This window comes from Paracoccus sediminilitoris (assembly GCF_003259195.1).
Lineage (GTDB): Bacteria > Pseudomonadota > Alphaproteobacteria > Rhodobacterales > Rhodobacteraceae > Paracoccus > Paracoccus sediminilitoris.
Genome location: NZ_QJPK01000029.1, coordinates 1 through 43224, shown reverse-complemented (window position 1 = coordinate 43224; position 43224 = coordinate 1). Strand labels below are relative to the sequence as shown.

31 protein-coding genes and 3 pseudogenes are annotated in these 43224 nt (G+C 62.0%); 16 read left to right on the top strand and 18 right to left on the bottom strand.

Annotation, left to right across the window (positions count from 1 at the left end):
- Window positions 1–89: 89 nt before the first annotated feature.
- Window positions 90–313, top strand: a pseudogene (locus DKT70_RS18455) (integrase core domain-containing protein); the annotation flags it as partial.
- A 306-nt stretch (window positions 314–619) separates the two neighbouring features.
- Here DKT70_RS18455 and DKT70_RS15845 read toward each other — a convergent pair.
- Together DKT70_RS15845 and DKT70_RS15840 are read right to left on the bottom strand one after the other, a co-directional pair.
- Window positions 620–2002, bottom strand: coding sequence for a poly(ethylene terephthalate) hydrolase family protein (locus DKT70_RS15845; RefSeq protein WP_111560053.1), 1383 nt, complete (start codon window positions 2000–2002; stop codon window positions 620–622).
- Between the two features lie 175 nt (window positions 2003–2177).
- Entirely contained in the window at window positions 2178–3062 is an 885-nt protein-coding gene (locus DKT70_RS15840; protein ID WP_158530105.1) for a glycosyltransferase family 2 protein, read from the bottom strand.
- A 190-nt stretch (window positions 3063–3252) separates the two neighbouring features.
- Here DKT70_RS15840 and DKT70_RS15835 point away from each other — a divergent pair, with 190 nt between their 5' ends.
- Together DKT70_RS15835 and DKT70_RS15830 are read left to right on the top strand one after the other, a co-directional pair.
- A complete protein-coding gene (locus DKT70_RS15835; protein ID WP_111560051.1) occupies window positions 3253–4686 on the top strand; it encodes a hypothetical protein in 1434 nt (477 codons plus the stop codon).
- A 124-nt stretch (window positions 4687–4810) separates the two neighbouring features.
- Complete coding sequence (locus tag DKT70_RS15830) at window positions 4811–6286, top strand: NAD(P)/FAD-dependent oxidoreductase (protein WP_199559626.1); 1476 nt, start codon at window positions 4811–4813, stop codon at window positions 6284–6286.
- 30 nt (window positions 6287–6316) lie between these two features.
- Here DKT70_RS15830 and DKT70_RS15825 read toward each other — a convergent pair whose 3' ends face one another.
- The 6 genes from DKT70_RS15825 to DKT70_RS15800 all read right to left on the bottom strand — a co-directional run bounded on the left by DKT70_RS15825 (window position 6317) and on the right by DKT70_RS15800 (window position 13686).
- Window positions 6317–7324 (bottom strand): UDP-glucuronic acid decarboxylase family protein, encoded by a 1008-nt coding sequence (locus tag DKT70_RS15825; RefSeq protein WP_111560050.1) that lies wholly within the window; start codon window positions 7322–7324, stop codon window positions 6317–6319.
- Between the two features lie 205 nt (window positions 7325–7529).
- Window positions 7530–8597, bottom strand: coding sequence for a glycosyltransferase family 2 protein (locus DKT70_RS15820; protein ID WP_111560049.1), 1068 nt, complete (start codon window positions 8595–8597; stop codon window positions 7530–7532).
- Window positions 8594–9466 (bottom strand): class I SAM-dependent methyltransferase, encoded by an 873-nt coding sequence (locus tag DKT70_RS15815; protein WP_158530103.1) that lies wholly within the window; start codon window positions 9464–9466, stop codon window positions 8594–8596. The genes DKT70_RS15820 and DKT70_RS15815 overlap by 4 nt, the downstream gene beginning before the upstream one ends.
- Complete coding sequence (locus DKT70_RS15810; protein WP_111560048.1) at window positions 9459–10769, bottom strand: glycosyltransferase family 2 protein; 1311 nt, start codon at window positions 10767–10769, stop codon at window positions 9459–9461. The genes DKT70_RS15815 and DKT70_RS15810 overlap by 8 nt, the downstream gene beginning before the upstream one ends.
- Entirely contained in the window at window positions 10766–12028 is a 1263-nt protein-coding gene (locus DKT70_RS15805) for a glycosyltransferase (RefSeq protein WP_111560047.1), read from the bottom strand. Before DKT70_RS15805 ends, DKT70_RS15810 begins: the two co-directional genes overlap by 4 nt.
- Window positions 12025–13686 (bottom strand): ABC transporter ATP-binding protein, encoded by a 1662-nt coding sequence (locus DKT70_RS15800; RefSeq protein WP_233490621.1) that lies wholly within the window; start codon window positions 13684–13686, stop codon window positions 12025–12027. The genes DKT70_RS15805 and DKT70_RS15800 overlap by 4 nt, the downstream gene beginning before the upstream one ends.
- A 246-nt stretch (window positions 13687–13932) precedes the next feature.
- Here DKT70_RS15800 and DKT70_RS15795 point away from each other — a divergent pair, with 246 nt between their 5' ends.
- Together DKT70_RS15795 and DKT70_RS15790 are read left to right on the top strand one after the other, a co-directional pair.
- Window positions 13933–14847 carry an NAD-dependent epimerase/dehydratase family protein gene (locus tag DKT70_RS15795; RefSeq protein ID WP_111560045.1) on the top strand — a complete coding sequence of 305 codons (915 nt, stop codon included), beginning with the start codon at window positions 13933–13935 and terminating at the stop codon, window positions 14845–14847.
- 53 nt (window positions 14848–14900) lie between these two features.
- Window positions 14901–15956, top strand: coding sequence for an acyltransferase family protein (locus tag DKT70_RS15790; RefSeq protein ID WP_111560044.1), 1056 nt, complete (start codon window positions 14901–14903; stop codon window positions 15954–15956).
- A gap of 28 nt (window positions 15957–15984) precedes the next feature.
- Here DKT70_RS15790 and DKT70_RS15785 read toward each other — a convergent pair whose 3' ends face one another.
- The 3 genes from DKT70_RS15785 to DKT70_RS18085 form a co-directional block, all read right to left on the bottom strand.
- Complete coding sequence (locus DKT70_RS15785; RefSeq protein WP_111560043.1) at window positions 15985–17160, bottom strand: nucleotide sugar dehydrogenase; 1176 nt, start codon at window positions 17158–17160, stop codon at window positions 15985–15987.
- A 141-nt stretch (window positions 17161–17301) separates the two neighbouring features.
- On the bottom strand, window positions 17302–18261 hold the full coding sequence (locus DKT70_RS15780) for a glycosyltransferase family 2 protein (protein WP_158530099.1): 960 nt from the start codon (window positions 18259–18261) through the stop codon (window positions 17302–17304).
- Between the two features lie 316 nt (window positions 18262–18577).
- Window positions 18578–18742 (bottom strand): hypothetical protein, encoded by a 165-nt coding sequence (locus tag DKT70_RS18085; RefSeq protein WP_158530097.1) that lies wholly within the window; start codon window positions 18740–18742, stop codon window positions 18578–18580.
- A 32-nt stretch (window positions 18743–18774) separates the two neighbouring features.
- Between DKT70_RS18085 and DKT70_RS17830 the strand changes: the two genes are divergently transcribed.
- The 4 genes from DKT70_RS17830 (at window position 18775) to DKT70_RS15765 (ending at window position 22911) form a co-directional block, all read left to right on the top strand.
- Complete coding sequence (locus DKT70_RS17830; RefSeq protein ID WP_146612659.1) at window positions 18775–19056, top strand: hypothetical protein; 282 nt, start codon at window positions 18775–18777, stop codon at window positions 19054–19056.
- 330 nt (window positions 19057–19386) lie between these two features.
- Window positions 19387–20601, top strand: coding sequence for a glycosyltransferase family 4 protein (locus tag DKT70_RS15775; RefSeq protein ID WP_111560041.1), 1215 nt, complete (start codon window positions 19387–19389; stop codon window positions 20599–20601).
- Window positions 20602–20815: 214 nt separating this feature from the next.
- On the top strand, window positions 20816–21616 hold the full coding sequence (locus tag DKT70_RS15770; protein ID WP_111560040.1) for a glycosyltransferase family 4 protein: 801 nt from the start codon (window positions 20816–20818) through the stop codon (window positions 21614–21616).
- Window positions 21616–22911: a glycosyltransferase family 4 protein gene (locus DKT70_RS15765; protein ID WP_111560039.1), complete on the top strand. Its 1296-nt coding sequence runs from the start codon at window positions 21616–21618 to the stop codon at window positions 22909–22911. Before DKT70_RS15770 ends, DKT70_RS15765 begins: the two co-directional genes overlap by 1 nt.
- 17 nt (window positions 22912–22928) lie before the next feature.
- On the opposite strand, the gene xrtD is transcribed toward DKT70_RS15765, so the two are convergent.
- Together xrtD and DKT70_RS15755 are read right to left on the bottom strand one after the other, a co-directional pair.
- On the bottom strand, window positions 22929–24530 hold the full coding sequence (xrtD, locus tag DKT70_RS15760; protein ID WP_111560038.1) for a VPLPA-CTERM-specific exosortase XrtD: 1602 nt from the start codon (window positions 24528–24530) through the stop codon (window positions 22929–22931).
- Window positions 24531–24727: 197 nt separating this feature from the next.
- Window positions 24728–25318, bottom strand: coding sequence for a VPLPA-CTERM sorting domain-containing protein (locus DKT70_RS15755; protein ID WP_111560037.1), 591 nt, complete (start codon window positions 25316–25318; stop codon window positions 24728–24730).
- A gap of 332 nt (window positions 25319–25650) precedes the next feature.
- On the opposite strand from DKT70_RS15755, the gene DKT70_RS15750 reads away from it, so the two are divergent.
- From DKT70_RS15750 to DKT70_RS15725, 6 genes are all read left to right on the top strand, one after another.
- Entirely contained in the window at window positions 25651–26595 is a 945-nt protein-coding gene (locus tag DKT70_RS15750; protein ID WP_111560036.1) for a glycosyltransferase, read from the top strand.
- 71 nt (window positions 26596–26666) lie between these two features.
- A complete protein-coding gene (locus tag DKT70_RS15745; RefSeq protein WP_111560035.1) occupies window positions 26667–27362 on the top strand; it encodes a phosphatase PAP2 family protein in 696 nt (231 codons plus the stop codon).
- Window positions 27363–27452: 90 nt separating this feature from the next.
- On the top strand, window positions 27453–30074 hold the full coding sequence (locus DKT70_RS15740) for an AMP-binding protein (RefSeq protein ID WP_111560034.1): 2622 nt from the start codon (window positions 27453–27455) through the stop codon (window positions 30072–30074).
- A 153-nt stretch (window positions 30075–30227) separates the two neighbouring features.
- Complete coding sequence (locus DKT70_RS15735) at window positions 30228–30488, top strand: spike base protein, RCAP_Rcc01079 family (RefSeq protein ID WP_111560033.1); 261 nt, start codon at window positions 30228–30230, stop codon at window positions 30486–30488.
- A 44-nt stretch (window positions 30489–30532) separates the two neighbouring features.
- Window positions 30533–31837, top strand: coding sequence for a hypothetical protein (locus DKT70_RS15730; RefSeq protein ID WP_111560032.1), 1305 nt, complete (start codon window positions 30533–30535; stop codon window positions 31835–31837).
- The gene (locus tag DKT70_RS15725; RefSeq protein ID WP_111560031.1) at window positions 31837–34623 is read left to right on the top strand and encodes a hypothetical protein; all 2787 of its coding nucleotides are present in this window, start codon (window positions 31837–31839) and stop codon (window positions 34621–34623) included. Before DKT70_RS15730 ends, DKT70_RS15725 begins: the two co-directional genes overlap by 1 nt.
- Here the strand turns inward: DKT70_RS15725 and DKT70_RS15720 are convergent.
- The 3 genes and pseudogenes from DKT70_RS15720 to DKT70_RS18450 all read right to left on the bottom strand — a co-directional run.
- Window positions 34616–35353 carry a hypothetical protein gene (locus DKT70_RS15720; RefSeq protein ID WP_146612657.1) on the bottom strand — a complete coding sequence of 246 codons (738 nt, stop codon included), beginning with the start codon at window positions 35351–35353 and terminating at the stop codon, window positions 34616–34618. The two genes, DKT70_RS15725 and DKT70_RS15720, sit on opposite strands and share 8 nt — an antisense overlap.
- A 19-nt stretch (window positions 35354–35372) precedes the next feature.
- Window positions 35373–36057, bottom strand: a pseudogene (locus DKT70_RS15715) (transposase).
- A 525-nt stretch (window positions 36058–36582) separates the two neighbouring features.
- Window positions 36583–37697: pseudogene (locus DKT70_RS18450) on the bottom strand (IS3 family transposase); the annotation flags it as partial.
- 882 nt (window positions 37698–38579) lie between these two features.
- Between DKT70_RS18450 and DKT70_RS15690 the strand changes: the two are divergent.
- Complete coding sequence (locus DKT70_RS15690) at window positions 38580–39452, top strand: polysaccharide pyruvyl transferase family protein (protein ID WP_233490619.1); 873 nt, start codon at window positions 38580–38582, stop codon at window positions 39450–39452.
- Window positions 39453–39507: 55 nt separating this feature from the next.
- On the opposite strand, the gene DKT70_RS15685 is transcribed toward DKT70_RS15690, so the two are convergent.
- A complete protein-coding gene (locus DKT70_RS15685) occupies window positions 39508–42474 on the bottom strand; it encodes a right-handed parallel beta-helix repeat-containing protein (protein ID WP_158530089.1) in 2967 nt (988 codons plus the stop codon).
- 506 nt (window positions 42475–42980) lie between these two features.
- Window positions 42981–43224 (bottom strand): hypothetical protein (locus tag DKT70_RS18445; protein WP_233490618.1); only part of this gene is annotated, 244 nt, incomplete at its 5' end.

Sequence of the window (43224 nt, the reverse complement as noted above, 5' to 3'; positions counted from 1 at the left end):
TACATGGCCGCGACCGACCAGTTGCCAGATCAAACAAAGCTCTTGCCAAGGGGCCATCCATACATGGTCCGAGGACCATGGCGAGCGGGATAGAGCACCGCCTTACCAAGCCAAACCGTCCGTGGACGAATGATCAAGTGGAGCGAACGACCGAACAATCAAAGACGCGACCGTGAAATGATACGATTACAATGCCAACGATTAGCTACGCACGCACTTGGCCGAATTTGTTGACGCATACAATCTTGCACGCGGGCTAAAGACCTTTAACGGTTCGACGCCCTACGAATATATCTACAAAAGCTGGATTTAAGACCTAGACCGATCCACTAAATGCCGGGACTGAACATGGCCGTTCAGTCAGCCAACCGACTTGATCACACCGGAAGGCAGATAGGTGTATGATCGAGACGAATGCCGCAGAACAAGGTTGCTAATCAACTGCGCCCCTCCTTCCTCAGGAGTGCAAGCTGATGTAACGGCCATGGCGCGCATCGTTCGTCGCGCCTGTTGCCGGGGACGACCATCCATGCGTCGCCCCATGCCGCATCCGCTGGCCTTTCAACCCCAAAACCAACCCGCCCGGCCGGGTGGCGCCGAATCGGTCGGTTCTAATTCCTCAGGCACGGCGGGCCTGACGGCGGCGCATCAGGCCCAGGCCTCCAAAGCCCGCCACAAGCATCCATGCGGTGGCCGGCAGGGGCACCGGGGCCGGGGCTGTCAGCGTCTCGAAGCGGATGCCGTCGGCGGTTCCCTCCTTGAAGCCCGCCCAATAGGTGTGATCGCTGGTGAAGTCACCGTTCTCATCGACCGACCAGACGCCGTCGCTGCCCTTCGCGGTCAGTTCCAGATACTTGTCCACGACCGAGCTGCCCTTCAGTTCCTTGTCCAGCCAAGCGGTGATGAAGTGCTGGCCGACATTGTTCATGAAAACCGTATCCCAGACCGGATCGGTGTAATGCCCGGACACGCCGGCGGCAAAACTCTCCTGCGGGGCCGGTATCGGGGCCACGGTGTTGTGGCCGCCGCCGTCGAAGGTAACCAGCGTCCGGTCGACGCCGGTCGCGCCTTCCCAGATCTTTCGGATTCCGTTCTCATAGCCCGAGACGGTGTCGTTGGACCCGGCCATGAACAGCATCGGAATCTCGATCCCGGCCAGACCTTCGGCATCCCAGAAGTTATTGTTCATCCCCCAGGGGCCGATCGCCACCGCGGTCTTGATGCGCGGGTCGGGCAGGGCGTCGTGGGTCGGGCTGCCCTCCTTGTGGATGGCCAGCGTATCATGGGGGGCAAAGCGCAGCGCAGTGTCGCTGAGACCGCCGCCCGCCGTCACGACGGCACCGTAACCGCCCATCGAATAGCCGATGACCGCGGCGTTGTCGGTGTCGATCAGCCCGGTCAGGCCCAGATCCGCATCGCCGTTGATGCGCGCCATCTCGTCCAGCACGAACATCTGGTCCAGCGACCGGTTGACCAGGGTCGAGGCAAAGGCTCCCTGATCGTTATAGGTCGAATCCGTATGATCGACAGAGGCCACGACATAGCCCTTGGAGGCCAAGTTCTCGGCCAGATGCGACATCAGGAAGCGGTTGCCGGGATAGCCGTGGCTCAGCATGACCAGCGGAAAGGGATTTGTAACGGGCGGCGGCAGGGCGTCGCGGACGGCGCGACCCTCTAGCGTGATCTCGGTGATGCCGTCGCGCAGATAGGTGTTGAAGGCGGTCGCGCCGATCGATCCGGTCTGGGCGGGATACCACATCTCGACCTTCAGGGGGCGGTCATAGACGGGCAGCGTCTCGGGCTTGGGGGCGCTGGCGCTGATCGCCTTGAAGTCGATCTGGTTCGGGTTGACCAGGTTGAACTGACGCACGCCGACGGCATAGTCGCCATAGGCGGCCAAGGCCGGCGCATCGGGGGATTGCCCGTCGATGCGGTTCTGCGCGGCCAGCGGCGTCGCCGCCAGAACCGCGAAAAGGGTTGCAGTCAAGGTCGTATGCATCATGGGCGGAGTTCTCCGGGGGGGGCGCAAACAGTCAAGACGGTGAAGCAGATCAGGAGCCGTTCTGCAGGTCATGCAATCAACCTTCGCGTCGTTAAACAAGGTTAACAATGCTGCGATGACGCTTGTGAGACAAAAGGGTGACGATGCCGGACATCTGGCCCCCGCGCCCGAAGGGTTAGCCCTGATCGGAACCCGGTGAGGCACGTTCCCTCAGGCGCTCCAGCCCGTATCCCCATGCCGTAGCCAGTTGCGCCAGACCCAGCAGCGCGCTGCGGGACACGGGCCGGGGTTGACCGTCCCGCAGCGGATGGGTCACCAGCCGTGCATAGAAGCCGGGGGACGAGAAACGTGGCTCCGCAGCCTGTCTGGCATCCATTCGGGCCTGCAGGTGACGCGCACCGCGCCCGTAATTGCTCTGCTGGCGCCAGAAGCCCCGGAAGTCCATGTGATGGGCATGATCGACGACGGCCTGCGGGGCGTGGGCCAGCGCTCCGCCCGCGTCCCGCCAGCGCTGGCCCAGATCCCGATCCTCGCCTGCGGCCCGGGGAAAGCTTTCGTCGAACCCACCGATGCGGTCGAAGAGATCCCGGTCGAAGGCCAGGTTGTTCGTGGTGAAGAAGGCCGTATCGCCGCCATCGTTCCCGCCCGCGGCATAGAGGTAATCGCATAGCGACTGGCTGGCCGCGGCATAGACATTGCCGGGCAGGGCATTGCGGACATGGCCCCCCACCATGCGCCCGGCCACGCCGCCCTGGGCCGCCGCCAGCATCCCCAGCCAATCTGGCCGAGGCATGCAGTCGTCATCGGTCAGGGCGATCAGCCGCGCATCGGTCGCCCTCACGCCGTGATTGCGTGCCTTTGCGGGGCCGCCATTGCGTTTCAGCGCCAGACAGCGGACCCGCTCGCCGAATGTGGCACAAACGGGAGCCGCGGGGCGAGCGCCGGCATCGTCCACGACGATGATCGTATCGGGGGCCGGGTCCAGGCGCATCAGCGCGCCCAAACAGTCTCGCAACCGTTCGGGCCTGTCATGGGTCGGCACCACCACGGCTGTTTTCATCGGCGCGACTTTCCTGATGGGCTCCGGCCGGGGATCGGCGACCATTTGTTGCTAACGCGCTTTTGCGTCTTGGTACAAGAGAGAGGGAACGAATGCAGAAAACTCTAACGTGCTTGTCCCTTGGCGAGGCACATAAAGCAGGGCAGGATGAGCCGCCCGCCCCGCACCCCGTGCAAATCCAGGAGAGATCATGACCACCGCACCCTTGCTGACGCCGCGCGGCATGCTTATCGCCCTGGTGGCGGCCATGCTGTTGGCTTGGCCCATGCTGGCCACCGGCAGCTACCTGATCTTTGCGGATACGCCCAGCTATATCCGCGGGGGCGACATCATTGGTCGCATGGTGTTGGACATGCTGGATTCGATCAGCTTCTGGCCGACGGGGGGCATGGATGCCAGTGCTGTTCCGGATGCCGGAACCCCCGCTCCGCCAGCCGAAGACATGCGCAATGAACGGGGCGAGGCTTATGTCGTCCGGTCGTTCATCTATTCCCTTTATACCTTGGTCACCGGGGCCTCCGTCTGGCCTGCGGGCTTTGCGATTCTGCAGGCGGCGATGACGCTGTGGACGTTGTTTGCGCTGATCGGTCCGGCGGCCGCGTCGCGTCCATGGGTGCTGGGGGCCGGGTTTTTAGCAGTCGCGGCCTTGACGACCCTACCTTGGTTCACCGTCTATCTGATGCCCGATCTGATGGCCGCCATCGTGCTGATCTATGGCGCGATCCTGATGCGGCGTTTCGATGATCTGCGGCCTTGGCAGCGCTTTGCCCTTGGGGCGATTGCCTGCTTGGCGGTAGCGGCCCATTACGGGCACGGTCCCTTGGCCCTGGGGCTTTTCGGTCTGGTCCTGCTGTGGCGGCTGATCGCCCGGCGCCTGACTTGGGCGGTGCTGGTGGCGGGGATCGTGCCGGTGATGTTCGCACCCCTGGCCAATCTGGGGGCCAGCTCGGTGGCGCTGGACACGCCCTCGGTCGCGCCGCTGCGCCTGCCGATTCTTTTGGCCCGGTCGATTCAGGACGGTCCGGCACGCTGGTATCTGCAGGAGGTCTGTCCGGAGGCACCGCTGGCCTTCTGCGAGGCTTTCGGAGACGATGTGCCGACGAATATTCCTCAGTTCCTGTGGGACGAAAATGGCATCGATTCTCTTTCGCCGGAATTGATGGCCCAGATCAGGGCCGAGGAATTCCGTGTCCTGGCCCTGGCTTTCCGCGCCTATCCGGTTCAGCAGACGGTCTCGCTTTTTCGCAATGCCGCCCTGCAGACCGTCAAGATCGGGACCGAGCAGATCGAAGTGGCCTCGTGGAGCCGCGAGAATGGATGGGAGCCGTCCACCGACCCTTACGCTCGGACCGTCCTGGAACGGTTCGACACCATCGTTCTCTATGCCACCGGGGCGGCCGGGGTGCTTCTGGTCCTGCTGCTGCTGGCAGGTCGCTTGACCCGGACCGAGCGTGAGGTGCTGGCCGTTTTGGTGCTGGGCCACCTGTTGAACGCGTTGATTTTTGGCGGGCTTTCGGCGCCGGTTGACCGGTATCAATCGCGGATCGCCTGGCTGTTTCCAGCCTTTGCCGTCATCGTGCTAGCGCGCATGCGGTCAAGGACTGCCGACGTTGCGATAAAGTGATATCCGTGCAGGGGTCGGCATGCTTTGTTAACGCTATAAAAAGATAACTCCCCAGAATCGTCCGAAAAGCCATAATATTCCGTGCAGAGGTGTCTAGGGACGCAACCAAGTGAAAGGCACGTGAGTGAACGACGGTTTTCAGACTGCGATCATCATCGGGGGCGGCCCAGCTGGATTGACCGCAGCCTATGAGCTTCAGAAGCAAAGCGATTCCATCCGGCCCGTCATCTTCGAAGCCGGTCGGATCGTGGGCGGCATCTCGCGCACCGAAAGCCATAACGGCTATCGCTTCGATATCGGCGGGCACCGCTTCTTCACCAAGGTGCCCGAGGTCGAGGCGATGTGGCACGAGGTTTTGGGTGATGACTTTATCACCCGCCCGCGCCTCAGTCGGATCTACTACCGCGACAAGTTCTATGCCTACCCGCTGAAGATCTTCAATGCGCTTGGAAATATCGGCCCCTACGAGGCCAGCCGGATCATGCTGAGCTATATCAAGTGGAAGATCCGCCCGTCCAAGCGCGAGGACAATTTCGAAGAATGGGTCATCAACCGCTTTGGCGGGCGTCTCTACATGCATTTCTTCCGGTCCTATACGGAAAAGGTCTGGGGGCTGAATCCGCGAAACATCCAAGCCGATTGGGCGGCGCAACGGATCAAGAACCTGTCCCTGCCCAAGGCGGTCTGGAACGCCCTGACCGGGGCCAACGATACGGCCAGCCTGATCGAGGAATTTCAGTATCCCCGCCTTGGGCCCGGCATGATGTGGGAAAAGACCGCGGCACGGGTGCAGGAGGCGGGTGGCGAGGTGCAGTTGCAATCTGCGGTGACGCGGGTCTATCGGGATGGGATGCGGATCACCGGCGTGGATGTTCGCAGCTGGGACGGGGCGCCCGAGCACACGCCCGTCACCACTCATGTCCGGGGCGATCACTTCGTCAACACGATGGCCCTGCGCGACCTGATCCATGCCTTCGACCCGCCCCCGCCGGAGGAGGTGATCGAGGCTGCGGATCGCCTAAAATACCGGGACTTCCTGATCGTAACCCTGGTTTTGAACAAGGCCGATCCCTTTCCGGACAACTGGATCTATGTCCATTCTCCCAAGGTGAAGGTGGGGCGGATCCAGAACTTCCGCGCCTGGTCTCCCGAGATGCTGGCCGATCCCGACACGGCCTCGATCGGGATGGAGTATTTCTGCCAGTTGGGCGATGGCCTCTGGACCATGAGCGATGCGGAACTGCGCAACCTGGCCGCTACCGAGCTGGAGCAGCTGGGCCTGGGCCTAGCCTCGGACGTGATCGACGCTGCGATCATTCGCCAGCCCAAGGCCTATCCTGTCTATGACGGCGAATATCAGGAGGCACTGGAGGTCGTGTCATCCTGGATCCGGCAGCTGGAGAATTTTCAGACCGTCGGCCGCAACGGTCTGCACCGCTACAACAACCAGGATCATTCGATGCTGTCCGCCATGCTGGCCGCCCGAAACATTCTGGGAGAGGAGAACGACGTCTGGTCGGTCAATGTCGACCGCGCCTATCACGAGGAGTTCGAGATCAAGAAGGACCCGACGCCCTCGTCACAGGCAAAAACCGTCTGAGAGTCCCCTTCCGCAAGCCTGCCGGCCCTGTCAGGGCCGGCTGCTTGAGATCCTTGCGGTAGTTTGGGAGGCTACGGCAGGAAGCTCGGCCCGGAACCATTCCATCGTCTTTTCCAGCCCCGCCCGCAGTTGGATGCGAGGGGACCATCCCAGCAGTTCCTTGGCCCGCCGAATATCGGGCCTGCGCCGCTGCGGATCGTCCACGGGCAGCGGCATGAAGGTCAGCTCGGGTGTCCCGGGGACCATCTCCCGAACCATATCGGCCAGTTCGATAATCGTGAACTCTCCAGGATTGCCCAGGTTGATCGGCGTTTCCGGATTGACCTGATATTCCATCAGGGCCACCAGCCCATCAACCAGGTCCGATACATAGCAGAAGCTGCGCGTTTGCTGACCGCTCCCATAGATCGTCAGCGGTTCGTTCATCAGGGCCTGACAGATCAGGTTCGACACGATGCGCCCGTCATCGGGCCGCATATGGGCACCATAGGTGTTGAACAGGCGCGCGACGCGCGTGTCCACCCTTCTGGCCCGCAGATATTCAAAGCACAGGGTTTCGGCCGAACGCTTGCCCTCGTCATAGCAGGCACGGGGACCTGTGCAGTTGACGTTGCCCCAATAATCCTCGGATTGGGGATGGACCAGCGGATCGCCATAGACCTCGCTGGTCGATGCCTGCAGAAAACGGGCTCCCTTCTCGGCTGCCAGCATCAGCAGGTTGTTGACCCCGACGATATTCGTCATCAGCGTATGGACCGGATCGGCCTGATAGAGAGGCGGAGAGGCTGCACAAGCCATGTTGTAGATCCGGTCGACCGGTCCCGAAATCGCCGGAAGCCGGATGATGTCGGCCTCGATCAGCGTGAAATTCGGCGTATCGACCAGCTTTGCTATGGTGCGGCGGCGTCCGGTCTGGAAATTGTCCAGACAGATCACGCGATGACCTTCGGCTAACATCCGTTCGCACAGGTGGGAACCGATAAAGCCTGCTCCACCTGTGACCAGAACGGTTTTCCCTCTGGTTGCGGTTTGAGTCACGAAACCTCCTGACCGCGAAAATCGGCCGCATTTAAAAAAATGAACAAAAGCTGAAGCAACGGCAGGCAGCTATGGAGGGACAATCGCTTGCGATGCAGATTCCTGCAATCAGTTCTACATGCGTAAACTAAGAACCTGTCTAAATGGTTAAGTAATCGGGCCTTGGGACGGGCAAGTCTCTGCTGTTCCCAAGACACTTGCCCGGTTAAGGGCTTTCTTGGGCGGACCGGCAGGCAGCTTTGCGGATGCGGGCGGTGCGGAACCGGTCGAAGCGTTCGGCCAAGGGCTGCGCATGGCTGGACAGGTCGGGGTCCAGATCGGCAAAATACGGTCTGCCCTGCCGTGTCGCTCGCGCTTCGGCCCCGCGCCAGAACGGAACGCATCCCAAAAACAGCGCTGTCACATCCGGTCGACGGATGAAGGCCTGTGTCAAAAAGCCCAAGAACATGCCGCCTCGACCCGATTGCAGCGCCAAGGCCGCCGCATAGAGGTCGTAGAAGGTGCGCGACAGCGTGAACAGCGCCGGGGCGATGTCGGGGCGCGCCTGTTCCAGCCGGAACAGGGTCATCTCGATCGCCATTCGCATCCGGCGGGGCGATGCGGACATGCCCCCCCCGGTGATGCGATAGCCCACGAGAAAGCCCGGGGCGGGGGCGATGGGCCCGCGCTGCGCCAAGGCAAGGTAGAAGTCGATATCCTCGGTGCCATAGGCGCGGAAAGCTTGAAAGGCTTCCTCAAACCCCCCTGCGGCGCGCGCCGCATCGGCGCGAAACATTACATTGCTGGCATTGTTCAGGAAATTGAAGCCCAGAATCTGATCCAGCGCCATTCCCTCATGCAGGGGGCGGCCCTGGTCCGAGATCACGCGATCCTGCGCGTCGATACGCCGGCACCAAGAATAGACCATCACCGGGGCAAGGGGCGATGTGGTGGCCACATGCATCTGCCGCGCCAGCTTGTCGGGATGCCAGATGTCATCGGCGTCGATCGTGGCGATCCACGTGCCCTGCGCCTCGGCGATGGCGGCGTTCCGGGCCCGCGCCACGCCGCCATTGGCTTGGGTGATGATCCGCAGGCGCGGCTCCTCCCGGGCGATGGCTCGCAGGATGTCGTGCGTCCGATCGGTCGATCCGTCATCGACTGCGATGATCTCGAAATGGGGATAGCGCTGCTCCCGTACCGAGGCGAGCGTCGCCGCGATCGTCCCCGCCGCGTTATAGGCCGGGATGATCACCGAGATGAGCGGCTGGTCCGCAGGCGTTTCCGCCATCATGGCCGGCGCCCGCGCAGGAGTCCGTCCAGCCACCTGAGGGGCGCAGTCAGACGCCAGCTGCGCGAATGCAGGATCTGGATCATGACCGTCCGGTTTTTCTCCAGTTCGGCCTCCCGCGCGCGAAGGGTCGCCTGCAGACGCGCGTTGTCTTCGGCCATCTTCTGCCAGGCATGGCCAAGGCGGGCGACTTCCGCTTCGGCCATGTGCCGCCTTTCGGTAGTCTCATGCATGTCCGCTTGCCGCAGGGACCACATCCCGGGATGGATCAGCGCATGGGGGGGGGCCTCCGCATCCGCATCGGTCAGGTCGCGGCGTAAAAACAGCAGCAGGTTCTGCCGATACCAGGGTTCGATCCGCGCATCCGTCCACAGCGCATGGCGCAGGACATCCTCGCAGGCGAACCCGGCCCGGGCGAAATGGCCGTGCCAATAGTCGGGCCAGGCCTCGTTCACGTGATCGGTGCCGCCTTGCCCCGGAATGGCGGCCGAGAATAGCACCGCCGGGGCATGGGCGGTCAGGGTCTGCACCAGGGTCTCCGCCGCCTCGGCCGGCAGATGCTCTGCGACCTCCAGGCAGAGGGCTAGGTCAAAGCGGCGCTCAAGGTGCAAGGGGCGGGTCAGGTCCGCGACCTGAAACCGCTCCGGTGCGATTTCCAGGGCGTCTTGGGGTACCCAGGGCCCGTCCAGTCCGAAGACATCGGCCCCCAAGCCTTGCGCCTCGGCCAGCCATCCTCCTGATCCGCATCCGAAATCGACCACAGTCTGCGGCTTGATCCGCTCGAAGACCGAGGGCAGGACCGCGGCCGCCGAGCGGCGCACGCCATCGCGAAGTCCGGCATAGAAGGCCGCGTCATAGGCGGGCTCACTCATCGTCCGACCGGGGTTGGGGTGGCAGGAAGGATGTCGCCGGAGGCCGGAACGCCATGGGCAGATAGGCCAGCGATCCGGCATAGCCCCGCAGCCATGGTCCCGTCAGCCGGTCAGGCTTGCGCAGCAGCCTCTGCAAGGGCGCCTTCAGCCCCCGCCTGGCCAGCCAGACGGGCATGGTCCACAGCGCGCGGCGCAGGTCGCGCCGGTCGCGGTTGCGCCCGTATTGCGCCAGAAGCGCTACGATATGGCCAAAGCCATAGCCATAGGCCTGCCGCTTGAGGTCGTCCCAGCTGTCACGGTGGCGGTGTCGCACCACCGAGAGGGGTTCATAAACGATCGCGCCCCCGGCATGCAGCACGCGGCTCCAGTATTCGCTGTCATCGCCGCAGCCGCCGGCCGCGCCGGGGCCGATGCGTTCGTCGAATCCGCCCAGTTCCAGAACCCGTCGGCGGCGCACCGCCATGTTCGCGCCCGCGCCGATATCCCAGACCGGGGGACTGGCAGGCGAGCGGTCCAGAAACACCCGGTCGTACAGCAGCGGGACCTGGCCCATGCCGCCGAAGCCCAGATCGTATTGGAAGGCGATCTGGGCCTCGGCCGCCAGCGTCTCGGGCAGGACCAGGCCGCAGACCACGTCCACGCCAGGGGCAAAGGCGCCCAGCAGCGGCTCTATCCAGCCGGGTTCGGGGCGCACGTCGTCATCGACGAAGACCACGACATCGCCCCGCGCGGCCAGCACGCCCGCATTGCGCGCCCGGCTGAGCCCGGGCGTGGGCTCGGTCACATAGCGCACGCCCGGATGCGCCTCGACCACGGCGCGGGTTTCGGGGTCGGGGCCATTGTCCACCACGACGATGTCGCGGTCGCCGGCGATTTCGGTCGACAGGCTGTCCAGGCAATTGGCCAGATCCCGGGGCCGGCGCCGGGTGCAGATGACGATGCTGGCCGTCAGGGCGGGGGCAGCGTCGCGCCGGGCCCGGATCAGGTCCGAGAGGCGGTCCAGATCCTCGGCCGCAGGCACGCCCCGATCCGCCCACAGATCGGGCAACTCGTGCGGGCGCACCGGGTCCAGCCCGCAGGCCAGCAGCAGGGTGACGGTGCCACCGATGGCCTGCGCTGCGCGGCGCGCCAGATCGCCCGCCTCCATGGGAAAGGCCTCGGGCATCTCATGGGTCAGGCCCAGCACCATGCCCTGCATGCGGAAATAGAGCAGGACCCCGCGCGCCTCGGCGGGGATCTCCAGGCGGGTTGGCAGCGCATCCAGATCGACATGGAGGATGGTCCAGGGGGCGGAGGGTCTCATGCGGCGTGATCCTTTCGCCGTTGCGCAACACGGGCCAGTGAGCGGTCGTATTCGCCGAACAGGCCCTGCACCAGGCCGCTGATTTCGGACAGCACGAAGCCGGGCGGCAGCGCGGCGCGGCCCAAGGGATAGCCTGCCAGCATGCGCCCGTAATGCTGCACCAGAAGCCAGCTCAGGACGCGACGATGGGCAGCCCGCGTCTCGGGGTCATGACGCGCGTTCTTTTGTATCAGCGCGCCCATGGAGAGGCCCCAGGACCGGAACTGGCGGCGCAGTCCGGGCATGTCCTGGCGGTGTTCGTGCCTGACGGCCTGCCGGGGGGAATAGGCCAGCGGCGCGCCGGACCGCACCACGCGGTAGAAGATGTCCAGATCGCCGCCCCCCGGCAGCGGGGGGCCAGTGTCCAGCGCCTCGTCGAACCCGTCCAGATCGCGCAGGGTCGCGGTCCGGAAGATCATGTTCGTCCCGGTCCCCAGCCTACCGGTATTGGCCGGATAGAAGGGGTCGTTCCAGCGCCGGCGGCGATAGCTGCGCCAGTCGATCCCCTCGCCGAACCCGCCTGCGGCCTCGAAGCGGACCTGGGCCTCGGTCTCCAGGATCATCGGCAGGACCGGTCCGGTGAAGGCCCCGGCAGCGGGCTGGTCGCGCAGGCTTTCGGCAAAGCCGTCCAGCCAACCGTGATCGGGCACGGCATCGTCGTCGATGAAGCCCAGATAGGGGCGGTCCGTCTCGCGAAGCGCCCTGTTGCGGCCGAAATCCAGGCCCGGAACCGGCTCCATCGCATAGCGGACCCCCGCGAATTCGGCCACGGCGTCGCGGGTGGAGTTGTCGGGCGGGGCATTGTCGACAACCATGATCTCGAACGGAACCGCATCGCCGGTCCGACCGTCACGCAGCCGCACCAAGGCCTCCAGCGTGCGGCGCAGCAGGACGGCGCGGTTGCGCGTGCAGACGGCGATGGTCAGGGGCGGCAGCGCGGGCGGCGCCAGCCCGGCCGTCAGGTGGTCATAGAGGCCATAGGCCGTGGCCATCGGCCCGCCCGTGTCCTGGACCAGCGCCTTAAGGCCGGCCGGAGGCACCTCTGCGCCAAAGGCGGACCGACCGATCAGCAGCCGCCCCGCCGGACGGCCCTTGTGACGCAGCAGCAGATAGACCCCCTGCGCCTCGCCCATGGACAACGGTTCCAGGGGTTGGGTCATCTCCTGCTCCACGATCGCCCAAGGCGCGCGCAGATCCGCCGCGGTCCAGGTTCGTCTCATGCCTCGTCTCCGTACAGATCGGCGTAAAGTCCAGGTTGGGCGGCCAGTTCGGCAGGCCGCCCTTCTTGGATCAGGCGGCCGGACCGCAGCACCAGGACGCGGTCGGCAAAGTCGATGGTTTCCCGCCGATGGGCGATGACGATGATCACCCGGGGCCGGCTTTTCTGTTCCAGGATCCGCCTGATGGCGCGTTCGGTGATCAGGTCCAGCGCGTTCGTGGCCTCGTCCAGGATCAGCACGTCCGGATCGCGCAGCAGCGCGCGGGCCAAGGCGATCCGCTGACGTTGGCCCTGCGACAGCCGGGCGCCACGCTCTCCGATCAGGGTGTCATAGCCTTGGTCCAGCGCAGCGATGAACTCATCCGCCTGCGCGGCCTGGGCGGCGGCGCGCACGTCCTCGGCGCTGGCGCCAAGGCGGCCATAGGCGATGTTGGCGCGGATCGATCCGCTGAACAGAAAAGCATTCTGTTCGACGAAGGCGATCCGCTCATGCCAGGCCTGCGGCGAAATCTGCGACAGCGGCACGTCGTCGATCAGGATTCTCCCCTCTTCGGGCGAGGTAAAGCGCAGCAGCAAGGCCATCAGGGTAGACTTTCCCGCTCCGGATCGTCCGGCCACGGCGGTCACTTCGCCGACGCGGAAGCTGCACGAGATGTCGGTGATGGCCGGGACATCGGACTTCGGGTAACGGACCGTGACGTTCTCCAGCCGGATTTCACGGGCCAAGGCCGTCATGACCCCGTTCTGCCTGTCAATGGTCCCGATCTCGGCGATGACGGTCTCGACTTCGGTGACGGGGGAGTCGAACCCTAGCAGGCCGGCGCGGGCCCCCAGCACACTGGCCACGCGGAACTGGACCCGATAGGCAATCGCCAGAAAGCCGATCAGAACCGCCGCCTCATCCCCGCGGGCCAGGGAAATCATGATCAGCACCCCGACGATGCCTAAGGTCATCAGCTGAACCAGTGGGCTGATCAGCCCCGACAGGATGGTCAGGCGCATGAACACCCGGCTGATCTGCGACGACCGGCGCTGAAAGCGGCGGCGTTCATAGATCTCGCGGCCAAAGCCGCGGACCACCCGCAATCCGTTCAGCAGGCTGAACAGATAGGAGGTCAGACCCTCATTCGCGGCCGTCGCCCGCGCGCCGATGCTGCGCATCCGCCGCGTCAGACGCATGATGGCCAAAGCCATCAACCCTGTCAGCAGGGCCAGAATAACCGAATGCACGGGCGAGATCGCCACCAGAAACGCCGACAGCACGACGATGGCGATGACCTGTACGATCAGCGAGATCACCACGAACAGTGCGTCGCAGGTACGCCAGCTTTCCGTGGCCATGATGTTCAGCAGCTTGCCCGAGGACTTGCCCTCCAGCAGCACGATGTCCTGATGCATCAGGCTCTCGAAGATCTGGGCGCGCAGCCGTTCGGCGAATATCAGCGACAGCCGCGTGGACAGCACCAGGTTGACGACCCCTGTGGCCAACCCTGCCAGAAAAATCACCCCGGCCGCCAGCATCAGCTGTCCAGCCGAAGCCCCGCTACCGAACAAAGTCGCGATGAGATTGCCGACATAAGGAAGATCCTGCACCTGTCCGCTGGACATGGCGATCTGCGCGATGGGGATGATCAACGACAGGCCGAATCCCTCGAACACGGCCGAGACCAAGCCCAGCAGGACGATCACCGCAACGCGTCGGCGCTCATCCTTGGCGAGGCCGAGAACCCGCCGCATTACGTCGAAAGCGCCGTCGTGCAACACCGTGACCTCAAATACACCTTGTCTAAGCGACCGCGACATCGTCAGATAGGACTACGCGCGGCGGACTGCGCGATCAAGAAGAAGTTGGTTTTATTGGTGAACGCTCCGGGGCTGCCCGGAAATCCAACAGGCGGGAAAAGCATGCGTATCGTTGTGACGGGAAGTTCCGGTCTGGTCGGGGCCGTTTTGATGGAACGGCTGCGGCAGCGGGGGGACGATGCCGTGCCTGTGGACATGCGCGATCCGGATGCGCCGGTGGACATCCGGGACGGCGCTTCGCTGACGCGCGCCTGTGCGGGGGCCGACGGGGTGGTGCATCTGGCCGCTATCTCTCGCGTGGCTTGGGGCGAGACCCATCCCGATCTGTGCGACTCCATCAATGTGGACGGCACCCGGCAGGTTCTGGACGCTGCGCGGGCAGCCGGGCCGGATTGCTGGGTCGTGCATGCCAGCTCGCGCGAGATCTATGGTGATGCGCCCCAGTCTCCGGTGACCGAGGACGCCCCGAAACATCCCGTCAACCGCTATGGCCGGTCCAAGCTGCAATCCGAGCATCTGGTGGACGAAGCGGCAGAGACTGGGATGCGGACTGCGATCCTCAGGCTGTCCAGCGTCTATGGAGGGCGCCAGGATCATCCCGACCGCGTCATCCCCGCGCTGACATGGCGCGCGCTGCAGGGCGAACAACTGGTCATCACCGGAGCAGAGACCTTCTTCGATTTCGTCCATGTCGAGGACACTGTGGACGGCATCCTGGCCGCGATCGACAGGCTGGCCGCGGGAGATCCAGGCCTGCCGCCGCTGAACCTGGCAACCGGTGTGGCAACCAGCCTGCAGTCCTTGGCCGAAATCGTGCTGTCCGTCACGCAGTCGCAGGCACCGTTGCAGATGGTGCCGGCACGTGCCTTCGATGTTTCGGGCTATCAGGGCAGCACCAAGCGCGCCCGACAGGTGCTGGGCTGGCAGGCCCGGCATGTCCTCGTCGACGGAGTTCGCGACGTGGCCCGGAACCTGTCCCAATCCGGGGCGCTGGAGGCCGTCTCTCCGCCGGAATGACCCCCCGGCCCTGTCCCTGTTCGTTGCCAGTACGATTTTATTGAGGCAGCCCCATGCAAGACAGCGTTTTACAAGCGAACCCCGAGACGCGCCGTCTGGAAATCGACGGGCTGCGCGTCGTGGCCATGATCGGCGTGCTCTATGTCCATTTCTGGAACAAGAACCATGGTATGGAACATCTTCGGGTGTCCCTTTTCTTCGTGGTCAGCGGCTTCATCATCACGATGACCTTGCTGAAGGCCAAGGATGGCCCGGGGCATGTGAATATCCGAAATTTCTATATCCGTCGGGCGTTGCGGCTGTTTCCGGCCCTCTTCATGGCCCTGTTCGTGGCCTGTCTTTTTGACATGGCCGGTATCCGGGCCAGCATTTTGTGGCATTTGGCGCAATTGTCGAATGCTCATTTCGTGCTGCAAGAAGACTGGTCGCCCTGGGTTGCCGCGCATTTGTGGAGCCTCAATATTGTCGAGCAGTTCTATGTGATCTGCCCTCTGGCCGTCTTTGCCCTGACAAGGCGCAGGCTGATGGGGTTCTTTGCCGCCGTGATGCTGACATCCATTATTTTGCGTTTGATCATCCTGAACAGCGGGATCAATAATTGGCACACCATTCTTGTCACGTTCGATCCAATCGCGGCCGGATGCCTTCTGGCCATGGTTAAGGACAACAAGGTCGTCAGGTCCCTGTTAACCAATCACGCCAATCTTGTCGTCGGCGGCCTGTTCGTTTTGTCACCTATCTTGTTCCTCGAGGGCTTCGGCAGCACGATCGCCTATCGGATGGTAACGGTCTATGCCCTGGCTTCCATCGTCTTGCGCGCATATGTCGGGTTTGGTGGTGTGGCCCGAACCCTATTCACCAACGCCAGCATCCGGTTTCTCTCCAAGATCAGCTATGGGATCTATGTCTACCATTTCTTCTTGTGGTGGCTTGCCGGTAGCGTTTTCCACGATCTCTATCGTCCGGGGGCGCAAGCGTTCTTTGTCATGACTGCGCTGACGGTGATCGTGGCGACCCTGTCATGGTATGGCGTCGAGCGGCATTTCGACCGCTTGAAGGTCTTTTTCCCCCTGACAGGAACGGCCCCGAACAAGGTCGGGGCCGTGTAACGGGGAAGAGAACTGACGCGCCTGCGCGTCAGTTGTCGCCGAACAAATCGCGGGTATAGACCCGGTCGGCAATGTCCTGGATGTCGTCCGTCATACGATTGGCGATGACGACTTCGGACCGGGTCTTGAACGCGTCCAGATCGCGGATCACCTCAGAGCCGAAGAAGCTGTCCTCGGACAAGGCGGGCTCATAGATGATGATCTCGATGCCCTTGGCCTTCAGGCGCTTCATGATGCCCTGCACGGCGGATTGGCGGAAATTGTCTGACCCCGCCTTCATCACAAGGCGGTGGATGCCCACCACCTGCGGCTTGCGGCGCAGGATATCCTCGGCGATCACGTCCTTGCGGGTGCGGTTGGCATCGACCACGGCGGCAATCAGGTTCTGGGGCACATTGTGATAATTGGCCAGCAGCTGCTTGCTATCCTTGGGCAGGCAATAGCCGCCATAACCGAAGGATGGGTTGTTGTAATGCGCCCCGATCCGCGGATCCAGCGCCACGCCCTCGATGATCTGGCGGCTGTTCAGGCCATGGGTCAACGCATAGCTGTCCAACTCGTTGAAATAGGCCACCCGCAGCGCCAGATAGGTGTTGGCGAACAGCTTGATCGCCTCGGCCTCAGTCGATCCGGTCAGCAGGACTTGGACATCCTTGTCCAGTGCAGCCCCGGCCAGAAGATCTGCAAAGGCGCGGCCACGGGGGCTGTCCTCTCCGACCACGATGCGCGACGGATGCAGGTTGTCATGCAGCGCGCGACCTTCGCGCAGGAATTCCGGGCTGAAGATCACCTGGTCCGTGCCAAGCCGTTCGGAGACGTCCTTGGTGAAGCCGACCGGTACGGTCGATTTCACGACAATGACGGCCTTTGGTGCCAGGCGCATGACATCGCGGATCACCGCCTCGACGCTGGACGTGTCGAAGTAGTTCGAGACCGGATCATAGTTTGTGGGCGTCGCCACAATCACGAAGTCGGCGTCCTCATAGGCCGTCGCGGGATCGGTCGTCGCGGTCAGGTCCAAGTCGCGCTCGACCAGATAGCGCTCCATTTCATCGTCGATGATAGGGCATTTGCGATCATTCAGCATCGCGACGCGCGTCTCATCGACATCCAGAGCTCGGACCCGGTTATGGGTCGACAGGATGACGGCATTGGAGAGGCCGACATAGCCGATCCCGGCAACGGCAATATTTACTGATGACACTCGAGGGTTCCTTCGTCGTTTTCGCGCCTTTTATAGAACACGTCATGCCCCTTGAGAACTGTCGCTTTCAACAGGCTTAATTTTGCGGCCGCGCTGGCCATCAGCATGGGCCCCGGTTCAAGTTGATGGGTGTGCCCAGGATCATCCGAACAGTCGGACCCGCGCATATCCCGCCCCTGCAGCCAGATAATGAACCCACAGCATCATCACGGCCAGCACCACGTCCACCCAGTTCAGCCTGCGACGCACCAGGCCCAGGAACCGCCATTCCAGCCCGATCAGTCCGGCCAAAGCCAAAAAGCCCATGGCCGCGCCGGCCAAGGGCGCGATCAAGGCCAGTGGCAGGGACAGAAGGCTGACCCCCACCGCGATCACTGATGCCTTTCCTCGGGCCCCTGCGTTCAGCGCATGAGCCAGATCACCGTTCGCAGGATCGCGCATCATCCGGGTCCAGGGCTGGGCGCGGTGCCGATAATCCGTTGCCGCAAAATCCCGCCAGCCCCAAGACTTCAAATGGGTGCAGCGCAGTTCGGGAACCAGCATGACCGGACGGCCAAGCCGGGCCAGACGCAGGCCCAGCCCGACATCCTCGATCATCTGCTCTTCAGTGCGAAAGCCGCCGGCCTTGACCAAATCATGCCTGCGCAGCGCACCGCACCCCGTCCAGAATGTCGAGGCCGGCCCCGCAGCGCGCTGATGGACATGGTGATGCAGCAGATTGCGCAACCGGCTGACGCGCGGGGGGGCGGGCGGCGCGTCATCATAGCTGCCAAAGAGCCCCGCATGGTCGGGATGGTTCGAAAAGAACCGCTCCAGCCGGATGCGGGCATCCGCATGGACCACGACATCGGAATCCACGAAGAACAGGATCTCGCCCCGGCTGGCCTGCGCCCCGGCATTGCGGGCCCGGGCTGCGCCCTGATTGGGCTGGCAGATCGGCTGGATGCCCCGGCTGCGGACGATCTGGGCCGTGCGGTCCCGCGAGCCGTCATCGACCACCTTGATGTCCCCCACCGTAAACCCGGCTGCAAACAATCCGTCCAGACAGGCCCCGATCGTCGCTTCGGCCTCGTAGGCAGGAACGATTACATCAATATTCACGTCACGCTCCGGTTGAGAATGCGCTTCCATACGTGCAGCGCAGCAGTTCCACTTCGTTGTATGCGGACAATTGGCTGACTGGAACGTAATGTTTTGTGCAAGCTCAGATCTCGTTCTGCTTTACAGTCAGAACCTGATGGTTTCGGCCACTGAGATTGTGGGGAAATAGGTCTTCGGGCATCTGCCGTAGCGGATTGCCGCGCGATGCCAGTCCTTCAGGCGACTGAACATGGTTTGATGCAGTTACGCCTTTTGTAGCGGCGCTTGTCGTAATCCAAATTATTCTTGCGGGACTTCCGGCCAAGGTTGGGGACATTCATTTCCTTGCCAAGAAATTTTTCAGCCAATCAGCATCATAGCCACAATTCGCCAGGAGCCAATCAGCCTGCGGCTTGTTGTCCCAAGGTACCGCCCCCGAGTTATCACTGATCTGCCCTGCTGACATGGAAAAATGGATAGGTTTGCCTGTGGCGTCAGTCATGGCGTGCAACTTTGTATTCAGGCCGCCTTTCCTTGGTCGATCCGACGACCACGCCCCCTTTTACTCTGCAGGGCGAAAGCTGTGCGATGCGCATTCAGATTCTTGCGCAGGTTTACGCGAACGCATGGCGTCCGCCCGCTCACATCGATCATGATCGTCTTCGGACCGGCACCCGCAGCGGCCATGCCCACCATGATCCGGGCGAAGCCATCGTAATCGCTTCAAGGTTTCCAGCGGTTGGCGAATGCCTTGGGCTGGAGCATTTCCCTTCGATGCATGGCGCCAACGCACCCATGCGGTTATTATCTCATTGAAAATGCAGCGATCATTAACCCTGGAGCCACGTTGAAACTGCAAAGCACTGTGTCATTTTGCGGGCTAACACCCGTTAGTGCGGGACGACGATCGTCAGGATGGAGAATGCCAAGTCTTTGTCACCGTACTCAGCGGCTTCACCACGCTTGGGGGCTGTAGAAAAAGGCGGTCCGGAAACAGAGGCACTCTGACCTTCACGCGATTTGTTCAGCAGAGCCTCGACAATGCACAGATGAAAGTCAAATTTGTCCGATTATGGGCCGATAGTGATGGTCGGCATGGTCATTCAAAGAAATTTGCGGTTAGATGCGGCAACCCTGTTTTGATCGGTGATCCTGTTGCGCATAGCCTATCTTGTCGGCGAATACCCGGCTGTCTCGCATACCTTCATCCTGCGCGAGATCGCGGCGCTGCGGGCTCAGGGTTTGGATATCCTAACCTGCTCGATCCGCCGCACCGGTTCCCAACATCATCGCGGGCCGGCTGAAAAGGCCGAGGCCGCCGCGACCTTCAACGTGCTGGATGCGGCCAAGCGCCCGGGCAGGCTGCTGGCGGCACAGTTTCGCGCCTTGCGTCATCCCGGCCTTTATCTGTCGGTCCTGCGCCAAGCTTGGCGGATGCGCGGGCCAGGGCTGCGCGCGGGCCTCTATCAGTTGTTCTATTTCCTCGAGGCGACAGTGCTGTCCCGTCACCTGCAGGACCGGCAGGTGACGCATCTGCACAACCACTTTGCCCAAGCCAGCTGTTCGGTGGCGCTGCTAGCGGCACGGCTGGCGAATGTACCCTTTAGTTTTACCCTGCATGGCCCGGCCGATTTTACTGACCCCAAGCTGTGGCGGCTGGCCGATAAGATCGCAGCCGCGCGGTTCGTCGCCTGCATTTCGCATTACTGTCGGTCGCAGGCGATGCTGGTCAGCCCGCAGGATCACTGGTCCCGGCTGCGTATTGTGCATTGCGGGGTCGAACCCGAACGCTATGACGCGGGACCCGCACAGGGGCAGGGGATGCTGTTCGTCGGTCGCCTGGCCGCGGCCAAGGGGGTGCCGGTGCTGATCGAGGCGATGGCGCGGATCCGTACGCGTTGCCCCGACGCCCATCTGACCCTGATCGGCGACGGTCCCGACCGCGCCCGGCTGGAGGAGCATGTGCGCCGCGCCGGTCTGCAGGATGCAGTTCGCTTTTTGGGCTATCGCAGCCAAGACGAGGTGGCCGAGGCGCTGCGCGAGGCGGCGCTTTTCGTGCTGCCCTCCTTTGCTGAAGGGGTGCCCGTTGTGCTGATGGAGGCGATGGCCGCGCGCCGCGCCGTGGTGGCCACGCGCATCGCGGGCATTCCCGAGCTGGTCGAGGATGGCGTCTCAGGTGTGATCGTGCAGCCCGGAGACGGTGATGGGTTGGCCGATGCGGTCTGCACGGTCCTCTCCGATCCGGGCCGCGCGGCCCAGATGGGCGCCCGGGGCCGTGCCAAGGTGCAGGCCGAATTCGACATCCGGACCGAGGCCGCGACCCTAGCCACCGCATTCCGCCAAGCCCGGGTCGCACCATGAGCAGGCCGTCCAAGATCGCGGTCCTGATCCCTGAGTTTTGGGAACAAACCCACTCGGTTTTCCGGCGCGGGTTTCAAGCGCTACGGCAGCGTCATGGCAGCGGCGCGCATATCATCTCGATGCGCTTAGCACCGCGATCAGTCCCGCATGACTGGGTCGCCGAGGGCGCTAGGATCCAGCTGCATCCCGCCCGCTTGGCCGCATTGGCGCTGCGATGTGCCACCGCATCGCGGGCATTCCCTACAGTCTTGTCCTGCATGGTCCGCTGGTCGATTGCGGCCCCGACCAGCCGGTCAAATGGCAAGGTGCCGATTTCGTCTTCATCATCACCGAAACCCTGCTCGCGCAGGTGGCGAAAATCATGCCGCAGATGATGGACAGGGTTCGCGTCGTGCCCATGGGGGTGAACATTGACCATTTCGCGCCGCCCGACACACCGCGCATCACCGGAACCGGTCCCTTCACTTGGTTTTGCTGCGCGCGGCTGAACCAGGTGGAGGGTCATAATATCCTGATCCAGGCGGCGATGATCCTGCGTCGCGACCGGCCCGATCTGGCCTTCCGCGTCCGCATCGCGGGCGAGGACGAGCAGCGCAGTTCCGGCTATCACCGCGATCTGGACCGCCTGATTGCCCAGCAAGATCCCGTAGCGTTGGTGGAACTGCTGGGCCCCGTTACGCAGAAGGGCATCCGGGCCGAGCTGCAGGCAGCGGACGGCATTATCTTGGTCAGCCGGCATGAACCCTTGGGCGTGGCCTATATGGAGGCAATGGCCTGCGAATTGCCAGTGATCAGGACCGATGCCGGCGGCGTGCGCGAATTGGTGACGGAGGGGCAGGACGGGCTTCTGGTGGCCCCCGACGAACCGCAGGCCTTGGCCGATGCCATGGCCCGGCTGATGCAGGACCCTGCGTCGTGCCGACGGATGGGCGAGGCCGCGCGCCAGCGCGTCCTGAACGATTTCAGCGCCAGGCGCAGTGCCGACGCGCTGACACAAATGCTCAAGGAGCCATGATGACCGATCCCTCTCGCCGCCCCCGCGTCTTGGTCATCGCCGAGGCCGCCAATCCCGAATGGGTCTCGGTGCCGCTGGTGGGCTGGTCGCTGGCCTCGGCCCTGCGGCGCCATGCCGATATCCATATCGTCACCCAGCAGCGCAACCGCGAGGCGTTCCTACGCGCCGGCCTGGTCGAGGGGCAGGACTTCACCGCTATCGACAGCGAGAAGGTCGCGGCCCCCATGTATCGCTTGGCTGGGATCCTGCGTATGGGCAAGGGCAAGGGCTGGACGATGAGCACGGCCATCGCCGCGCTCAGCTATCCCTATTTCGAACGGCTGATCTGGCAGCGCTTCGGCGCCGATATCCGGGCGGGGCGGTTCGACCTGGTGCATCGCGTGACGCCCTTGTCGCCCACCGTCGCCTCGCCCATTGCGGCCAAGGTGGCGGCGGCCGGAGTACCCTTTGTGCTGGGGCCACTGAACGGGGGCGTGCCCTGGCCAAAGGGCTTCGATGCCGAGCGGCGGCGGGAACGCGAATGGCTGTCCTATGTGCGCGGCGCCTATAAGCTGAACCCGCTACGGGGCCGGTCCCTTAAGGCGACCGCGCTGATCCTGGCCGGGTCGCGCCATACTGCCTCTGAGATTCCGGCTGCCCATCAGGACCGCGTCGTCTGGCTGCCTGAGAACGCTATCGATCCTACACGCTTCAATCTGGTTGCCGAGCAGGACCTGTCCCTGCCGCTGCGGGGCTGTTTCGTAGGACGCCTGGTACCCTACAAGGGACCGGACATGCTACTGGAGGCGGCGGCGCCGCTGATCGCTGCGGGACAGCTGGTCTTGGACATCGTGGGCGACGGGCCGATGATGGGTGCCCTGCGGGAACAGGCGGATGAGTTGAAGATAGCCCAAGGCGTGACGTTCCACGGCAACCTGCCGCATCAGCAGGTGCAAGAGGTCATGGCGCGAGCGAACCTGCTGACCTTCCCCTCTATCCGTGAATTCGGGGGCGGGGTAGTGCTGGAGGCGATGGCCCTGGGCGTGGTGCCGATGGTCGTCGATTACGCGGGCCCCGGAGAGCTGGTGTCGGAGGCTAACGGATATGCCATTCCCCTAGGTCGGCGGGCGCAGATCGTGGACGGGTTCCGGGCGGCGCTGACTGCGCTTGCGACCGATCCGTCGGCCCTGCCGGGCAAGGCACGGCTGGCGCGCGAAGAGGCCCTGTCGGACTTTACTTGGGACGCCAAGGCGGCGCGGATTGTGGCGCTTTATCGCGACGTTCTGGACCGCCGGGCGGCACGCGAGACCGCCTAAGGCGGTCTCGGCGGGGCTCAGCTTTCGGGGATGAAGCGGGGCAGGACGCCCACGACGTTGCGCGTCATCTCCATCAGGCGGGCCTCGGCCTGCTCTTCGGATTCACCGCGCGCCATGGGCGTGGTCAGGCGGACGATGCCGCCATCGGTCTGACCGCGGCGGATGCCGTCCAGCAGCAGATTGAATTTGGCCGCGATGTCCCACGCCACCCGACGCTCGCCTTGCTGGAACCAGTAATAGACCATCATCCGGGACTCGCCGCGCTGGATGATGGCGCGGTTCAGTGGGAACGTCCCCTCGACTCCCAGATTCTTGGCGATGTCAATGCGGTCCAGCTTGGCGATTTCCCAGCCTGCGGAGGGCAGGCAGATTTCAGGGGAGTGAACGCCGCCCCGGGTCTGGTCATGATAGAAGGCGCTGAAGAACCCGACGGCCGGCGTGTCGTTATTGCGAACAAAAGTCGCTTGGCGATAGTCGTCGGCACCAAGCGTGCGTTCCACATCGACGGTCAGCCGTTCCTCCGGGCCGTATTGCTGCCATGCCCCGAATTCCCGTGGAAAGAGAGCAAAGCTGGTTCGCGCCACAGGGCCGCCCTGTTCGGGATGGGCAATCTGCCAGACGCCTAGGGCCGCCACGCCCATCAACGCTGCCACAACCAACGCCCGCGTGGCCTGCACCGCGCGCAGCCCATTCAACTGGGTCATCATGCCCGACATGTCCAGATCCAGCGCATCGGCCAGCCCCGGCCGGTCCGGATGCAGCAGCAGCATCAGCCGCGCCAAGCCGAACAGCATTAGGATACAGATGATGAAGACCACCCAGCCCTCGAAGAAATGGGTGAAGCCCTCCAACCACTCCACTCCATAGATGTTGGCGATGATCCCCGCGACCGCGATACGGACCGAGTTCATCAGCACCGTGATGGGAACCGCGGCCAGCAGCAGGACTGCCTTGTGCCAGTTCGGCCCGCGATAGAGCACCGCGAAGACATAGGAGAAGGACATGATCGGGAAAAGGTAGCGCAGGCCCGAACAGGCTTCGGCCACATGCAGGCGCATCACGCCCAGATCGATGATGTTTCCTTCCAGGAAGACCGGGACCGACAGGATCTTGAGGATGCCGACTCCGATTTCGGAGGACACCATCTGCAGCCAAATCGACACCTTGTAGTAGATCGTCGCGGGCAGCGGCAGCATGTAGACCAGATGCAGGACTGAGGGCCAGAACTTGCGTCCCCGCGACCAGCCGAAGGACACCAGGACCATGCCCGCGACCCAGATGATCGTGGCATAGGCCACGATGTCGTCGATCCGCGCCAGCTTGCCCAGGGCGCCGATCAGGAAGGCCGTGCCGATGACGACCAGTCCGGGCCAGCGGTTTGGCACCACGCCATGCTGCGGCGGATACTGCTTCATCTCGCGCAGGAACATGATGGCCGACAGGACCGGGATCAGGGGACCGTGACTGTATTCCGGGGTTTGCCAAGCCAGAAGCAGCGCATCCAGCCCATCAATGAAGAACCATCCCGCCGTGATCGTCGCGACCGCCAGCCAGAACAGGCCGAACCCGTTGATCGAGGCCTGATCCCGAAAGAAGGAACTGTCTTCGCTGGAGGCCATGGCCCGATCACCCTTTGCACTGACCCTGAGAATGGGCCGTTCTTTTCAGAACCCCATAACGCATTTTAACGGTCTTGTTGACCGCAGATGCAGGAATCTGTTTCAATTTTTGCTGTTCAAGACATGTGCCGCGGCAGGGCATCGGCAAAAAAGAAGGCCCGCCAAGCGGCGGGCCCCGTCTTGCAATGTCAACCGTCTCAGGCGACTTTCTTGCGGCGGCGCAGAGCAGCCAGACCACCCAGACCACCCAGAAGCATCAGGCCTGCGGCCGGCAGCGGAACCGGAGCAACCGAGATCTGCGCGACATCATAGCCGTCGAACGAGGTGGTGTTCGGGAACTCGGACTTGGTTACGTCGACCAGACGCAGCTGCCGGAAAGGCATGTTGGCCACCACCGAATTGCCGCCAACGGCGTTGGTGATGCGGCCCAGCAGGCTTTCGTTGCCGTCACCATCGACCGCGAAAACATCAGCGGCCTCGTCATGGCCGACCATACGGTTGAAAGTGACCTCGAAGACCGAGATGGCGCCCGGCATGATGTCGCCCACGATCTGCGAGAAGCTGACCAGCAGAGAGCCGCCCAGACCTAGAGCATAGAACGTGCTGCTATCGCCGTCGACAGCATTGGCCGAGTTCTGGCGGTCTTCATCGGTGCAGGCGCGAACCGTTGATGTGCATTCGCCGTAGCTGACATCTTCAATCGTGTCGGCAAAATAGGTTGCTGCGTTGGCGCCCGCGGCGGAGGCAACCAAGGCGGCACTGGCAAGGAGGGTCTTCAAAGCAGTCATGTTACACCTTTTACTCGTAATCGGCCCACGCCGAATTCCAATAAAATTTTAGCTTTTTGCCTATGCCGCAACAAGGCGTAAAAGCGATATTTTAAAAAAAGTTAACCCAAATCGATGAAATTTCCGGAATAAATGGTTAATGAATTCAACCTATAATTGTTTTATATAGAGGGCTGCACTTTTCTAGTGACTGAACTAAGTCCGCACCCCCTCCGCCCTCTGTCTTTGGGCGCAAATGAGACCGGAAAAAGGAAGCGTATCGCCCTGCCTTGCGATTCGGAGCGTCAGGGCGCAATGTCCAATCTCAACCCTCCCTGTATGAAACGGTCTCCATGTCCTCTGAGCCTTCCGCGTCTCGCGATTATCTTCTTGTCTCTCCTTGCAGGAACGAGGCGGACTACATGCGCCGGACGCTGGACAGCGTCCTGGGCCAAAGCGTACCGCCCGCCCGATGGGTGATCGTCGACGACGGCTCGACCGACGGGACGTCGCAAATCCTGGCCGATTACGCTGCCCGCTATCCGATCATCCAGGTCGTATCCAAACCTGACCGGGGCCACCGGGCCGTTGGTCCCGGCGTTATTGAGGCATTTTACCATGGATTGGATCAGGTCGAGTTGGCCGACTATCCCTATCTGTGCAAGCTGGACTTGGATCTGGATCTGCCGCCCCGCTATTTCGAGATCTTGATGGAGCGAATGGAGGACAATCCTCGCATCGGCAGCTGTTCGGGCAAGCCTTGGTTCCGCTCTGCCTCGGGAAGCTGGATCTCGGAGAAATGCGGCGACGAGATGTCCGTCGGCATGACCAAATTCTATCGCCGCACCTGCTTCGAACAGATCGGCGGCTTCGTGCGTGAGGTCATGTGGGATGCGATCGATTGCCACAAGGCGCGCCAGATGGGCTGGGTCGTGGTCAGCTGGAATGATGAGGAATTGCGGTTCGAACATCTGCGGCCGATGGGCTCTAGCCAGAAAAGTGTCTTCACCGGCCGGCGCAGGCATGGTTTCGGACAATATTACATGGGGTCGGACCCGGCCTATTTCATCGCGACCGGGCTCTATCGTATGGCGCATCCGCCCTATATCCTGGGCGGTCTTGCGACCATTCAAGGATATCTGGGAGCGCTGTTGCGCGGCGATAAGCAGCATGAAGATGCCGAGCTACGCCGCTTCATCCGCGATTATCAGCGCCGCGCTCTGAAGGTTGGCAAATCCCGCGCCGTCGCTGAAATCGAGGCGCGGCAGGCCGCAATGCATCGTCCGCCGCAACCCTGACGTGGCATACCGCCTTGATTGTAACGGGAATGTGACATAGCAGTATCCCGCAATCAATTCGGGACAGCGTCATGAATCAATTTGATGCCACCGTCATGGCCTGGACGAATTCCTTCGCCGCGAAATCCTCGGTGTTCGATTGGTTCATGGCCCTGGTGCAGGGCAATGCGGTCATCAAGGGCGCCCCCCTCGCGATGGCCTTTTTCTATCTATGGTTCCTGCCGGGTCAGGACAGGTCCTTTAGCCGGTCTAGGCTTCTGGCGCTGATGGTCGTCTCGGTCATCTCGATATTTGCGGGTCGCGTTTTGGCGATACTGCTTCCCTATCGGCTCCGGCCGCTGCACGCCGAGGGTCTGGACCTTCAGTTGCCGATCTCGGTCACGCGCGCCGCGCTGGACGGTTGGTCCTCTTTTCCAAGCGATCATGCGGTCTTTTACGCCAGCCTGGTCGTCGGCTTCTGGATGATCAACCGCTCGGTCGGGATGCTGATGGCGCTGCACGCGCTGATCGTGATCGGCTTTGCGCGGGTCTATATGCTTTTCCATTACCCGACCGACATCCTTGCCGGCGCCCTCGTGGGCGGGGGGATCAGCCTGATCCTGCTGCCGGGCCTGGCGGCCCTCTTGCGCCGCGCGCAGGCGGACTGGATCATCGAGAACTATCCCCAATATGCCTATCCGCTGATCTTCCTGATGCTGATGCAGATGGCCACGATGTTCAACAGCGCACGCGACCTGGTCAAGGCCATGGTTTCACTGGTGACCTGAGCCCCAACTGCGGGCAGGACGACATTGCGGTATTGAAGCCCATCGCCTTGCCGGGGCACAGTGCGGCTGCGCATTCACAGCAGAGACCCCATGCCCTCCATCACATCCCCCATTCTGGCTCTGTCCGCAGAGAATAGCCTGACTTTTCTGGACCACGTCTTCGCCTGCTGGGCCGAGGGCCGGGTCTTTGCGATCATGCGCGACCCGCAGGCGCTGGAGGGGCGGGGCCTCAACGTCCAGCCCGCCAAATTGCCCGAAGGGCCCGCCAAGCTGGGCTGGGCGCGGATGAGCCATCGGCCCGACCTGTCGGACAGGCCGGCACAGATCACCTTCAGCTCGGGGACCGAAGGGCGTCCCAAGGCCATCGTGATCAGCCATCGCAACCTCGCGGACGTGGTCGCGCGGCTGAACGACGCGATGCAAGTCACCGAAGAGATCCGCGAATATATCGGCGTGCCAGTCACCTATTCCTTTGGCTTGGGCCGGGCGCGTGCGGTGGCCGCGGCGGGCGGCGCCTTCTTTCTGCCCGAACGGTTTGATCCCACCCAGATCCGCGAGATGCTGGAGCGCGATGAGATCAACGCGATCTCTGCCGTTCCCAGCCTGTGGCGCCTGATCCTGGCAAACCCCCAAGTGATCGGCGCGGCGGGCGGCAAGGTGCGCTGGATTGAGATCGGCAGCCAGTTTATGTCCGCCGAGGATAAGGAGGCCATGCGCACCCTGTTCCCGCGCGCCCGGATCATCCAGCATTACGGCCTGACCGAGGCGTCGCGCAGCACGTTCCTGGATGTCTCGGCCGCGCCCAAGGATCAGTTGGGCTCGGTCGGCACCGGCTATGGCCAGGTCGAGATCCGCATCACCGAGGAGGGCGCTATCGCCATTCGCGGCCCTCATGTGGCGCCGGGCCTTCTGGGCGAAGATGGCGCGCTGGTGCCATTGGCGGATGACCAGGGCTGGCTAATCACCCGCGACCGGGGAGAGATCCGCGAGGGTTTCCTGCATTATCTGGGCCGGCTGGACGACCAGATAAACGTGGCCGGGGTCAAGCTGGGCGCCGAGGCGATCGAGGCCGAGATCCGCGCCCTGCTGCCCGCCGCGGGCGAGGGCTTTGCCGTGGCGCCCTTGGCCGATGCCATGCGCGGCGAGGCGGTGCTGCTGGCGATCGAGGCGGGCCACAAGGATCAGGCACGGCTTATCGAGGAGGCGGCCCGTCTGGTTCTGGGTCGACGCGGCGTGCAGGTGGGGCAGGGGGCCGGTGCAGCGCTGAAGGTGTTGCAGCTGGACCGGCTGCCCCGGACCGCCACCGACAAGGTGCAGCGCCGCCGCCTGCCTGAGCTGTGGCAGGGTGACGATACTGCCCCTGGCCTGATGTTGGGTGCGGCCGATCCCGCCCCCACCGATCTGGATGCCTCGGAAGCGCGCATCGCGGATATCTGGGCGCAGGTTGTAGGCGCGGTCCGCTTTGCGCCCGAGGCGAGCTTTTACGATCTGGGTGGCGACTCGCTCAGCTCGGTGCAGATCGGGCTGGTCATGGAGGGCGCGGGCCTGCCGCGCGCCGCCGTCCGCGCCACGATGGAAGGGCGCAGCCTGCGCGAGGTCGCGGCCCTTCTTGAGGATGCAGAGCCCCGCGCCGCAGCACCCGCAGCCCTACCTGATGCGGCCCGGCGCAGCTGGTCAATTACCATGATGCGGGCGATCATGGCGCTGTCCGTGATCCTGTCGCATTGGGGGCCGGGCTTCTTCGGCAGGCTGGGGGTGGCGCAGCCGGCCGAGACGGCGTTGTCTTTCCTCTATCGCATGGGCACGCCCGGTTTTGCGGCAGTGTTTGGCATTGGCATCGGCTATTTCATGCTGCCCGATTACGCGACCAAGTCCGTATCCGTCCTGCGCCGCATGGGCAGTGCCTTCCGGCTGGTCCTGCTGGGCATGACGCTGCTGGCGGTGATCCGGCTGGCCAATCTGGTGGTGCGAGGCGACCCCGTTACCGGGTTGGAGATCGCGCATGCCTTTTATGGGGTGCTGGGATATTACGCGCTGATGCTGGGCACTGCGCGTTGGTGGCTGCCGCCCTTGGCGCGGCTGGCGCGGCCCATCCCCTGGCTACTGGCGGGACTGCCTGTCCTGTGGGTGCTGTGGCAGATCCTGCCGCCCTTGCTGCCCTCGGCCCAGATGCAGTCGGTCCTGGAATGGCCGCGGCTGATGCTGGTGGGCGGCTACAACGTCTTCAAGATGACGGCGGTGGCCTCGGCAGGGATGGCGGTCGGGGTCTGGCTGGCGGGGCAGCGCGACAGCGCCGCCGCGGCCCGCATTCTGATGCTGGGCGGCGGGCTCTGCGCCGTGCTGGTGGTGATGGCGCTGATCGAGGCGCAGGGCATCCACGTCTTCGACAACCGCGACAGCGCGGTCTTCACCTCGCTGCCGGGGCTGATCTTTTATGTAGCTTTCGCGGCCTGCGGCATCGGCCTGTTCCTGCGCCTACTGCTGTCCTGGGACAATCTGTCGGCTGCGCTGCGCCTACCCATGCAGGTGTTGCTGGTCACCGGCGGTCTGGCCCTGCCGATTTACGTGTTCCATGGCCTCGTGATTCCCGGACGCGACCTGATGGTCGATCTGGGTCTGGGCAGTGGTGTTGCGCTGCTGATCGCGGTGGGGCTGTTCTGCTTGGCGATACTGTATGGCGGCAAGCGCTTGTGGCGTATGTATTTTGGATGACGGTCCGGGGGCATGCGGCTCTGTTGCGCGCCCCCGCACGGACCCTGCGTACGCTAGGTTAAAGGTCCATTAAGCTGGTTTGACCCACATTTGGTGCTCCCCATACCACAGGCCGCTCCTGCGGAGGCAGCGGCCAGTCAAGGAGCTTGCCCCATGGATGATCGCTTCCAGCACCATCTTCCCGGACTTGAAAGCCCGGCGATGCGCCTAGAATCAGTTGTGCCCGATGACGATGCGGACCTGCCGATGGCCAGCCGCGCCATCGCCGTCGGCACGGAGGGCTTTGTCAATCTGACCACGATCGCTGGTACGACCGGCCGGGTTTTCATCGTTCCTGGGGCCCCCTTCCCGATTCGTGCCCAACGCATTCTGGCCACGGGCACCACCGCCGAACAGATCGTCTCTCTGGCATGATGCTGTCCCTTGGTGTGGCCATGAGGTCACGCCTTGGGCGCGCGTTGCCACAGAAACCTGCGCCCCAGGTCCCGATTTCGCTGTCAGTCGACAATGCCGATATTCCCGCAACCCGTGACAAGGACATTCTGACCGTCACATTGGCAGAGTATGCGGGAAGCTATGCCATCGATCCCGCAGCCTTGGCCCGTGGACCTATCTGCCTGGTCCCGCCGGCCCTTTCACAGGCTACCAGCGGTGCACCACTACGGGCCAAGCCGGGGCTGTGGGCATACGATCCCACGCTCGGGGCTCTGGCCATCCAGCGGCGGTGGCTGGCCGATGGGGAGGTCCTGGAGGGTCAGTCAGGCCTTGATCTGGCCTTCTTGGTCGATCTTGAAGGTTTTTCCATTCTTCACGGCGAGACCGCGTGGCAGGCCGCGATCCAGACCATGATCTCCAGCGAGGTCGTGACTTGGCCAATAACCGAGACCAATCAGCCTGATCCTGATCCTGAGCCTGAGCCTGAGCCTGAGCCTGAGCGGGAATGGATGGTCATGTCCGATCAGCGGGTTGTTCTGGACAATCTGACTGCGACGTCCGGGACGGTGACCTTCACCCTCACCGAGCCCGAGGCCTATGCGGGTACCCATGTCGTCGATAGCGTGCAGCTGGCCCTAGGTCCGGTCTGCGTCGTGCCCCCCGCGATCAGCGGTCCGGCCGTTGAAGGGGCGACCCTGACCGCCACGCCGGGCCTTTGGGTCAGCCAGTCCGAGCAGATGACCTGCCTTGGTGAATGGCGGCGCAACGATGCGGCCACGGGTGAGACAGGAACGACTTATGTTGTCGGCATCGCCCAGGGCACATCACACATGATCTATCACGAGACGGCGACCGATCCGTCAGGAACGCGCATGGCGGTCAGCAATTTCATCGAGGTCCAGGCCATCAATCCCACCACCTGGCACCGTCCTGTCTTCAAGGCAGGCCCGACCAATGGCGTAGGTGAAAGCTTGATCACCACGGATGCCAATGGCGACCTGATCGTGCAGACGCAGGTCGGCACGACCTCGAACCCGCGTGCCTATTTCGGTGTCGAGCCGGGCAAGACCTATGAACTGGAGACCGAGATCGCTTTTGGCGATGCGACGCGGATCGTCGGTCGGCTGTCCGATGCCACCGGGGCCAACAACGCCCTGAACGTTGCCGTTTTCGACATCTCCAAGGCGGCAGGGCAGACCCAGCTGAGCCGGCGCGATGTCTTCACGCCAACCGCCGGACGCGTTGCCATGCATTACATTTTCATCATGGGGGCAACCCCCCTGGCTAGCCGGATCTTGTCGGCGACCCGGGTCAAGGAGGTGCTCTGATGACCATGCATTTTCATAGCCCAATGCTGGCGGGCGCGGCCTTCACTTTGATGCACAAGGACCGTACGTTCACAGTCCGCGAATGGGGCATGCCACCCCGGGTTCGGATGCTGACGGCGTCTGCCGGGAGGATGAACGCGCTGGCTGATTTGGACTCGGTCGAGGGGCTGGAGGTTACGCCCCGCGCCGATGGAAAGGCCGGTCTGAACCTACTAAGCCACACGGATGGGGGGACCTATAGCGCGCGCATGCGCGACGGCAGTGAGGCCCAGCTGACCGTCGAACCCCGTCAGCAGAAGCGGGGCTTTGCCAGCGGCGTTCATTATTGGCTGCCGACAGGTCTGGATGGCCGGTTCATCTTCGAGCCCGGACAGCGCCATCGCAAGATCTATGTCTCGGGGGCGCCGAGCGCGCTGACCGTGGCGATGATCGCCGCAGAGGCGGGTGTGGCGACCAGCACAGTCACGGCCTCTTGGCTGCTTGCCCGGCCAGTCTATGGTGGCAGTCCGGAAAAGGCCGTCGCGATGAGCGTCTTCGAGACCCTGTTCGCGGCGCTTTATGGCGAGGGCAAGGACAGCCGTTCGGACTGGTTCCTATTCGAGCGAGGCTACACCTATTCCCGGGGTAATCATTGGCCCGGCTATATTCGTGGTGAGGATGAGCTGCACCCCATGCTGTTCGGAGCCTGGGGATCGGGTCCGCGGCCGTTTTTTTCAAGCGGCTTTGAATGGATCGGCCTGGGACCGCGCTACATGGCGATCCGCGATCTGGAGTTTCCGATCTTCCATCCTCGCCATGGCTATGGCGTGATCGCGGAGGGTTGCCGCATCTCTGGAGACAAGGAGAGCCAGTTCCGCGATCTCTACATGGTGACCTGGAAGGACACCATTCTGCGCAATGTCGCCAAGCTGACGCCGGGGGGCAACCCGGTCCGGACCTATTGGGACGGCAGCCAGGACCGCATAAGCGGGGCCTTTGGCGGCAGCGCCAAACATCTGATGATGTCGGGCGTCATCGTGGACATGTGCGGATGGGCAAAAGGCTATGACTATAACCGCAGCGCGGCTTTTCCTATGCCACCTTCGGACCGGAACCATGGCCTCTATCTGACCTTCTCCTGCCGCGACCTGACGCTGCGTGATACCGTCATTTCGCAGAACGCATCCTGCGGGACGCAGATCCGCTGCGGGGGCTATTACGAACGCCTTCTGGCGCTAGACAACAATCTCGCTCTGGCGATCCATTCGCGCACGGACGTCGGCCCAATCAACCAATTCGCCACCTTGGCCGACAGCGTCGTCTTCGGTGCCGCCCATAAGCGCGTCGTCAGCTTCCAAGGTGCATTGAACCAAGGCTTGGACGTCACAGGCTTCCAGACCACCCAGGTCGGCAACATCGTCGCCCATCGCGCCAACCCCGATGATCAAGCAGAGTACACCGCCCGAACCAACTACGAGCGGCCTGAATGGACGGGTGGGGCGCCCTACAGTTCGCCGGAGCGGTTCTATTTCAACGATACACAGGTCTGGGAATGGCGCGAGGACGCGAACGCCCAGCCCAGGAACGAGAACGTCGAAGGGCTGGACTTCAAGACCCTGCAAGAGACGACGATCCATCGCTATGCGGGCCTGAAGACGGGCAAACCCTGGGACAGCATTGATGCCTTCATTGACTGGCTCGAGGCGCAAGGCGACATCGCGATCGCGGTGCGCGAAACGATCGGATGGACCAAGAACAGGTTCGGTCGCCCCATCCCCCAACGGACGGCTCCGGCCGACCTGATCTTCCTGCCCGACGACCGGATGGACGGCTTCCGGTGGGACAACCGTCGCAACTGGATCACCGAGACGCTGCCGGGCACCCATGTCGCGGACACAGTCAATCTGGCCGGGAACATGGTCCGCTTCGGCACACTGACCAGCAACATTGCGGCGCTGACCTTCGGCGGCGGCACGCTGGATGTATCGTCTGGCCGCCTGACAGTCGGCACGGTACTGGACGCGGCGAAAGTCAGCATCCAAGCCAGTGGACAGATGATCTTGGGCGCATCCGGTGCGCCGCTTGCGATCGACGCCAAAGCCGGTCGGGTCGTGCTGGCAGGAGCCGCTGACAAGCTGCACATGACTGTTGAAGGGACCGCCCAAGCCTTGCTGGGTCCTGATGCTGTGGTCCCGGTCGGCAGCACGCTGCTACTGGACGGTCCGCGCGTGATGACGGGATGGGACGGCATGGGTACGGCCAGGCTGACGGTCTGCGGGCGTCTGGAGTTCGGTGCCGGGGCAACGGTCGAGGTGGGCGATGCGCTCTACAAGCAGCGTCTGGTCGATCCGGGCAGCCCGATCTTGGCCTCCGACAGTGGGCTGACGGGTTCGATGTCGGGTTTCGAGGAACGTCACCGCAGTTCCCTGAACCGTGTGCATCTCTATGACCTGTCGGCGCTTCCTGTCGTTGGTGAGAAGCTGACGGTAGGCTATACCGAATATGTGGCCGACGATGGGGATTACAACACGATGCAGACTGTAACCGTCGCCGGCATCTTGTCTCGAAGTCTGCCGCAACTGGCGCGCTTTCGCTCGGGAATGGTCGGAAACGGCTTGGTTGAGCCCACCGTCACCGCCGAGGTTGTTCTGGTGGCTGGGTCGGAGGTGGCGATCAAGGGTCGCGACCTGCTGCCCGCCGGCACCTATGATCTGACGGGCGCCGGGGTGACAGTAGTGAACCAGGGTGCCATCCTGCCGGCCGGCGCGGCCGTGATCGGTGGCAGGCTGCAGCTGACGATCAGCTGATCATGCGACGGCGCTTTCGCAGGAATGCGAAAGCGCCCAGACCCGCGGGCAACAGCAGGGCCGGCATCGGCACCGGAACCGGCGCCGGTTGTGTCACATCCAGTATAGTGAAATTGGCGAAACGGTTAGCATAGACAATCGTACCCCAGTTGAGCTCCAGCGTGCTGCCTCGGTATTCGGGGGTGAAAAGATAGGTCAACTGTTGACCGGCCTGCATGCCGAAGCTGACGCCTTCTAGTTCTCCCCAGTTCAGGACGTAGCCATCAGGCAATTGAAAGACCTCGGTCACCGTGCCACAGGTTAGGTGACTCAGCTGACATCCCTGCGTGCGACCACCATTGTCGAATTGATGAGCCTGCATCATTTCGCTTTCCGGCAGGACGATACTGGCGCGGAAGGTTGTGTGGTCGCCGACTTTCATACCTGGATCGAAAGTTGGCACTCCCCGTGGATCGTCATCGGCCAAAAAGCTGTCGAAGAATGTGTAATCTTCCGCGTCGGTCCGAATATAACCATCGGTATAAAAGGTCCCGTCATAGCGAAGAATCATCTCAATATTAACGATGGTGGCTGCATTGGATGCGGATGCCAGTCCGCATCCCGCCACCAGCAACAGACACAGGTGCTTAAAAAACATGGGAACCTCAAAAAAGCCAAACGCTCGAAGCAATTGCATTTTACGCAATCCACATCCCGTGTCGCGTTGAAACAAAAAAGAAAGTTCAACCATTAGATGTTTGCAATTTTTATCAATTGGTTATAAATTGGGTCACGGCTGATCGCCAATAGATGACGGTCACCGTGAGAGCAATGGCTGAGAGGAAGTCTGTTGGGCCGCTCTCGTGGAGGGCCGCCACACGTCACCAGACCTTGAGCCTACCGAGCATGATTTCGCTCCAGTTGCGCCGTTTTTAGCGGCGCTCGTTGTGTTCGACGGTTTTCTTCCATTGCTTGCGACCAAGGATGCAGGCGCATATCTTTTGGCCTTTTAACGCTTCGCGGAAACAATCGGCATCCGGCAGGTTGCTCCAGCAATGTTTGCGCACCGATATCATTGCTTAGCTGACTCGCCGTGACGAACAGGTTCAGGGGCCAACCTTTGCTATTGCAGATGGCGTGCAGCTTGTTGTTCATGCCGCCCGTTCTCGCGGCATATAGTCCTCGGACTGTACCCTGATCCTCGAACTGCGGGCGACCAGACCGGCCATCATCCGGGCAAAGACGCCCTTGTCGCTTCATCGCGTCCAGCGGTTATCAAGCATCTTGTGCGGGCCGTATGCACCCGGCGCCTCGCGTTATCTTAAACCGTTGCGATTGACGAAGCTAACACTACTCAACACACGCTAGTCATCGATGCGGGGTTTGCCTTGGGACTGCGGAATAAGGCTTCAAGACGCGCATCTGCTCGTCAGCAAGCCGGAAAAGTTCAGACATGTTTACCGCTCGTTTTTCGAACGTTGCATTACGCTACTGTGTGGGAACCAATAAGCCGTGCCCCTTCTGCATCTGAGTTTTGCTCAATTAACTTGGACTTACCCGCGATCGAGATGCGGTCGTTAGCTTTGAGTCGTCCGGCGAACAATAATGACAGCTCTGGGAAACGCTTGAGGCGGAAAGCGTCTTCGCCCGACAAGTGCCGCTCCCTTCAGGTGAGGGCATTCGCACGAAGCCGGGGCACACGCGCACACACCGACCGAATTGATACAAAATTTATTGCCTGCTTTGCTTCTTTTCGACCCAATGCAGGTTGTTCTCGCCCCATAGAAAAGCTGAGATTACTTAGAACTTTGCACTCTAAGTGGGCCCAGATCGTCGAGATGCGGACCCATCTGTCCGGCCAGCTCCGTGCGTATCAGAAGTTTGGCAACGACGGGCGATCTGAGGTGCTCCCCCTTCTTTGGACAGGATCTGGCGCTTTTTAAGCTCTGATCTGCTCTGCTGATCGGGTTGCGTTGCTTCTACTGTCAGTGAGTAGACCACTGCCGGCGGTCGGCCGCCAAGGACCTTGTGCGGTCGGCGGTGATTGTAGAACTCCATCCATGTCCGGACACCCGCACGGGCCTGTGACCCGGTCTCCCAGGCATGCAGATAGACGCACTCGTATCTCAGCGTCCGCCACAGCCGTTCAATGAAGATGTTGTTCAAGTAGCGACCCTTGCCGTCCATCGAGATGCGGATCCCGGACTGGCGCAGGCGGTCGGTTCAGGCAAACGACGTGAACTGGGACCCCTGATCGCTGTTCATGATGTCCGGCGGTCCGAACCGATAGATGGTCTCGTTCAGTGCCTCAACGCAGAATTCGGTGTCCAGCGTGTTGGAGATCCGCCACGACAGAACCAACCGGGTATGCCAATCCATGATCGCCACTAAGTAGAGGAACCCGCGACGCATCGGCAGATAGGTGATGTCCACATACATAAACCTGATTTGGCCGGTCCACACGCAGGCCGCGCAGCAGATAGGGGTAAGTCTTGTGTCCCTTTATCGGCCGGCTGGTATTGGGCTTCTGGTAGATTGGCATCAGACCCATAAGGCGCATGAGCCGACGGACACGCTTCTCGTTCACCTCGTGGCCCTCGTTGCGCAGGTGCCACATCATCTGACGAACGCCGAAGAACGGCGTGTCGAGGAACTGCACATTGATCAACTGGATTAGCGAAAGGTTCCGCCCTGCCTCACCCTGCGGGGTGTAGTAGAACGATGAGCGCGGGATCGATAGCAGGGTACACTGCTGACCGATCGACAAGTCTGGATGGTCAGGCTCGATCATGCCCCACCTCACTTGCCGCCCCAAGGCTTCAGCTTTCTTTCCAAAATGAGTTGGCCACCGCCAGTTCCCCGATCTTGGCATGCAGGTCCCTGACTTGGTCTTCGTCGATCATCGGTGCCTTCAGGCCGCCGCGCTCGAAAACACCGGACGCGCCATCCAGCAGAGCGCGTTTTCACTGATTGATCATCGTCGGATGCACGCCGAACCGGCTCGCCAACTCCGACACCGTCGCCTCGGCTTTCAGCGCCTCCAGCGCCACCTTCGTCTTAAACTCAGGGGCGTACTGCTTTTGTTTTGATATCATCGATCTCCTTCGTGATAAAAATCAGCTGACAGCAAAGCGGAGCTTACGTCAGTGTCCAGTTTCCGGGGGGCACCTCAGTTCGACAGCGTCGATACGGACCCTGAAGGAACGCCCCGCCTGGCTGATCAGGAAGCTGCAAGACAGGATCAGGGCCGCCATATCCAGCAACGAAGTGCTGGCAGAAACCTCTGGTCTTCCGCGCTCCATCTCCCGGGATCGGTCCCGTTGCAAGCACGATTCTGATCGCAGAAATGCTTGAGCTTGGTGCCATTACCAGCGCACAGGCCACAACTCTCGCGGGACACGCCCCAAGGCGGATGACAGTGGAACCTTGCGCGGAAGGCAGGTCGTTGCCGTGCTCTGGGGCAAATGATGTTCCAGCCTGCCTTGGTTATGGCGCATCAAAACCTAGCCATGACCTTCTTTGCGGATCGTTTGCGAAAAGCAGGGAACACGCACAAGGTTATCATGACGGCGGTCGCCCGGAAGTTGATCAACCCGAATAACGCCCTGTGTAGAAGTTGTCAGAAATGGACGCCTTCGACCCCGTGAAGGATACAGTTGCTTGAGGCGGGCATAAGACTTTGCGGGAAAAATGCCAATTCGCTTTCGTCATCTTAGAAAAGAAACTGCTCACCAAGATATGGCTTGTCCCTTTCACAAGTCATGCTTGCATTATCCCTGCTTTGATGGCGTGCCCTTACCGGGGCGGTCAGGCGAAATCTTGCCTGCTGGACGCGATATGGCGCGCAGGTTTCGACCATGCCTTGCGGTGGCCGTCATGCTATCTATGGTCGCGCCGATCCCGATGGGGACAGCTTTAAGCCATTCATTCCAAAAGCCCTTTGCACGCCTTTTACAACCACCACCTACGAGGGCTTCATGCACGCCGACACAACATCGCTGGATGTCTACAAAATGCGTTTCCCCTCGCGTTGGGAAAAGCTGCTGCAACGCGGGGGGCTGTCGAACGATCGCAACCTGCTGTGGAGCTGGTACGAGCCGCGCAATTTCGGAGACTGGATCGGCCCCTACCTTTTCGCCAAGATGACAGGCAGCCTACCCCTGCATTGCAAGCCTCGGCCCGGCCAGCGGTCGCTGGCGCAAAGCACGGCGGGCGTGGGCAGCATCCTGCGCCATATCCACGTGGCCGATCGCGTTACGGTCTGGGGCAGCGGCATCATCTCCTGCACGGATCGGTTCGCGCGCCCGCGACGGGTGCTGGCCGTTCGCGGACCGCGTACCCGTGCCCGCCTGGCCGAACTGGGCTATCCGCTGACCGATGTCTTCGGGGATCCAGGGCTGTTGATGCCACTGTTTTACACCCCGTCTGTCCGGCAAGATCGGGCGGAGTTGGGGATCATTCCTCATTACCTGCACTTGGACGCGGTCCGTGCCCAGTTCGCCGACCGTCCCGAAATCCGCGTCATCGACGTGACCGGACATATCGAACAGGTCATCGATGATATCGCCGCCTGCCGGCATGTTCTGTCGTCATCGCTGCACGGCCTGATCATGGCCGATGCCTATGGAATTCCCTGCCGGTGGATGGCTACGCAGGCCTCCGCCCATGGCGATGACATTAAATACATCGATTATCTGGAATCGCTTGGCGTCTTCGACATCACGGGCCCGGTCGCCATCGCGGGAGACATGCCCCTGGACGAACTGGTCGGGCTGGCCGCGTGTCGGCCCGTCCCCGAGACCCGCAGCTTGGCGCAGGAGCTGCTGCAGGTCTGCCCCTTCCGTCGCTGAGCCGGAGGGCGGCGCCGCCTGCGCAAGGCGCAACCTTGCGAGACGGCGCAGGGTGTTACTGCAGCGGGTCGTCTATCGCCGGGCTGGCAGAGGAATAAAGCGCATCCCACAAATGTTCCAGCGCGGCATCGTCGGTATAGTCGACAAAGGCGGCATCGCCGCTGGTGATCATGCGCATATCACCGCTGCCCTTGCCTTGGGCGCCCAGGATCAGGGAAACCTCGTCGCGGACATAATCGATGCGCACCAGAGCGTCCTGACGGTCGCCTAGGCCGTCGATCTGCAAGTCGTCGAAGCTGCCCACCAGCTGGTCAACATCGATCAGCGTGGTGGTACCGGCCTTCTTCGCATCTTTCCAGTCCGACAGGTCGATGCTCAGCGTGCCATCCAGCCGTACGCCCGAGGTGACCTGGTTAGTCTCGCCCATAGCGCCCGAACGGAACTCGTTCAGGCTTCCCAGCCCGTCCTTCGTGGCCGCGAAGGACAGCATGGCGCCATCGGTCATGCGCAGAACCGCCGCGTCGTCGGTTGGGCCGTCAAAGCCCATCTTGGCGCGAGTGCCTTCGATCGACAGGCTGCTGCCGTCAATCAGGTCAAAGCTGCCGCCCGAACTTGCCAGGATGACCTGACCGTCATCGCCCAGAGCCACCTGCATCGCGCCGCCGACATCGCCGGCATTGGCAAAGCGGCCGCCCTGGATGTCCACGCTCAGCAGGTCACCGTCGCGATAGCCGTCGATCCAGACCTGGCCGGCATTGTCGATCTGCAACCGGTTGCCGCCGTCATTCACGGAGACGTCTCCATCGATGTTCAACCGACCGCTGGATACCTTCAGGCTGCCATTGTCGCCAAAGACGAAGTCATCCACCGTCGTGGTCATGGCCGAATACAGTACCCGATTACCGCCCAGATCGATGCTGTCGCCAGCCTGCGTGCCGGGCAGATCATCCGTGCTCCAGTTCAGGCGGTTGTCCCACCGCATGCCCTCGCCGCGATCGTCGGGCGAAAAGCGTAGCATGTCGGCACTGGCGCGCAGCTCGGTCGACAGGCCGAAGCCCTCACGGAAAAAGGCGTTGATCACGGCCGCATCGACAATGCCGTCAAGCTGTCCGTCCGCCTGCCCGCGCAGGTAATCGGCCAGATCGCTGATGGTGGCGTCGCTTTTTCCCAGGAAGTCGGCGGCGAAGTTCTGGATCGTCGTACGGTTCAGAACCTCAGTGTCCAAATAGCCGACATTGCTGTCTTGGGTATCTTCAAGCCCCTTTTCTCCGGTTGCCCAGTTGAAGATGATGGTGTCATCAACATAAGGATCCTTCTTATTCTCAAGGGCCTTCTGATTGGCTTTTTTCTCAAGTTGTTCTTGAAGATTGCCAGGGTCGGCAAGATGCGTGACGATATTTCCGATCAGGGATGAGAGATACCCGGAATTGTCGATGCCCATTGCCCTGGCACCTTCAAAATCCGCAACGGACTTATATCCTGCCGAAGTGACCACGTTATCAAGCAGCAGTGTATAATTTTTCTCGTCGAGGAAATTCAGAGCGGCATTGTTGTCGATAAACGAATTGCCCTCAATGAACCCGCCAGGCCTCACCTGTGCCCCGAAGGAGGCTCCTCTCAAAAAGATATTGTCGGAAACAGTGACATCTTGGTTGACTTGATGCACATAAAGGTTGTGATTGAAGTAGCTTGGGGGCATCGGATATTCCGTTGACATATTATAGTCATAACCCTCAGCCCATCCGTTCCGGTCGAATGTGTTGCCTCGGATGAGACCGCCCTCGACCCCTGCCAGATAAACTCCGCTAACCCGATCATTGGATGAATGCCAAGTATCACCGTCGCGCACCGATTCTTCGCGCGCCACATCGATGATCTGGGAGTTTTGGAGGGTGAGCCCATCAGTGCTTTTCAGATTCAACCCATTCTGGCTAAACGTCATTCCGTCAATTAGAATGTTTTCACCAGTCAGGACAGTGGCGCCACCGGTAATATCCAAGTTTTGGATAACGACATTACTGCTCTTGTTTTGGTATATCAGCAGTTCACTATCAACTTTCGGCGCGTTGCCGTCGCCATAGGCACCGATGTAAAGCGGGTGGAGCGGGCTTTCGCCCGAGGCACCGCGATTGACCAAGCGTCCCATGTCCTCGTACTCATAGCCGCGCTCCAGCAGCAGCCAGTTTGAACTGGGCGCCTCCCGGCGGTCCGTGGCCGTGTACCACAGGCTCATGCCGACATCGGTCGACAGGGCCCTGTCCGCGCTGGCGCCATATTCCGCGTGCTCGCGCAGCCAGTCGTCGGTGATTTGCTTGGTTTGCAGCCCTTCGGCCTCGGCGATGTCGGCCCGAGTCAGCCCGTGATCCCCACCAGTCACATAAACCTTGCGATGGTTATCGCCATGCTCGACCACAACCTCGCCGGACGGGGCCTGCTCCAACATGTAGAAATCACCCTGTCCCCAGCCTTTTGGCGCAAGGCCAGCCGTAACGTCGACGGCAGCATCGACGACCTTGGTCTCGCCATTGCCAAAGGTGATCTCGTACTGAAAAGTCACATCCTGCTTTTGGTTTGGGTCCTCACTCAGAACCAAGGCTAAGCTGTTGTTCTCGTTGACGCTCAGATGGCCATGTTGGGGGCCAGATAGAATCCTGATGCTATCGATCTGGTCCAGATCATCAGGTTCGAAAATGGTGACACGCCCCGCCATGGCAGACAATTCGATCTCGCCGGGTTCCAGAACAACGGGCGGCTCGGGCTGCGGTTCGGGCTCGGGCTGTGGTTGGGGCTCGGGCTGTGGTTCGGGCTCCGGTTGCGGCTCCGGGGTCTGGGTAAGGGACAGGACCGGTGCATCCCCATCCAGTCCCTGTTGCGCATAGAAATCGCGAAGGGTGGACGTCCCGGTCTGGTTCTGCCCCGCCACTTGGAAGGGGTTGGTGATCGTCGTCTGTTCCGGTCGGATGGATGGTTGAGCAGGCATGGCTAAGCTAGGCAATGTTATCAGAAGATCGCGCAGAAGCATGGAATGATGGTCCCTTGGACGAGAAGACGGCCTCATACCGTCCGCATGGTGTTTTGAAGGCTGCACTTAGCAGAGTTCGTTAACCAATAAAGCCGCTGCAGGGGCGGATCGGCGGATTGCTGCTTTTACATAGGGGAAACTTTGTCCGCCAAAGGGCGCTCAAAATCTGAGTTTCGGTGTCTGGCAAACGATGCGGCAGGACCGATTTTGGAAAAAGCTGGCACAAAACCAAAGCGTTTTCCAAAGCTTGTTAAATGGGGCCTGCCGTGCGCAGTCTGATGGATATGCGCGAACCCAGCCGAAGACTATTCCGGCCTGGCGCTAGATGTGGCTGACGCTTCTACTGCACCTCAGGCGCAGCCCTCGCGACGGCGCATCCAAGTTAAACCGTTCAAGTCGATCAACAGCATTGGCATGGCTGCTCACAAAGGAACCGGCACAGGCTGAACGGAATCAACGACCATCTGCCCGAAATCAGTGTAATCGTTGAAGAGCCCGTCCAGACACTAGGGCAGTAGCGAGGTCACCATCACAAAAGCCTCGTCCTCGCTCAGCGGGCGGAGCGTGTAAGCATGCATGATCAAGCTCAGGTCATGCGCTACGCAAATAAAAGTCTTGCTGATGTCCATCTCTGTGGCGACCTCGGCGGTGCTGGCTAGACTGAAAAAGCCATCCGAATCCACGACGCCATTGACCTGAGCCCCGCATTCTCCTCCGGTTTGAGATAGAATCCGCTTCAAACCGAGGAGA

Bases quoted from the DNA above. Each gene is read 5' to 3' on its own strand.
- DKT70_RS15745 (WP_111560035.1), top strand. From the start codon at position 26,667: ATGAATCAATTTGATGCCACCGTCATGGCCTGGACGAATTCCTTCGCC.
- DKT70_RS15735 (WP_111560033.1), top strand. From the start codon at position 30,228: ATGGATGATCGCTTCCAGCACCATCTTCCCGGACTTGAAAGCCCGGCG.
- DKT70_RS15835 (WP_111560051.1), top strand. From the start codon at position 3,253: ATGACCACCGCACCCTTGCTGACGCCGCGCGGCATGCTTATCGCCCTG.
- DKT70_RS15820 (WP_111560049.1), bottom strand. From the start codon at position 8,597: ATGATGGCGGAAACGCCTGCGGACCAGCCGCTCATCTCGGTGATCATC.
- DKT70_RS15810 (WP_111560048.1), bottom strand. From the start codon at position 10,769: ATGAGACCCTCCGCCCCCTGGACCATCCTCCATGTCGATCTGGATGCG.
- DKT70_RS15755 (WP_111560037.1), bottom strand. From the start codon at position 25,318: ATGACTGCTTTGAAGACCCTCCTTGCCAGTGCCGCCTTGGTTGCCTCC.
- DKT70_RS15815 (WP_158530103.1), bottom strand. From the start codon at position 9,466: ATGAGTGAGCCCGCCTATGACGCGGCCTTCTATGCCGGACTTCGCGAT.
- DKT70_RS15750 (WP_111560036.1), top strand. From the start codon at position 25,651: ATGTCCTCTGAGCCTTCCGCGTCTCGCGATTATCTTCTTGTCTCTCCT.
- DKT70_RS15685 (WP_158530089.1), bottom strand. From the start codon at position 42,474: ATGCTTCTGCGCGATCTTCTGATAACATTGCCTAGCTTAGCCATGCCT.
- DKT70_RS15690 (WP_233490619.1), top strand. From the start codon at position 38,580: ATGCACGCCGACACAACATCGCTGGATGTCTACAAAATGCGTTTCCCC.
- DKT70_RS15725 (WP_111560031.1), top strand. From the start codon at position 31,837: ATGACCATGCATTTTCATAGCCCAATGCTGGCGGGCGCGGCCTTCACT.
- xrtD (WP_111560038.1), bottom strand. From the start codon at position 24,530: ATGGCCTCCAGCGAAGACAGTTCCTTCTTTCGGGATCAGGCCTCGATC.
- DKT70_RS18085 (WP_158530097.1), bottom strand. From the start codon at position 18,742: ATGACTGACGCCACAGGCAAACCTATCCATTTTTCCATGTCAGCAGGG.
- DKT70_RS15765 (WP_111560039.1), top strand. From the start codon at position 21,616: ATGACCGATCCCTCTCGCCGCCCCCGCGTCTTGGTCATCGCCGAGGCC.
- DKT70_RS15795 (WP_111560045.1), top strand. From the start codon at position 13,933: ATGCGTATCGTTGTGACGGGAAGTTCCGGTCTGGTCGGGGCCGTTTTG.
- DKT70_RS15720 (WP_146612657.1), bottom strand. From the start codon at position 35,353: ATGGTTGAACTTTCTTTTTTGTTTCAACGCGACACGGGATGTGGATTG.
- DKT70_RS15790 (WP_111560044.1), top strand. From the start codon at position 14,901: ATGCAAGACAGCGTTTTACAAGCGAACCCCGAGACGCGCCGTCTGGAA.
- DKT70_RS15805 (WP_111560047.1), bottom strand. From the start codon at position 12,028: ATGAGACGAACCTGGACCGCGGCGGATCTGCGCGCGCCTTGGGCGATC.
- DKT70_RS15740 (WP_111560034.1), top strand. From the start codon at position 27,453: ATGCCCTCCATCACATCCCCCATTCTGGCTCTGTCCGCAGAGAATAGC.
- DKT70_RS15845 (WP_111560053.1), bottom strand. From the start codon at position 2,002: ATGATGCATACGACCTTGACTGCAACCCTTTTCGCGGTTCTGGCGGCG.
- DKT70_RS15770 (WP_111560040.1), top strand. From the start codon at position 20,816: ATGTGCCACCGCATCGCGGGCATTCCCTACAGTCTTGTCCTGCATGGT.
- DKT70_RS15840 (WP_158530105.1), bottom strand. From the start codon at position 3,062: ATGAAAACAGCCGTGGTGGTGCCGACCCATGACAGGCCCGAACGGTTG.